Raw genomic sequence first — 57671 nt, 5'->3', positions numbered from 1 at the left:
TTTTGGTACGCGCATTCAAGGGTGAAATTTGCAGATGCTGAAACTTGTAGCGGCGGTACGGGTAGTTGATTAAATCAAATACGCTGACGGCTTCTTCAGCAAGCTCTTGATTGCGCGTGAAAAGGCTAAAGTCAGTATAGATTTTGGCGGTTTTCTCGTTAAAGTTACCAGTGCCAAAGTGCGCGTAATGAACCAACTGATTCTTTTCTTCACGACTCACAACACAGAGCTTACTGTGGATCTTTAGGGTCGGGATCCCAAGCACTACCCGAATACCCGCATCAGTCATCGTTTTCGACCAACCAATATTAGCTTCTTCATCAAAGCGTGCGCGCAACTCAACCACAACAGTGACTTTTTTACCATTGTCGACAGCGTCAATCAGTGAATTGATAATCCGAGAATTGCTGGCAACACGGTAAATATTGATGCGAATGGCTTTGACACTGGGGTCAAACGCGGCCTGCCGCACGAATTCAGTGACGTGCAAAAAGCGATGATAGGGGTAATACAGCAGAATATCGTTTGCGCTGATCGCGTCGAAAACGGTGTCGTGCTGCGAGAATGCTCTGGCATCGATGGCGGGGAGCGGAGGGTGCTCTAAGTAGTCTCGGCCCACGTTAGGGAAACCAATGAAATCTTTAAAGTTCCGGTAATGGCCGGCCGCTAGCACAGTATCTAACCGACTAATTTTCAAACGCTTACGCAAATCCTTAGCCATATCCGCGGGCATTTCAGAGTCGTGTATCACGCGCACTGGCTCGGCAATCATGCGTTGCTTCATGCTTTCAGACATTTTTTCAACGTAACTTTCGTCAATCTCGTCGTTGATGCGATATTCAGCATCGCGCGTCAGTTTAAACGAGAACGCTTCCAGCGAGTCAAATTTAATAAATCCGCGAAAAATATCGTCAAGGCATAGTTGGATGACATCGTCGATCAAAATGATGTGCTTTTTCTTACGGCTTTTTTCCGGTGGTATCACGATAAAGCGCGACATTTCGCTGGTGGGAATTTGGATTGCCGCGTAACGGGTGGTACGGCCCTCTCGACGTATCGCCACATAAAGATACACCGAGGTACCATTAAGCCGGTCAAGTAATTTGGTTTTACTGTCGATGAGGATCGGTGCGATATGACGCAGAATTTTGTTTTTGAAGAACGCTTTTAACCACGTGGCCTGATACGGGTTAATCGTATTGTGGCGCACAATAAAAATATTGTAACGTGCCAGCGTTTTTTCAATATCACGATGAATTTCATTAAATTTATCGCTTAAGGTCAGCACTTTGGCTTGTATATCCGCCATCAGTTGGGTTTGCCTGGCGGCCTCTGCATCGTCGCCTTCGTTCAGTGCGATCGTAATAAATCGTTTCACGTCGGCAGCGCGAACGCGGTAAAACTCGTCGAGATTATTGGAATAAATCCCCAAAAAGCGAATTCGTTCAACAATGGGGTTATTCTTATCTGCGGCTTCTTGAAGCACGCGTTCATTGAACGCAAGCCAACTTAATTCCTTGGGGTAATACAGTTCTTCGTTTTGCATAAAAAACCTAAATCAACCATACAAAAACCAAACCGACACGGGTATGGCGAGTCAATAAAGCCACAGAGCATTGCAGCCATTGATGACAGTCAAATGACAGCGTGTCGTCAGGATGTTTTTTTGAATGAAATATCCACCATCAAGTCGTTGGCAATAGATTCCAATGCTTGCTGAACATCGTCAATGTCTAAGCCATCCGGGATCGCAACCTTACACTGCGCTGTGAACATTTCACTGCCCCAATTGGGGGCGCTATTGCAGCTTGAATCGAATTCAAGAATATTGACGTTAAATTGCTGCAATATCGACGTGATCTCGCTAACGATCCCTGATTTATCATTGCCCATGATCGAGAAATACGCGGTGGTCATAGGGGGTTGCTGTGCCGTTACCGGATCCGCCGTATGCACGGTCAATCCGGGCAGCGCATTTAGCGCCTCTAGCAACGGCTCTGCTTGGTCCTGCGCGATATTAACTTCGACAAATCCTGCAAACTGGCCTGCCATGTGCGCAAAGCGGCTACTTAGCCAGTTTCCCTGATGCTGTTTAACCACTTTTGCGAGGGCATCGACGATACCCGGTTTGTCTTCTGCGAATAGGCTGATTACGAGTGATTTCATGGCTTATGGTTGACTCCATGTTATGTCAAAATGGCGATGCAACGATGGCGTCTTCCGACGACGCCATTGAATTAATGCTTGCTATTACAATAGCACGACTTACACTGCTGCAAGGCTATAATTGATAACGTTTTTTTGTTTTCGCAATGCAAACAACTTCTTCCTTGCGCCAGCGTAAGCGAGCTCGCTTCGATTTTATAGCTCAGCGCGTGGTGGTCTTTTTCGGTTGGGCCGTGCTACTCACGCTTGGCGTGCTGATTTGGCATCTCGTCAGCAATGCCCTTCCTCTGTTCAAATCACCGTCTATTCGCTATGCAGAAACACTGCACATTCCAAACGATCAAACAGTGATTGCTATCGGTGATATTGCACGAGGCGAGTTACTGATTACACGCTCACAAGATTGTAATCTGCAATTTTACACTCTTGGGGTCACGCGGGTGTTACAACGGGTTCGCAGCAGTGCGCTCGCTTGCTCAGCGCAAGTTGTCGCAACCTCTTATGCGGGGAGTACGTATGTTGCTGACTATGTTGTGGGTGGCTTGGTTAGAATTCATCAAATAGTGGGCAGTGAACGAGACACTGAACTGGTGCCCTTTTTAACCACGGCTTTGCCGTCCAACTCCGTAGAAAAGGGCTCACTGACTGTTCGCGTCGCACGGCGCTGGGTGATTGTACAGTTTACTGATGCCAACGGTAAAAACGTACTCTGGGTTGATCAACAGCGGCCGACTCGATCCTATTTACAACAGTTCAATGACGAAGCGATGATCACCCCAATGCCTTCGGCAGACGCTACGATCATTGCCACCCGCGACGGTGTCTCGTTAAGAACGTTTAATAGCGAGGTTACCCAACCCGTTACCGAACAAGGCTTTTTGAATGGGTTTCTCAGCCTGACCGAAGACCCCCGCGCTGTGTATGAAAGCCGAGAAGCCGGGCAGTTGAACAAATGGTCATTGATCAATCGTGACGGTCAGTTTCGCTTAACGCCGTTGTATCAGATCCCGCTGGCGCAGGAAGAAGCTGCCGTCAACGTCAGTGTTGATGCAAGTGTTAACCTGGGCCTCATTCTGACCAATAAGAATCGAATATTGTTGTTCAATCGGGTTACCGGTGAGGTGCTGCACCACTATGCATTGGTTGATAGACCATTGATGCTTCACTGGTTTGATGATGTGCTGTACCTAAATATGTTTAAACAAATTCAATTGTGGAACGTGAAAAATCGGGCCAGTGCATCAACGCTTTCCTCTCTTTTTGAGCCACAGCAATACACGGGTTACGCTGAGCACGAATACGTGTGGCAAACCACGAATGCGACAGATTACCAACTGTCAAAATTTAGTGTGGTGCCGCTTATCATCGGTTCTTTAAAAGCGTCATTCGTCGCACTGATGATTGCGGTTCCGCTCGCCCTGGGGGCAGCAATTTACACGGCCTTTTTCGCGCACTCGACAATTCGCAACAAAATCAAGCCTACCATTGAAATGCTTGAAGCCATTCCGTCTGTTGTGATTGGTTTTATTGCCGCGGTGTGGTTAGCGCCTATGGCGCAACAATTTTTGATAGCACTGTGTTTGTTTATCATCGTTATGCCGCTCGCACTGCTTATCGCAGCGTTTTTTCAGGCGCAATTAATTGAATCGTTTCCACACTGGCTGCGTCGCACGTTGGGCTTGCCTTTGATCTCGCTTGCAGTAGCGGGTATCGCAGCGTTGTGTATTTACCACGGGCTGGATGGCATGTTGTGGTTAAGTCAGCAGTTGAACATGCCGTTCAGTGCATGGTTGTTTGATACTCAGATAAACAAAACGACGTTGGTGGTGGCCATTGCACTGGGTATCGCCATTTCACCTACCATCTTTTCACTGGCCGAAGATGCTATTGATGCAGTACCTGATGGGATAAAAAAAGCGTCTTTCGCGTTAGGGGCGACTCGTTTGCAGACGTTAAAAAATGTGGTGCTGAAAGTCGCGTTTCCCGGCATTATTGCTGCCCTAATGCTGGGCTTTGGGCGCGCATTTGGTGAGACCATGATCGTGCTGATGGTAACCGGCAATACGCCGGTAGCGGATTGGGACTTATTCGCAGGATTGCGCGCGATGACAGCGAATCTGGCGATTGAACTGCCTGAATCTGAGGTAGGCAGCGCACATTATCGCGTGTTGTTTTTTACCGCGCTGATCTTGTTTGTGTTTACCTTTATCATTAATACGTTCGCCGAGCTCATTCGAACGCGATCACGCCAGCGGAACGCTCACTGATGCCTCGTTTGCTCAATCGCGTGTATAACCCAACGCAACGCCAGTCGCTGGCGATCAGTGCAAGCGCTTCCATGGTGGCAATTCTGCTACTGACGCTGATGAGTATCATTGGTTTTATTTTGATCCGAGGCAGCGCTTATTTCTGGCCCTTGGATATTTACACCCTAACGTACGCTAATTCGCAAACGGGTGTCACTGCCCAGGCTTTCGCGCAGATCCGAGATGAGTCCATGCGTGCGCCCTTGATCATGCAATCAGGCGAGCAAGGTGCCATTAAACAGCGCACCGAAGAGCAAAACTGGTGGCTGAGTTATGTGGTGGAAGGGCGTGTCACTCTGTCTCGGGAACTGCTAGACCCGGCGAATGTACTGTCTGTATCAAAGAATCCGAATGTCGCCGAAATTACCCTCACTAACGGCGAAACCGTATTGGCGAACCCTCTGTTTAAAACGCCCACACAAACACAACGCCAAGCACTGTCAAACCTGCAAGAAGCGCGCGTGAATGTGGATTACCTGCAGCAACAAATTGAGTCAGTAAGACGTGCGCATTTGTCCCCTATTCATGAGGAGTTAGCCGAATTTGACCGTCTTGGCGTGGCCAATGATGCGCCTGCACGAGTGCGTTTGACGCAACAGTTTTATGAACATCAGCAAACGATACAACAATATCAACAGCAACTCGCGCAATACACGCTAGAGGTGGTAGATGCGCAGGGCAATGTGTCGGTTTTGATGCTGTCAGAACTTGAACACATTGATTTTTCAAATCAACTGAATACCCTGGGGAAAGTCTGGGTCAGTGTCAGCCGAATTTGGGCGTTTCTATCGGATGAACCTAAACAGGCGAATACCGCTGGTGGCGTTTTTCCTGCTTTGTTTGGCACGATTTTGATGGTGTTATTGATGACGCTGATTGTGACGCCGTTTGGGGTACTTGCTGCTATTTATCTGAGCGAATATGCACCGAATAATCTCATGACAGCGGCATTGCGCATCGGAGTGAGCAACATGGCAGGTGTTCCCTCCATTGTGTATGGCGTATTTGGTTTAGGTTTTTTCATCTACGCCATTGGCGGTTCCATTGATAGCCTGTTCTATGCTGATAAATTACCTTCACCCACGTTTGGCGCGCCGGGTCTGTTTTGGGCATCACTCACCATGGCGTTGCTAACCTTGCCTGTTGTGGTTGTCGCCACCGAAGAAGGTTTGCAGCGCGTTCCCTCGGGTATACGGGCCAGTAGTTATGCGCTCGGTGCAACGAAAATTGAAACCATTTGGTATACTGTATTGCCGATAGCGAGCCCCGGGATCATGACTGGCGTTATCCTTGCCATCGCACGAGCGGCGGGTGAAGTCGCGCCATTAATGCTAGTGGGTGCGGTTAAGTTTGCGCCTACGCTGCCTGTCGATGGAGAATTTCCGTTTTTACACCTTGAACGTCAGTTTATGCATTTAGGCGTATTTATTTACGATGGCGCCTTCCACAGTCAGACTGACAGCCAAGGGTCGTCAATGATGTTTGCGGCCTGTTTATTGCTGCTACTGTGTGTTTTTGGACTTAACCTCATCGCCATTAATCTTCGTGCCAGGTTACGTAAACGGTATACACAAGGTGCTTAATTTCACATGCTAAATTTGTTCGAACGCGAAAAGTTAGAGCTGGAGACGCTGTCGCAGGAGCAGACAGCCATCAATGTAGAACATCTGGATTTATGGTTTGGCAACAAGCAGGTACTGGATGATGTCAGCATGCGGATCCCGAAGCATCAAATTACTGCCTTTATTGGTCAAAGTGGTTGTGGGAAATCCACGTTAATCAGCAGCTTCAATCGCATGAACGACCTGATTGATGGATGTCGATATCGCGGTTCAATCGAAATTGATGGTCGCGATATCAACCATCCACGTGAAAATGTCGCGCGCCTTAGGGCGAACGTGGGTATGGTATTCCAACGGCCGAATCCATTTCCGATGAGTATTTATGATAACGTTTGCTATGGTCTGAAACTGCAGGGAATGAACTTACGCCGCGCACTGGACGATGCGGTTGAGCAGGCGCTCAGAGACGCAGCACTGTGGGATGAAGTCAAAGACCGGTTGTTTGAGTCTGCCAATATACTTTCAGGTGGACAGCAACAACGTTTAGTGTTTGCGCGCGCGTTGGCATTGCAGCCAGAGATACTTCTGCTGGACGAGCCAACATCCGCCCTAGATCCGCTCACTACATTGTATATTGAAGAATTAATGATCAATCTCAAGAAGCGTTGTACGGTGGTGATTGTGACACATAACATGCAGCAGGCCGCGCGGGTTTCAGATTATACAGCGTTTATCAATCAGGGGCGGTTAATTGAGTACGCAGACAGCGATTCGTTATTTACCATGCCGCGTAAAAAGCAAACTGAAGACTACATTACCGGGCGCTATGGCTAACGGTTCGGTGTTAGCGGAGATTACCCATGCGACAAGTTAAACTCAATACGCACATATCAGGTAAATTCAATATCGAATTGGAAAATCTGCGAAACTCGGTGCTGACAATGGGCGGAGAGGTGGAACAGCAGATGGTCGACACACTGCGCGCCATTCGCGAAAACAATGCGGGGCTTGCCGAAAAAGTGGTGTTGAACGACTTGAAAATTAATGCCATGGAAGTGCAGATTGACGAAGAGTGTATGCGTATCATTGCCAAGAGACACCCCACGGCGAGTGATCTGCGCCTGGTGCTGACGATTTCAAAAGCCACTACTGACATCGAGCGGATCGGCGATGAAATCGAGCGCATTGCTAAGCTGGTGACTAAAAATCATGTGCCTGCCTCAGAAACGATCAAAAGCAGTATGTTAAGCATCGGTGAACATGTGGTCGCTATGATGCGAGGCACGTTCAATGCGTTTGCTCGTCAGGATGAAGTGGCTGCGCTAGACGTGTATGAACAAGACAATCGAATCGACAGACAGTACAAAAATTTGCTCACGTACACATCTCAGGAAATGCAGCAGTATCCGCAGTTTATGGAAGATTGGCTTGAAGTGCTGTGGGCGCTGCGTTCGTTAGAGCGCGTGGGTGATCGCTGCAAAAACATTTGTGAGTATGTGGTCTATCTTGCCGGTGGGGAAGATGTCAGGCATGCATCCATTGAAAGTATGCAACAAAAAATTGATGGTTTAGTTTAGAGCGTGTTGATCTTTGCGGTGCAAAAATGTACCGCAAAGATCAACACGCTCTAGGGTTCGAGCAAAACCTGACACGAAGACAAAAAAATCGGTGAATTGCACTATAGCTTCTTTGACGGTTAAGGTATCATGCGCGGCAGTTTTGGTACACGACCCCAGTGTCGTCGAAATAGTCGGTATTATGCACAAAAGTACTCTGACTCAGCTGTTTTTGCCTGTGCAGAAACAAACAGTGAATAGGTTATAAGGTCCAGTAAATCGTGGATATTATTCAAAGTTACGGTCTTATTCTCATCATTTTGGCAGGTATCGTGGGCTTCGTCATGGCTTGGGGTATCGGGGCTAATGATGTTGCCAATGCGATGGGAACATCGGTTGGGTCGAAAGCTCTTACCATAAAACAAGCCATTCTGATTGCCATGGTTTTTGAGTTCGCCGGCGCCTATCTCGCCGGTGGCGAAGTGACCTCTACCATACGCAAAGGCATTATTGACGCCTCATATTTCGTCGACATACCCGAAAAGCTGGTGTTGGGCATGATTGCCTCGTTGTTGGCCGCAGGTATCTGGTTAGCGGTTGCATCATTCAAAGGTTGGCCGGTATCGACTACGCATTCCATTGTAGGAGCCATTATTGGCTTCACTGCCGTGGGCGTGAGCACAGAAGCGGTTGAGTGGGGTAAAGTGGGTGGCATCATTGGTAGCTGGGTAGTAACGCCTGCCATTTCGGGCCTGATTGCTTATTTCATTTTTGTCAGCGCAGACAAATTGATTTTCCAAACACAAAACCCGTTCCAGAAAGCCAAACGTTATGTCCCTATCTATATGGCACTCGCTGGTTTCGTGATGTCGCTCGTGACGATCAAAAAGGGGCTTGCTCACGTAGGGTTAGGCTTGCCTCCTCTCCAGGGGTATCTGCTGGCGATAGGCATTGCGGTAGGAGTCGGGCTGATTGGTATGGTAGGTATCAGCAGAATCAAATTTGCCAATAATCACACGCAAGCTGGTCAACAGGAAAATGTTGAAAAAGTCTTTGCAATATTGATGATACTTACCGCGTGTTGCATGGCCTTCGCTCATGGATCTAACGATGTTGCGAACGCCATTGGGCCGTTAGCGGCGGTTGTGAGTGTCGTGAGCAGTGGTGGGCAAATCGCTGCCAACGCGCCATTGGCATGGTGGATATTACCGCTGGGCGGGATTGGTATCGTCGCAGGTTTGGCGTTGTTTGGTCATCGTGTCATCAAAACCATCGGCCAAGGTATTACTCACCTTACGCCCAGCCGTGGTTTTGCTGCTGAGATGGCTGCGGCAACGACCGTGGTAATTGCCTCAGGTACCGGCTTGCCCATTTCAACAACTCAGACGCTGGTCGGTGCGGTGTTGGGTGTTGGCTTGGCGCGGGGTATTTCAGCGCTGAATTTTGATGTTATCCGCAAAATACTGATCTCATGGGTAGTCACATTGCCTGCTGGTGCAGGTTTGGCGATCATTTTCTTCTTTGCGTTAAAATTGATTTTTGGCGTCATCTAGCGAACGGCGACGCCATTTAAGAATTGTTCGACACCCAGGCTGACTTGGCGGTCGATTTCGTCCGCCGTGATAGTGTGATTGACGCACAATAGTGCTTTGATATGCAATTCTCCTTTTAACATCTCTAAAAGCTGGCTCGCCGCTGTGCGAGGGTCTTCCACGCTAATCACGCGTTTCTCATGCTGTAGCGTTAAATACGCTGCTACTTTTTCATATGCCGCGTTTGGGCCACGATCAAATAATCGTTCTCCTAAATGCGGGAAGCGGTCAATTTCAGCGAGCACTATCCGGAAAACAGCAAGTGCCGGATCGGAAACCAGTGCTGTTACGAAAGCGATCCCGCTTGAGGTGAGGTCTGCTCGAATCGAATTGGACACGAGCGCCAGTTGATCAAAACTCGCCACAACGCGATCGAGTACGGATTCAATTGCCGCACAAAACAGACCGTCCTTACCGCCATACAAATCGTATATCATTCGCCGTGAACCCCCTGAGCGAGTGATGATCAGCTGCAATGATGTGGCGTCATAGCCGTTCTCCAGAAACGTATCAACTGCCGCGTCTAATATCGCTTCAGCTCTTTTTTTTCCACGCTCGGTTAATGCATTCGGTAGTGCGGTCATTAACGCTTTTGTCTCGCTGACGGTTTCAATCCGCTTACCATAAACCACATCGCTAAAAATGGAAAGGTACTTGACAGTACCTTTTTAGGCGGTGTATCTTAATGGTACTTATTGGTACCAAAAGGTGAGTTATGCGATCCGGTATTCTGTTGCTTGTCATACTGCAACTTATCGCCTGCTCTGAGCACAGCGCACAGCAGGCTAGCAACTACAATCAAGATCAACCGCCCGTGGTTGACTGGCAGTGGCTACAGCCTGTCGCAAGCGCACAGGAGAGAGCTACTGGTACGACACGTGTTGCGCGACAGGCGGTATTGAGTTTCGAGCAGAATGGGCGCATCACCTACCTTTTCGATGATGTTGGAGCGCCCGTGGAACGGGGCGACGTGCTGGGAAAGCTGCTAACCACACAAGCGGAACTGGACGTTGACATTGCGCAGAGTCGCTTGTTGGAGGCAGGGGCGGGTTTGGTTGAAGCGGAGAAAACCTATGCCCGTTTGCAAAATTTGTTTACCTCTGGCGCTGTGAGCCAGTCTGAACTTGATGCAGGGTTGTTGAGACTGCGAGCCAGCCTGAGCCAAAAGCGCAGCGCAGAGTCGCGGTTGGCACAGGCAAGAAAATTGTTGGACGATCATGTTTTAGTCGCGCCGTACGACGGTGTTGTGACAGCACGTTTGATGGAGCCAGACCAGCAGACATCTGCGGGCGCACCGGTTTTGCATTTTCAGGGTAATGCAGAGAACATGGAAGTCGTTGCACTGGTTGCGGAAGCAGTGCGACCTGCGCTACAACTCGGTAGTCGACACGTTGCCAAGGTGCCCGCGTTGAGCGATGCCCGTCTAAACGTTCGTTTAATTGAGCTGAGCGACGACACCCAGCAGCGTGGTTTATATACGGCAGTTTTTCAGTTCGAAGACCCTGATATTGCGCCGATCAGCGGGCTGTCTACTGAATTGCTGTTATCAACTGAAACGACCGACCCAGCGCGTTTTTTGCCGTTGGGGAGTTTTGTACTCAGTGAGCAGGGAAACGCAGTCTTCTTTGAGATATCACCCTTTGCTAACGATACCGAACAGCGCATGGCTGTGCGACACGATGCTTCGGTCATTGCGCACCAGGAGCAAGGCATCGTCATCCGCAGCGACCTTTCCGTAAACACGGCGATTGTATCTCGTGGCGCCTCTTTTCTTCAGCATAAGCAAATGGTCAAACCGATTAATTATCCGCATCGTCTGTTGCACCCATAACACCAGCAATGAACTTTGTGACTGTATCCCAGGGGGATAAATGAATATTTCGTTGGCAGCCTTGCGTTTACAACCGCTGCTTTACACGCTGTTAGTTATTCTCATGATGAGCGGTGTGGTCAGCTACTTCACCTTGCCAGCGCAGGAGGATCCGAAAATCACCATTCGGGAAGCCGTGGTCACTGCACATCACCCTAATATGCCTTCTGATCAGGTTGAATTGCAGATCACCAAGCCCCTTGAAGCGGCTATTCGCGAAATCGCGGAAATCGAAGAGATACGCTCCACCAGTCGCCAGGGGGTATCTATTATTCATGCTAAAGCGTTCGATCACCTGTTTGAGTTAGAACAAATTTGGGATGATTTACGCGAGAAAGTGCAACAAGCCGAGAAAAGCTTGCCGCAGGGTACTATACCCGTGCAGGTGAATGACGAATTCGGCGACGTTGCCGTGATGACGCTCGCACTATTAAGCCCGGATTTCACCGCCGCGCAAACGCTGGATTATGCCCACTACATTCAAGATCGGCTGTATCAGGTTGCCGGCACTAAGCGCGTTGACATTCACGGCGCACAGCGAGAAGCCCTGTATGTACAAATTGCGGCGCTGCGCTTGGGTGAGCTAGGCTTAACATTAAATCAATGGGCGAACGCCATCGCCACTGCCACTGCGGTGCAGCCAATGAGCCAATATCTCGCCAGTGAAGGTGCAGCCGTTATCAGCGTGCCCGCCAGTAGCCACTCAGTATCAGCTCTGAAAATGTTGTCAGTCGCGTTGCCCAATGGTGCGAGTGTGCGCCTGGGTGATATCGCGACCATTGAGCGCAAGATGATCTCTCCAGCAACCCAGACTGCTTTCTATAACGGCGAGCGTGCTGTCATCTTTTCTGTGTCTATGCTGTCGGGTTTTCGTGTACTCGATTTTGGACCAAAGCTATTGGCAGAAGTGCAGGCCATGCGACACGATTTGCCGCTGGGGCTGACGCTGTCGCGCGTGACTTATCAAGCTGAGCAGGTTGAAAAAGCGGTGTTTGGCGTCAGTGCGAACGTCCTACAAACCTTACTGATCGTGCTGATTGTCGTTGTATTATTTTTGGGTGTACGCATCGGACTTATCGTTGGTTCTATTGTGCCAGCGGTGATGTTGGTTACGTTGGCGGTGATGGGGTTCTTTGGGATCCCGCTGGAGCGAATGAGCCTGGCTACACTGGTGATTGCACTGGGATTACTGGTCGATAACGGTATTGTTATTGCTGAAGATTTCAAACGCCGACTGGAGGAGGGCACCGAACGCAAGCTAGCGTTATCCGCGTGTGGAAAGGAGTTGTCACTACCTCTGCTATCGTCAACGTTAACCACTATTTTGGTGTTTTTACCCCTGATGTTGGCGCAACACCCTGCCGGGGAATACACCCGTAATATCTCGCTGGTGGTACTCATCTCTCTGTCGACCAGCTGGCTGATTGCGATGACGGTAACACCATTGCTTTGTTATCACTTCATGCGGCCGCCTGAAGAACAACCAGAGAATCAAAAAGCGGCGACCCAATCGGGTTTCTTTTTGCGGCTGGAATCCATCTATGCAGGTTTACTGGGGAAGTTACTTCACTATCGCTGGACGTTTCTTATCGGCTTGTGCGTTGCTTTTGTTCTCGGCGTCATGGCGGTTGTGTATGCGCCGAAACAATTCTTTCCAAACAGCGACAGAGCACAAGTGTTAATCACGCTAGCGTTACCTAGCGAAGCAACGATTGATCAATCAAATAGCACGCTCGACGAGTTGTTCGAGCATCTGAACGACAAACAGTCTTTACCTTTTATCGATAGTTATGTTGCCTATAGCGGCTACGGTGGTCCGCGTTTTGTGTTATCACTTGCACCGCTGGATCCTGCTCCTAATCGTGCATTTCTCGTGATCAACCTCACTGCTATCGAGCACATGCCGGTTGCCTTAACCACGTTACGCACGAAGTTACACGAGGTGTTGCCGAATGCTAGAGCACGAGTCAGCGATATGTTTCTGGGACCAACCGATCCGAACATCATCCAGGTTCAGGTAAAAGGCCCTGATACGGCGGTGATCAAGGCAGCGGCAGAGCGTGTTGCAAGTGGTATGCGAGCAATCCCGGGTATGATAGATGTTTGGCAGGATTGGGAACAACCTGTGAGTGTGATCGAGGTCGTGTATGATCCTGCGCGTGGCGCACGTCGGGGCGTGATGCGCAGTGACGTTGCACAGGCACTGGCAACATTCTATGCAGGAAGAACCGTGTCTCAGGTGTATGAAGAGGATGAGCAATTACCGATTATTTTGCGTGGTTCGGCGGAAGAGCGCGCAGACTTAACGGTGATGAGCGCGCTAAACGTATCGCCAGAACCCGGCGCATTCGTCCCTCTGGCGGACGTCGCTACACTCGTGTGGCGACCAGCCGATGGCGCTATACAGCGAGAAGACCGACAACGCACAGTCACGATAGAAGGGCGACCCACGTTGATGTCCGCCGAAGATGTCGCTCCCAAGGTGGGCGCGATTCTGGATGAGGTTAAATCAACATTGCCTTCGGAGCATCACGTTGAATTTGATGGCATCATCGCTGATTCGGCCAGTGGCAAAGCCGCATTGGCCGCCAACATGCCGATGTCGTTAGGTATCATTGTTTTACTACTGGTAGCGCAATTTAATGGTTTTAAACGCCCTGCCGTTATCATTCTGACCATTCCATTGCTCGTCATTGGAGCAGGCATGGCGATTGTGTTAATGCAGGTAAGTTTTGGCTTCATGGTGATTTTGGGACTTTTGTCCCTAGCGGGGATCATTATTAATAATGCGATTGTGTTGGTAGAGCGCATCGATATCGAACGACAGGAGCACGATAACATACAACAGGCGATTATCACCGCGTGTTGTCGTCGGTTACGTCCTATTTTGATGACAACAATTACCACTGTATTAGGGCTTTTGCCTTTAATTATCGCGGTCGATCCATTGTTTTACGGTATGGCAGCAGTAATAGCCGCAGGCCTGATTGTGGGGACAGTGATCACCTTGGGTATGACGCCAGTGATGTACCAACTGCTATTACGACATTAAGGCGTGTTGATCTCGGGGTACAGAGTTGAACCCCACGGGCAGTCTCATCACAAAGTAAGGTTGGCTAACGAGTTTAATTGACTTAATCTATTAGAATTACCTGTCGAAATAGAGTGGATATATCAATGAAATGGCCTAACCTCAAACATCTGCACTATCTTGTGATACTTCATCAAGAACAGCATTTTCATCGTGCCGCTGAGCGTTGCCACGTGACCCAATCCACATTAAGCACCGCTATCCAGAATCTGGAGGAACACTTTGGCACGCAGCTACTAGAGCGTGAACATAAGTCGTTTATTTTCTCAGCGTATGGGCTAGAAATTGTCGAGCGTAGTAAGCGCATCCTGCACGAAGCACGCGAGATGATCGAATTCGCTGAAAGTGCAGGTGACTGGCGCAGCGGTAGCCTTAAGCTAGGCGTTATTCCTACCATCGCTCCTTTTTTGTTCGAAGGCCTGATCAAGTCAGTCAAGCGAGTGTTTCCAGAGTTGGATTTGCACTTACAGGAAGATACGACAGACAACCTACTCCAACAGCTTAACGAGGGCGCGCTGGATTTGCTGATTTTGGCGCTACCTATGCCAACCCCCGGATGTAAGCAACTGGTGATCGGGCACGATCCCTTTCACTTGGTGAGCAACAGACAGGTCATTGCCAAAGTCGCGCAACCTGTTGACGTTAGTGCCCTGCCCAAGAACAGTATTTTTTTACTGCAGCAAGAGCACTGCATGACCGGTCATGCTGTGAGCGCCTGTGGTCTGCAACATAGCGAGCAGGTCAATAGCCTCGCAGCCAGCTCACTGCATACTTTAGTTCAACTCGCTAATGCAAAGTTAGGTTATACCTTCATTCCTGAACTAGCCTTGCAGCAAAACATTCTTGAGAAAACTGAGTTAGTCGCACTGCCGGCTGAAGACAACGCCTATCGCGAAATTGGACTTGTGTGGCGAAATAGCACCACGCGGGTGCAATTATTTCGCGCATTGGCGGAGTGTTTGTCGCCGTTAATGCCGATCAGCACGTTGTCTTAAAAAATTTTTTGCCTGCAGCAAACTTTTTTAAGCCTTGCCTCGACTTTAGTGACATAAGCGAAATGATGGAACCCTCGCGTGTTTGAAAAAAGTGATGAAAAGCTCATAGCGAAAGCGTTGGCTGGTAACAAGTCGGCATGGTTTAGCTTGATTAACCGGTATGAAAAGTCGGTTTACCACTACGGCGTTCGCATGACGGGCAGCCATCATGATGCAGCTGATTTGATGCAGGATATTTTCATTTCGGTGTTCAGGAATCTATCGAGCTATCAGGGAACTGGCGCGTTCAAAAGCTGGTTATTCCGCATTGCGCATTTTCGTTGTATCGAGTTTTATCGGCGTAAAAGGCCATTAGTGAGTTTAGATGAGTGCCCAGATGTGAGCGAGCAAGACCCAGGCTTAACGCCGGAAGTTGCGATGATGGGCGATCAGTCACAACGTCATTTGATGCAGGCGATGCAATCATTACCTGTCAATCAGCGAGCGGTGGTTGAATTAAAGTACTTCGGGCAATTTACCTTTGACGAAATTGCCGACCAGATGGGCTTGTCGTCCAATACGGTGAAGTCTCGGCTGTACAGCGCATTGGCTAAATTGAAACAGAGTTTGGAGGTAGAGTATGTCTGAGCAAGACAAAATCACACTACTGTCGGCCTGGATGGATGGGCAGTTAAACGAGCAGCAACGTCAGGCGTTCGAAGCGCTGTGTGTCGCAGATGCTGACTTTGCTGCGCGTGTCGAACAATCAAATGCGTTGGATGTTTGCGCTCTGCAATTTACAGGGCAAACCCCGCCAGCATGGGATAAACAAGCATCGTTTGTTCCGCATCATCAAACTCGGCACGAAGGCGGGAAGTGGCAATTCATGCCAACTGCAGCCGTTGTGTTCTCAATACTGGCGATGGCCATTTCACTCACTAATTTCAGTATACAAGTGGAAAACGGCAGACTGCTGGCAGGGTTTTCACTGAACAACAAGCCCACGATGACAGCAGAGTCTGTCGATCAATTGGTTCAGGCACGACTCGCCGATTATCAGCAAACCAATCAAGCGCTGTTCGAACAATATGTTGCTGCATTACAAAAGCAACAACAACAAAACGGTGCTCAACTCACTGAATATTTGTTGTCATCCAGTCGCCAGGAAAGGCGAGAAGACTTCGCAGAATTGATCCAGTTTATTAATCAACAACGTGACGATGACCAACTGTTTTATGCGCGGCAATTAAATAACTTACAACAAGAAATTTATACCCAAAACGGGATCCCTTTACAGCAATCGACGCCATCGTCAAATGGCAGCGTATTACCGAATGAAGAGTAGGAGTAACAAGCATGAGAAATATAAAGTTAATGGCTGGCATCGCAGCACTGTGTACCACGTTGAGTGCCTTCAGCGCCACCGATTATCAAGCGTTGTCGAAAGAACTTGAAGTCATGAACAGCGTGCTGACAACCACGTTGAAGCAGACGAGTCGCGATGAAGCCATTCGTTTTAGAAGTGTTCAAACACGCTATTTGGCCAAGCAGGGAGTGATATTCACGGTGAATACCTCGCGAGGCTCGTGGGGATTGGATCTTGATCTGAGACGCTTTATTCCAAGAGCACCAGAAGCGCCCATGCCACCCATTATCGTAGGAGGCGATGACCAGCACTTCAGCATCGAAATTCATGATGAATGGCAACAAGCTTTCGAAGATACCGTCGAAGAGGTCGAGCGCGCGTTTCGACGTTCCAACGAGCAATTACGTGATGTGCGTTCAGAAGCGCGCGAGGTGACGTGGGAAATGAGAGAGCTGGAACGACGTAAACGCGACTTGAATTTTGAATTAAACACAGCGTCCGACGAACGCCGCACTGATATTCAGAATGAAATTGATGAGTTGGAAGAAGAGTTGGCGGAGTTGCACAAGCGTAATCAGAAAATTGCCGACTACGCAAATACCATTGAAACCGAGCAGCAACAGCAGATTGAGAAACAAAAGCAGGCTCAACAACAAGCTAACAAAGCCTTTCTCGCGGCGTTCGAAGACGGTATTGCCGATACGTTATGTCGCTTCGGTGCGGGGCTCAGAGCACTGCCAGACGATGAACATATCACCTTTGTTTTGCACGGCTTTCATATGAATCAAGAGCAAAAATCGCAAGACAGGATCTACGTGTTCACTGAGCCGAAGGTAAAGCAATGCGTGCAAGAGAAACTCACTCCCTCTGAATTACTGGCCAGTGCAACGGTCTACGATTTCTGATGAGGTATTGCGTGACGTAGTGGCCCGGCGTTTGAGCGCCGGGCCATGTCGTGTAGGAGTTAAGCGATTTTTAAGTAATCTGCAATAGTTTGCGCGCCACTGTCAGCTTGAATCGGTTTAAAGATAAAGCCAGAAACACCATGCGATTTACACGCATCAACTAAGTTTTTATCGGTTACCGACGACAGCATGACAACCGGCACATCTGAGCCCATGTCACGAATCGCTGCCAAGGCTTTATCACCGTTCATTTCACCCATAACGACATCCATGAACATAAAATCCGGCGATTCGTTTTTCACTTTTTCAACGGCGACTGAACCATCATCGGCTTCGATGATATTGTCATAGCCGAGTTGACTGAGGTAGCGCTTCAACGCTTTGCGGATCATTGCACTGTCATCAACCAACAATATCTTAGCCGATTTCGGCAGATCGTTAGTATGTTGATTAGTGATCCCTTGGCTTTGTTCTCTGGCCTCCTTACCCACATTTTGATAATCGACACCGCGCACCAGCAGGTTAAAATAATAACGCCCGACACCGTCAACCGTAATGGGTACAGTAACCACTTCTTTCACACCGACCAGAAATTTATCCATATCCGTTGTGTCCTGCACAAAATAGGGTGCAGAAAAGTCGTAGTTAAGATTGTAGCGACCGTGCAAATCCGTAGAGCGACCCACAATCGTGTTACCCCATTCGGCTAACGCATGGCTCAAATCTTCATTGATCTCAGTATGGTTGTAAGTTTCACCAAACATGTTCTCACACACTGAATTGCCGATAGCAATGGCGGTTTCGGGGTAATGGTGCATCATGATCACCCCATCGAGTGAGCCTTTTACATCAGAACACACCGCGTAGCCTTTAAAGCGAAAATCATCGACGTTATCCATAAAGGCTTCACCAGCGGTACCGGTGAGATTCGTCATCGCTTTTAGGCTGGCAATGGATTCAGTGATAAAAGGGTAGAGAGCAACTTTATAGAGGGTATCAACAGACATAGCACTTCCATGATTTTAGAGCATGTTGATCTTCGCGGTGCATTTTTACACTAAGCGCTGCCCACAGGGTTCAATCCTCTTTCCTCAGCCGCAAGCCATGGAATTGAACGAAATTTGTACCGTAAAGATCAACACACTCTTGTGTTATTTTAATGCTAAAACTACTAAATGAAGTGTGGGATTACAAGTGAATACTCTACCGGGATGAGAAAGATAATCGCCAAGGGCTGAAGCACATTGGAGTTGCCAGTCGCAGGTTAGCAAAAGCCAACCTGCGCCAGCCATTACTAGGCGGTGCGGCTTTGTTTCAATTCCGGTTCGCGGCTACCCATCATTTTACTTACCACGACCATGGCAGATAGAAATAGCGACATGAGCAATATTGACGAAGGTTCGTTAACATTCACTGCTGCAACCTCGGCCGAAGCTTGGCGATTGTTGTTTTCGTCAAAAAATGCCGGGCCAGATGGTGTGGTCACGTCGTTTGCACCCAATAAAGTGTCGCTCTCGGGAACCGTAATCATTGGCTCGACGGTTAAGCTGTCTAAAGCATCTTGTGAAGAGGGAGTTAAACCTGAAATGACACCAACAGGATCGCGCAAGGGGGCATTTTGAGTAATCACCTGCGGCCCAGATATCACCGGTGCTTCATTTTGTGGCTGAGATATCAACGGTGCCTCGTTCAGCAGATTAGACTGAGTCGGTAAAACGGGCGCTTGTTTTATTGGACTATTAACCTGCTTGACGTCCGATGTATTGGCCGATTGAACCACATTGTTCACCTCACTAACCACACTATTGCTCACCTCATTAACGACACTATCGAGCTCATCAGTAAAGATTGGACCTACATCACCAACATCTGTTCCCACCTGACTGGATGGCACTGAGAGAGCGTTTTGAGCCACAACCGCGACATCACTTGACTCTTGGGGGACTGTCGGAGCAAGAGCACTCATTGTGCCTTGACTTGAACCTTTCAATGCCGGTGTTTTAGCGATCATAAACTCACGCAATGTGACGCCAGAACCCGTTTTCTTGTCAGTCACTTTTTGTTGATCGGTCTGACCCGGTGCAGCATGCCCTGTACGGGATTCAATCGGTAATATGCGACTAAACAGAGATGAATTCATGCTGCCTGTTATGCCATGGCGACGAGCAGCTGAGTTTGTTTGCGACCAGTCTGTATCGGCTTGTTGAACCGATTGTTGCGGTGAATGTAAAACAGCCGTGGGCGCTGAAAAATAGTTGCTGTGGGAAAAGTTCATCAATGCACTCATGTCATTGGACGAGAATAGGTCGTCAATGACGGTTGACGCGGCAACATCTACCGAGCGTTCGATAATCATCTGTTTCGACGTGATGGTGTTTTTAATCGGCAGCACATTGTCTGTCTCAATAAGGATGGCGTTCGCAGACATCGATAGTGAGGTTAAAGCCGAGGATAAAGCCGCAGCTAGAGCATAAGTACGCATGGATGTTCTCCCTGTTAAGTATTCCACTCCGCCTGAACACAGGCGCAGTATCTTATTTATTTTCTTAGTAGCGTGTTAACAGCAAATACCGCGCCAGTGCACCCGCTTAAAGGAAACTAATTAAACGGTCACGTCTCTAAATGAATACACTATTGAAAAACAATGAGATACGAACTTTGGTTCATTGAACCATCCCTCAAGTTGCTACACGTTTTACGTAAATACATCCAATCCTGTCCGCTGTGTATTTCATCTTTACACGCCGCCGAGTAATTTTTTCGTCATACCGAAATATTCCACAATGTCATCAGGCAAATGGCTTTAAAAATATTGTATCGTATTGATATTAATGAATAAAAATAGAATTTGTTTGAATTTTTCAGCGAGTTTTGCACAGTAAATAATCAATAATTAGGCAGGATCGATTAAAAATTAGGCTGGCACGTTATTTGGTTACTGCAAAAACGTAATGAGCTGATCCAATGGAATGGCTCACAGTTTCAATCGAAGTAGATTAGGAGATATAGAACAATGAAATTACGCACACTTTCAGCACTGATAATGACCTTGTCGGCCTCTGGCTTTGCTTTAAACTCGGCACATGCCCAAAGCGTGGGTGACGATAGCTACTTAAAAGGCGCTTACGTGGGAGCAAGTTATGGGTGGCTGCGCGTTGACGGTGACGATGAATTTGATGATGACAAAGATGCTTATCAATTCAACCTTGGCTATAGCTTCAACGAGTATTTTGCAGTCGAAGGTAGCTACGTTGATTTTGGCGACTATGGTAATGACTTAGCCAATGCAGACACCGACGGATACACCTTGGGATTAAAAGCGGGTTTCGCAATTAATGATAGGTTTACTGTGTACGCCAAAGGTGGGCAACTGTGGTACGAAACCGAATATAGCGTACTCGGCGTGAATGACGATTTTGATGATGAAGGCATGTATGCCGGGTTGGGTCTGGGGTATGTCCTTAACCAAAACTGGACAGTCAAATTCGAATATACCTTGTATGACGCGGATTTAGATACGGGAGACGCGATCGAAGATCTCGATGACGCAGAATTTTCAACCGATCTTAAGCAAGCTGCGCTAGGCATCGAATATCGCTTTTAAGCTAATCCAGCTGTGAATTAATCATTTGGGTGCAAAGGATTGCACCCCATTCTGCGCCATATTTGGGTTGAGTCACTCGACTGACAATATCCGCTGAAAAATAAGGCAACAGCGACTGCGTCAACCCGCCGACCAAACACAAACTCCCTTCACTCAACACCAGTGCTCTGCGAGCGATACTGCACAAATAATCGCTACCTTGTTGTAACAACTCTCTGGCAACGGTATCGCCGTTGTCTGCTAACGTGAAAAGGCTCGGTGCTAGTTTGGCGAAGTCTGAAGGTGCCGCACTGATCATGGTGTTGACCAATTCGATTGCGGTTGACACTTGCAAATAGTCGAACACGCTGGCCCTCAACGGCTCAAAGCGATCATCGAGCAATTGATCATAACGCAGTAAGCTTAACTTAATCGCTTCGTGCCCCAACCACGCGCCACTGCCCTTATCACCGAGTAAAAAACCATGCCCACCAATTTGCGTCAACTGGTGGGACTTTAACGCCGCTGCGCAAGACCCGGTACCGGCGATCAACACTGCACCATCATTGCTGGCGTGTGCGCCGTGTGCTGCAGCATGTAAATCAGTGGTCACTGATAAGCTTGCAAAGGGGTGTTTCCATCGCTCAAGATCCAATTGGGAGGCTGTGACGTTATAACCCGCCAACCCAGCCGCTACATGGGTGTGGCCGATAGCATCGCGGTTTTTGGCCCCTGCTTTTTCCAATACCTGCCGAACCGATTCTACGATCGAATGTTTGGCGGTCAGTAAATCGCGAGAAATGTTCGCTGAACCCGCTTTGGCTTTCGCAATGGTTTGACCGTCTATTGAAAATAGGCTGGCTCTGCAGTGGGTACCACCGCCATCAATTCCAACCAGCAATGCTTTCTGTTCTTGCACGATATTTTACTCAATATAAAAAGGTGGCAATGCCCGCATAGGACGCGGTCATTAACGCAATCACGATCAACGGCCTGACATTCAAGACTGTCAGGGCGATAAAGCCAATGCAGGCTATCAACACTTCATACCACGAGGTGATTGCGCTCGTGGCGATCGGAGATACTAGCGTGCTCAGCAACAAGCCTACCACGGTGGCATTGACGCCGACTAGCCCTGCCTGAACCCGCGGCCAACGGCTAAGCGTCTGCCAAAAAGGTAAAAGGCCAAACAGCAGTAACATACCGGGCAAGAAAATCACGACCGTTGCCAAGGCGCCAGCAATGATGGGATGTTGTGGCATCACCGCTGCACCTAAAAATGTTGCAAAGGTAAATAATGGGCCTGGCACAGCCTGCGCTAGTGCATATCCGGAAATGAACAGTGTGGTGTCTATCTGCTGAGTTTCCACCAACTCCGCAGATAACAGCGGCAACACCACGTGGCCTCCACCAAACACCAGAGCACCTGCTCGGAACAATGAATCAAACAGGTTTAAGGCAGCGTGGTGTTGTGTCAATAACGGAAGCGAAAACAACAGTGTGCCAAAAACCACAAGCAGCAACGTGGCTGTGCGGCGAGCAGAGCCAGGCAATGCTGTCTCAGGGGGGATAGCCGCTGCTGTTTTCGGCTTGAATAGAACGCAGCCCACCCCAGCGCCGATGAGGATCACAACGACATGTGCTAACGCACTACTGAAGAATAGTAATAAAGCGGCACTGAGCAGAGCGATCATTCGTGTTGCCATCGTCGGACATAAGGTTTTTTGCATTCCCCACAGCGCATGAGCGACGACGGCGACGGCAACCAGCTTTAGCCCGTGTAGCCAAGGTACGGTGTCAGGGGCGACTTGGCCTGTAAAAAACATTGCTGCGAACAGCATCAGTAGTGCAGAGGGCAGTGTGAAACCTAGCCAAGCCATGGTCGCACCGACATAACCACCGCGCTGAAAACCAATGGCTGCACCCACCTGACTGCTCGTCGGGCCGGGGACAAACTGGCACAACGCAATCAAGCTTGCCATCGCAGACTCGGTCATCCATTGGCGGCGCACAATAAACTCATCTCTGAAATAGCCTAAGTGCGCCACCGGACCACCGAATGATGTGCACCCCAGGCGAAAAAAAATAATAAAAATAGAAACAGGGTTGTACATGATGAACCGTTAGATGCGCTGCTTAACGTGTTCTGTTTGCTGGATGAGCTGCTTGATTTCCTCATCACTACCCACAAAATAATGCTCTTCGGCAACCCCGACCTGGGCGGCCTTCTGGCGAAGGCGCGATGCTAAGGATTCGATGTGTTCATCCAAGTCATACCAGTCTTCCTGACTGCTGGAGTCGAGCAAATGCACTTCGGAACGCACCTCGCGACGAAGATGAGATAACTGTTGCCATAGCGCTGCTGCATTCATACAAACGGTTACTAAAATTTAAACAATGAATACGTTACCCGATTTTAATGACATTTACATGACAAAGTCGGAAGTAATCAAATTAATCAGCTTTAAATGATGACATCATTAGTGTTGCATGCTATCAATATCACTTCGCTTCCCTATCCAGATAACCGATTATGCAGGATTTAGATAATTTGCCGCATGCTCAGAGAGAGCGTCTGGCGTTTATAGATTTTAGTTTGCAGTATTTTGGGCATATCGCCCGTACTGAGTTGATCCAGCGCTTTCAAACGGGGCTCGCTGCCTGCACGCGGGATTTTACCCTGTATAAAGAGTATGCACCTGACAACCTGATTTTGCGCCATGAAGACAAGCGGTATCATCGCAAAGCAACATTCAAAGCCTTATTTCCACATGATCCCGAAGTGATTTTATACAGCCTGAGCCGCGGGTTTGGCGATGGCCTGTCGTCACCTGTGCAACCTTCTCATCAATGTATCGATGCTGTTGGGCTAATTCACCCTAACGCTGATATTATTGCCGCACTGATGCGAGCGATTCACCAGCAAAAAGTAATAGAATGCGATTATGTGTCTGCCAGTTCGGGCAAAGGGCAGCGTTTACTCATACCTCACGCGCTGGTCAACAACGGGCACCGCTGGCATGTGCGCGCCTATGACCGTAAGTACCAAAGTTTCAGAGACTATGTCTGTAGTCGCTTCACCCGAATTACTCATACAGACGATGCGATAACGGATGACGAGCGCTCCAGCGCTGATGAGCAATTTAATCAGCGCGTGACCTTAAAGCTCATTCCTCACCCCAGCTTGGCGCAACCGCGCGCTATCGAACTGGATTACGGCATGGTTGATGGTCATTACAGTTTGCGGGTGCGAGCAGCACAAGCCGCCTATATACTGCGCCAATGGCAGGTGGATTGTTCGAGCGGATACCGCTTCAGCGGTCAGGGGTGTCAGCTAGCGCTGGCTAATCTTGATGTGCTTGGCTCAATTGATAATCCGAGTCTAGCGCCGGGCTACTCAAAATGAACAGTCCGTACGAACTGGTACTGCGTCTGGCCGGCCAGAAGCCAGTGCGCAAACAGTATAAAACAGGGCCTGCGGCAGCGCTCAAATACGCACATGGCTGGTTAACTAAGCATCAAACTAAACCGGGAAAGAGTGCAACATTGTATTCAATCCATTCAGCGACGCAGCGTTTCGAGCACGCCGAAGAGATTCCCTTGCCAGAAAAAAGTAGTGTGGATTTCTATGCCAGTCAGCCGTGGAAAAAATTGGCACACGATGCAATCGCTAACCGGCGCAAGCAGTGCTTACAAGACGGCAGCGTGTTTTCCTGCGCGTTGTGTTTCAAAGCCTTTGGACCCGGTGTGCAGGCGCACGCCGATCACATAAAACCTCGTTCCTTGTACCCTGATTTAGCCCTGGATATGTCGAATATTCAAATACTCTGCAGTGACTGCAATCTAGGAAAATCAAACCGCGACGCCACAGATTGGCGTTAGGGCTTCGCAAATCACAACAGGGTGGTAAAATGCGCCAGCAATCTGCCCATCACCGATTACCACAGGACTGATATGCCCGGTTTACATCGCATAATTCTTATTGATACGCACCTTCCCGGTGTGGTCGAACTCAAATTGGATGGCCACACCAACATTTGTGGCACAAATGCATCAGGCAAGACCACGTTGCAGCGCTTAATTCCGGTTTTTTACGGTGAGTATCCCAGCCGTGTTGTGCCTGCCACTCGCGATAGCTTCGAGCGCTGGTATTTACCGCGCGAGTCGAGCTTCATTATCTATGAATACCGGCGTGCGGGTGATGAACTTTGTCAGGTGGTGTTATCGTCGAGCGGCACAGGTGTGAATTACCGTTTTGTCGGCAAGCCGTTTGAGTTGGTTGACTATGTGTTTAAGAACAAAGCGGAAGAGCATGTGCCGCAAAGCCCACAGGATGTCGTTCGGGGCTTGAAGCGCAACAATGTGATGGTAACGAATCAGCTCAATACCAAAGACTTCCGCGCCATACTGCAGAATGACACCGCCACGCTGCAGGCTTCCAGTAACGCGCGCGAACTGCAGGGCTACGCACGTTTGTTCAGTCTATGTGAAAACCAGCAGCATATTCGACATATCGAGAAACTGGCCAAAGCGGTGCATTCAAAAGAAGGCAAAATGGAAACGATTAAAGCCATGATTGCCGCGATTTTGGAAGAAGACGGCGTGCAGCCGCCAAGTTCAAATTTAAGTCGTAAACATGTTGATGACTGGTTGCGTGAATGTCAGCTTATTCAGGAATTCGATACGATCCGACCTCAGTTCACCAAACTGGAAACGGCGGATGAGCAATTACACAGCACAGAATCACGTTTGGCAGAGTTATTGGCTATGCTTGTGCAAGATCGTGCTTATGTTGCTGCCACGTGCGAAGAACAAACCGAAAAAGTGAAACAGGCCAGTGCCAAATTGCAGGTGCTGGAGGACAGTTGGGTTGAAGAGCGCGAGACGCTGAATCAGGCGCTCTCAGCGGCCAAAGGTGATGCTGATAAATATGAGCAGGAGCTGGATCATGTTGAACAGGAATATCAACGTTGGCAGGATCAGAACATTGACAAACTGCAATCAGACGTTAAGCGACTCCCGCAGTGGAAAGGTGAGCTGGATACCGCCACGTCGCGATACGCGTTGTTAACGGAAAAGCACAATGACATCCAAAGCACGTTTGACAAACAGGCGGCAGAACTCGGTGAAAAGCTGAATCGACAATTGGAGAGCCTCACCGAACAGCAACGAACGTTGCTGGAAAAACGCGCAGATCAACAAAATGAAGCGCAGCAACAAAAAGCCGGACTCAAAGATGATTATCGTACCCAGTTAGACGCATTAAACGAGAAAAAGCAGGTTCAACTTGATGATATTACTGAACAGCGCTCATTGCTTACCGCTCGGGTACAGAATGTGGGCTTTACCGAATTTGAGCAGGGCCAGCTCGATTTAGCCGACGCCGCATTAGAACAAACGGTCATTGATGAAGATGCCGCTCGTGAAAAGTTAAGAACTGCACAACAAACGTTAAACACCGCGCAAAAACAACGCGCCCAATCCAGCGATGCTGTGCAAAATGCCAGTAAGGCGGTACTGCAGCAGCAAAAAGTGCTCGCGCATGCCGAGTCGCTTTTGCATCCTAAAGACAATACGCTGTTGGCCGTGCTGCGTGCAGAAAAACGCGACTGGGAAAATAGTATTGGTAAGGTCATTGATCCTCAGTTGTTACAACGAACGGACCTGAAACCCAGTTTTATTGAGCAAGATAGCGAAGCGCAAGCGCATGTTTTTGGGCTGCAATTGGATACCTCGCTGATTGATTTGCCAGATTATGCGCAAGATGAGAAAGCGCTACGTCATGGTGTTGAAGCCGCGCAGCAAAAGCTCACTCAGTTGGTTGACGCACAACGTGATGCGGAGCTGCATTTGAGTGCCGCATCCGATGCGGTGCGGCAAGCTGAGTTGTCGGTGACTAAGGCTGAAAGCGCCACAAAAAGCTGTGAAGCCACGCGTAAACGCGCACAGCATGACAAAACATCGCTGCAGCGTGAATATCAGGCCGCATTGATAGAGCGTAAGCAGCAGAGTAAGAAGCAATTGCAGGTACTGGAGCAACAAAAAGCTGCGCTACTCACCAAGCATCAAGAGGCGCAAAAGGAGATTGCTGAACAACAGCGAGAGGCATTGACTGAGCTTGATTTTCATTGGCAACAGCTCATTGAAGATACGCGCAATGAAGAGGCCGCCGTGGCCGAACAGATCAGCCAAACGAAAGGGAATTACAAACAGCATAAGCAGGAATTGGAAAAATGGTTAGCTAACGAACTGGCTGACCGTGGCGTAGATATTGACGAAATTGGGAGTCTCAAGAAAACCCTTGAGCAACTGAAAAAGGATATTGATCATACCGAAACACACCGTCACAAAGTGGCCGATTATGAGCGTTGGTATGCTCATGTGTTTACCGGTCAAAAAGTAGAGTGGCAAAAGCGCTTAGCCAAAGCAAAGCAGACAGCGGCAGACACCGAGCGCTCGCTGACTGAGAAACGGCAGCAGGTCAAATCGCAACAGCAGCAATTAAAAGAGCAACAACTGACTGCGGAGCGTTTGCTTCGCCAAGCCGACGAGGCACGAGCTCAAGTTGAACAACTGATCAAAGGTATTCAAAAGCTTTCACTGAACGATGTTAGTGACGAGGTTGGCGCAGCTAGCCTGGATGTGAATGCCGTTTTGTCGCGCATTGGTGAATGCAATGAGTTACTGCAAACGCGGGACACGTTGCTCAGTGATATTCGTGCTTATGTGGAGCGTTTCGATCAACTCATTGCGGCTCAGGCTGGCACTGGCTTGTCGGATACGTGGGATCGTTCCCGTGAAGAATGCACATCAATTGATAAAGACGGTGTACGCCACATTGAGCATCGACGATTAGTGACACATCTGGCGCGCTTATTAAACGAGATCGTTCCACAAAAAATGCAGGGGCTGCGAGAGCAGGGGCGTATCTTCGGCGCTGACTTAACGCAGTATTATCACGTGCTGGACGACATCGACAAGCGTATCGCAACGCAAAGCCGCCGGATCAGTAAAGAAGTGGATGAAGAACTGTTTCTGGATGGTGTGTCTGAATCGGCAGTAAAAATACGCTCGCGCATAAGCGATCTGGAGTTCTGGCCGGAGCTTGAAGCCTTTCAGCAGCAATATCTGGAATGGATGGAGTCCGGAGCCAGCGAATTGCCTTCTGACGAATATGGGCAATCCATGCGACGCGTACTGGATATTTTTGGACGTACCGCGCTAACCGGTGGTATCAGCAAGCTTCTCGATATTGAATTACATCTCAAGGAAGGTCATTCACATCTGGTCATTCGAACCGATAGGCAATTAAACGAAAGTTCGAGCCATGGCATGGCCTATCTGATCTTATGTAAGTTCTTATTGGCCTTTACCCGTTTACTGAGAGGCAAAGCACCCGTGGTGGTGCATTGGCCGATTGACGAACTGGGTACCTTACACCAAAGCAATGTGAAGAAAATATTTGATGCGTGCCAGAATAATGCAATTTCGGTGGTGGGTGCATTCCCTAACCCAGAGTCTGATGTATTGAAGTTGTTCCAAAACCGGTACCTGATTGACAAAACAACCCGCCAATTGCAGGTGGTACAGCCGCGCGTCAGCCCGCTGAGTGAACGCTTAAAAGCCAAGTTAAATGAGGAGGAAACGGTATGATGACGGAACAAGGACGCGTGTTAACGCAACTGTTGAGCGGCCAGTTTATCTGTCAGATCACCGACGAAGCGAGCTGGCGCTTTCTGAAAAACAACGCGAATCGAAATGCGATCGAGCCCCATCTGGCGTTGTTAAATCGGGCACTGAGCACTACCGCTGAAGGTGATGTTTTCTTCGCCTCTTATGATTCCATCAACGATAGCGAGCGTAAGCACCTCGGCGCTCAGTTTCAGGAAATCTCATCCAATTTGCGCCCCTTAGTTGATTGGTTACTGTTGGTACAACAAGCGCAAGGAAATGACATTCCCATTGGTATGGGTAGCCCTATCCGTTTAACTGAGCTGCAGAGCACCATAGAAGATACTCCCGCATTTACTGAGCAACTCGAAAAGCTTTCGCGCTATCGTTTATTTGGTTCGGCCAGCACACAAACAGATGGTCAGTTAAAACAGGTATTCAAACGCTTGCACGATTTGGGCTATTTAGCCAAACCCAATCCTGAAAAACCCATTTATATAGCCACGGGTAAAATTGACTACCTGTATGAGGTCTTGCGTTTTATTGACGAAACCGAATCGTTGTCGTTGACAGAACAAGCAGAAGCAGCCACATCTCAGGGTAGCTTGTTATGAACCAAAACCTCTATCAGTCTGGCGTTTCGTTACTCAATGCGTTAAGCCGACACAGTGACGTGATCATGCGCGCCTATCTTGTTGGTAGTGTGGACGAGAAAGCGGCTGGGCCCAAAGTGCTGGAGTCGTTGCAACAGCTGGGCGTATTGTGGCGACCCGAACCCGATGCAGAGTTGAGGCTAAAAAGTGTTGTTCGCAATCTACTCGAAGGAAGTCTGCAAGATGAACGCAATCGTCAGATTGATACGAACATGGGCAGTGCGCTGGCGGCAATAAAAACCCTTTCACAGCACTATAAAGAAGCTTTGCATCACAACCGGTTCGTCGAATCGCAGGGGCATCTGGGCGATTTGCGTCAGCACGTGTATGCGTTAACCGAATCATTGGCAAACAATGTGCGCTTACTGTTTAGCCGGATCAATAATGAATTTGGTTATGTGGCTTCGGTTGACGCTAAAATCCGCGAAAATGAGCTGGCTCAATCGCAAGTTTCAGAACTGTTGAATCAGATTGAGTTGATCCGTTTCGACGAACTGGGCGAATTGGCTGGCAACAACCGTGAATTGCGCCACCTCTTAGTCGTGATGTTGCAACAGAGCTTTACCAAGGTCACGAAGGAGCTGTCGGCAGTGCAGGCTAGGCTGATTGAACTTATCGGTCGTTTTCGTGAATTTAGAGGTCGCACACGTTTACTCAAAGGGTTTGTGTTGCACACGGATCAAAACCCGCAATTTTCGCCGCGAGATTATACGGCCGGCTCATCGATTCCGAGTTTATTTACCTGTGCTCCAGGTTTACTTGAACCGGCCAGTGTGGACGTAAATCGCGTTGAGCATGAACCTTTACTGCAAGATTTGGTTGCACATATCCGCAAAGTCAATCGAGTCGCGGTGAATGACAAACACGATAGAGCGGCAAGCAGTATCGATATTAGTCAGGTGGCGGCGATAGAAATCGATGACTCACAATTAAGAAAAGCGGTAGAAGCCTATTTTTGCTATGTGATTGACACTGGCGAGCGCATCACTGCGTTGCAATACCTTCAGTGGCAACAACTCGACTTTGACGCCGAAGTCTGGTTGTATCAAGTGATTGGTGGTTATCAATCACTGGACCCGGTTGACCAACAGTTTTTTGCGATTGAAGCGACAGGCGAAGCGCATCCCCAATTCAGTGGGAATTATCTGATCCATGATATTGAACTGGGTTTGCAATAAATGGCACTTATTGGTGGGGGAGCGGTCTAATTCATTCAAACAGATCAGACTTGTCTGCGCGAAACTTGCCCACAGTTAGATCGCTCGCGAGGCTACCACCTCGTCCCCCTGTCAGAGAGGTTAGTATGCAGTTGACTGAGCGCCAGTGTTTTAATGAAGCATTAATCAAATTAGCCGTATTGCTATATCAAATCGACGGCAAGGTAACCTTAACGGAACAAGACTATGTGGATGAGGTGATCAACAACCTGACATGGGAAAGTACCATTTGCGCGGATGCGTTTCTCACTCAGGCTATTCATTCAGCGCGCAGTGCCGTGGATGCGAACAACATTAAAGAATTCATGCGTGAGCTGGCTGACGACTTGAATCAGGACGCACCAAAAACCCTCGAAGTTGCAATGGAGCTGACCGGTATTGATGGTGAGAGAAGTGAGCAGGAAACCGAAATTTTGGCGTATTTAACCCATCGCGTGTTAGGAAAATCCCTTACTGCACACATCCAGGAGCCGACAGAACAGCATAGCACTTGAATTCGACCTGGCCCTTCGTTTACATTGAGGGCTGATTAATGACCAAGGTAGGTTTTATGTCAGTTCTTCGCGTTTCAAGCGCAGCGTTCATGCTGGCGATTGTCTCTTTTCCCTCAGTTTCTGCTGATAAATACACGATGCTCCGCGCTGTCAAAGCGACCGTTTTAGTGCCCGAAGATGCTTCTATATTAGCGTGGGAGCGAATAGAGCCTGAGTTTCTGCCATATCCCCGAAAACTAGTGCGCAACGGCGTGCGCGGGTGCGGTGTTTTTAATTTCACTATAAATCAGAGCGGCCGGGCTGAGAATGTTGAAACACAGGTAACTGCACCCAGCACTGGCGTAGAGCGAACCTCTGAAAAATTCATCGAGAGCTGGCAATGGCAGGCTAAGTCGCCCAATGCGGAACCTGAACAGGTTGTTCTACGTATTGACTACTGCATGGGCGGTGCAACGCAAGCGGAAGCTGACGATATTTGTGAATATCAAGCCACATTGCCGTGCGTGAACAAGCGCAGTTGATCGCGGCGGTTTAGCTCATTAGCTGAAGCTGTGCATGCTCTCGGTACAGCGCACTTTGTTCCATCAATGTGTTGTGGTCCCCTTCGGCAATAATTTGGCCTTCTTGCAATACAATGATGCGATCAGCATTGATCACCGTCGATAACCGGTGTGCAATAATGAGTGTGGTTTTGTTTTGCATCAGGTTGTCTAAACCGACCTTTACTTGCTGCTCACTGACGGCATCCAATGCACTGGTCGCTTCGTCAAGGAGCAGAATAGGGCGGTTGGCGAGAATCGCCCGTGCAATCGATATGCGCTGCTTTTGCCCACCAGAGAGTTTTATTCCGCGTTCGCCTAAATCCGTATCATATCCCTGCTCAAGATTGCGAATAAATTCATCTGCCTGCGCTGTTATCGCCGCCGCTTGTACTTGTTCTATCGTCGCGTCCGGTTGCCCGTAGCGAATATTTTCAAACACCGACATGGCAAAAATAACCGATTCCTGAGGCACTAAAGCAAACTGGTGGCGAAGGTCATCTATCGGTAAAGCGTGGATCGGATGTCCGTCGAGCATAATATGCCCTTGCTGCGCATCGTAGAATCGCAAGAGTAACTGGTAAAGTGTCGATTTTCCCGCACCACTTGGCCCTACCAATGCGACGCGCTCACCGCGAGTGATGCTTAAAGAAATTTGCTTCAACACCTGTCTATTCGGTTCACTGGGGTAACTGAAAGACACGTTATCGAACTGAATCGCCGGTATTTCTTGATGTGGTTTCTGAAACGAGGCTCTGCCTGTGCCTGATGCGTTGAAAGGGTTAGGTGCAATGTGGGAGCGAGCATCGAGCAAGCCCATTAAACGCTCACTTGCGCCAGCCGCTTTTTGAATTTCACCAATGACTTCACTGATTGTGGCAACGCTGCCGCCCGCTAATACGGCATAAAACATGAAGGCGGTCAGTTCACCGGCGGTCATGCTGCCACGAATAACATCCATAGCGCCTATCCACGCCACAATGATCACGGCAATGATGCTAATCATCATGATAGAGCCTATCAGCAAAGAGCGGTAGTGAATGCGCATTTTAGCCGTCGACATCACATCCTCTACCCGTTGGGTGAAGGCTTTTCGGTCGGCCTGCTCATGAGAATAGGCTTGCACCGTTTGTATTTCGTGCAGCGTTTCATCGATGTAAGCGCCAATATCGGCAACTCGGTCCTGGCTCAACTTGGCGTACAAGCGTACTTTTTTGCCAAGTACTTTTATGGGTAGCAATACGCAGGGTACGGCCAGCAATACGTACAGTGTCAGCTGAGGGCTGCTGACAAGCATCAACGTTAATGCGCCGATAAAAGTCACTGACGATCGCAAGGCCATAGATATGCCCATACCGATGACGGTTTGCAATACGGTAGTATCGGCGGTAAATCGCGAAATGACCTCGCCGGTGCGCGTTTGGCTAAAAAACTCAGGGTTTAATGACAACAGGTGGGCGTACACTGTTTTTCGAATATCTGCACTGACCCGCTCACCCAGCCAGGTCATCAGTGAAAAGCGGAAATAGGTAGCAACGCTGGCAACCATCGCAATGCCCAGTACAAGCAAGGCTAGCTGATTCAGGCGCGCGGCATTGTCTGCTACAAATCCATCATCAACCGCTAACCGGACGCCTTGCCCCAGAGACAGCCACGACAAAGCGCCCACAAATAACGCCACGATGGCGCCAGCGACTTGAGCTTTGTAAGGGGAAAGAAACCCTAATAGCCAGGAAACCACATTACGACTAGAAGACACACAACTACCTCAACATTGACAGCGGCACTTAGTCTACGCAAGTTCGCCGGTTTTGTATCGTTATCGCAACGATAGATCATGTTGTCAGGTGATGATGGGCGACACGAAACCTTGAGGTTTAAGCGCCAGCACCGAACAATTAACTTGGCTCAAGATGGTTTCCGCCGTGTTCCCCATCAAAAAGCCGGGTATGCCGACACGAGCGACCGTGCCCATCACCAGCAAATCGGCATCAATATCTTTAACCAGCACAGGAATTTCCCGGCGAGGGCTGCCACTTTTTACGGTGGTTTTTATGCGCAATTTATCGATAACATCATCTGGATTGGCAGAGCGTATCGGCTCAATCAACTGTTTGACGGCTTGTTCACGTTCCTTGCTGCTGTCAGGTGATTCGTCGGTGTAAGCGCCAGCACCCAGATCTACGATACCGTCATAAATAACCATATCAATGTGATCATCAAGCACGTGCACGATGTGCAATTCAGCACCTTCCTGAACGGCAATCTGCGCGGCTTGCACTACAACACACTCGTTCAACTGCTTTCTCACTTTCAACTCTTCGGGCGGGTAGTGATAGTTCACATCTACGGCGGCAACCACTTTGCGAAACTGCTTGCTATCACCGCTATGCGTCATCCAAACAGGGACTGGGCACTTACTCAGTAAACGCATATCTTCACTGCCAAACAGCCGGTCTAGAAAATCGGTCTTCGCTTTCTTCAACACGAGATCAGCATCAACTTCCTTCACGGCTTTAGCCACTTCTAACGACACGCGGCCCATCTTCAGCACGGTGTCGAACGTGTATCGGTCTCGGAATTGCTCGGCTAAACTTTCAAGTCGCTCTTTCGCCGCCTCCTGCATGGAAGAAAAGGTATCGACATAACTAAAGGATTCCATGACCATATTGGCGTTAGGCGGTAAAGGCTCAAGCGACAGCATCACCGTTAATTTCGCGTCGTGATGACGGCACACTGAAATTGCATAGTTAAGTAACTCCTCCGGATCTTGCAATTCGGTCATCACGCATAATATGTGATTGAATTTTGACATTGTCATCCCTCCTGTGCCGCGAGGCACGTAAACCTCTACATGTTATTTAGCATAATTCGCATTGTTTCTTTTTTCCAATCGGACATTACGCTGCAACGTCGCGTAAATATTACACTGCGTTGTGGAATGAATTACGCTCCTACTACTTAAACGCTTGGCAGAGGAGCCCAATTCGCCGCAAAGTGGGTTGCTCGTTCGCTATCATTAGGGATGAATTGTTGGCTTGAATTTTGCTTTGTTTTAGCACTTAAACAACGGTATTAAGTGGTTTACTGCGCTGACATAATACTTAGGAAGATAACTATGAATAATCAAAGCGCTATAGCAATGGCGGAACGTATGGAGCAAAACCCTGGCGACCAACAGTTAAGCGATGGCAGTATCCAAACAATGCTCGTGATCAGTGATTTAGATCAGGAAGCATTGGGAATTAAATCGTTATTTAGAGACGACTACAAAGTGCTCACTGCGAAAAATGAGGCTGAAGCACTGCATATCAAAGAATTTCGGGCGGTTGATCTGATTTTTGTGATCACGCCGTTTTCGGATCTCAACCATCAGCATGCCGTTCAGGTCATCGCTGGTATCGCTAAGCGTTCGGATAAACCCTTTGTAGTGATGTCGAATATTCCCAATGAAGTGGAAGAGGTACAAGTTCGCAAATACGGCGGTTTGGACTACTTTGGTTGTGATACACCGGTGCAAATCATCTATACCCGGATCCGCAATCAAATGGCGCTGCTCAAAGAAAAGAAAGCGTTAATGATTAAATCCAGCGTCGATGCCATGACAGGATTAACGAATCGAAGTCATTTCAACCTGACGTTTGAAAACGAATGGCGGCGCGCATCGCGCGGCCTCCATCCGCTGTCGCTCATCTTAATTGATATTGATGAATTTAAGTTGTTCAACGATACCTTCGGACACGTAGCCGGCGACCATTGTTTAATCAAAGTCGCACGAACAATCCGCGAAACGGCCTCACGAGAAAGTGACACCGTTGCACGGTTTGGCGGCGAAGAGTTTGCTGTGATTATGCCCTTCGTCGACGCTGAAGGCGCCAAATTAGTGGCGGGGCAAATACTCAATGCCATTCGCGCATTGGCGATTCCTCACAGTAAAAATGCCAAACACGATTCAGTCACTGTCAGCCTAGGCGTATCCACTTTTCATCCAAGTGACGGCTGCAGTACGATCAGTGAACCGATTGATTTGATTAAAACCGCCGATTCTTCATTGTATAAGGCGAAATCCAATGGCCGGAATACTGTGGTGGTGAATTAAGTGACTGAGTGACTTTTTGAGTAATGCTTGACATGGGGCAGGCGCAAAGTCTGCGCTTTGCCGCCTAGTTCAAATAATTGGGTTATGCTGTTAGCTCACTTTTGCGAGTACTGAAGTGTGAGCCACAGATCGCGCAAGCTTGACGGTGAAAGCTAAGCATACTTGACCCTTCTATCTGCACTTCTTTAAATAGTCATAAATCCTTACACTTCTTAAAAAATATCAAGGCAAAGTACATGCTAACGTAACCGCTGACACAAACGCTATTGCCATCGAGATACTGCATGAAACATTTTTACGCTTATTTATTTTTAATTGTGTTATCAGCGGGAGCAGCGACAACCGCAGTGGCAAATCCGCAATTGGCGTATATTCCAAATGCCAGAGCGAATATGGAATTGCTGGAGACTCGTCTGCATCAGTCCTCACAGTTTGACTACAAGCACGCGGTGACAATTGCCTTACCTGCGTCCTATCAGCAACAACCCGACAAATCCTATCCGGTACTTTGGGTACTCGACGACCCCTTAGTGACCCGCACTGCAATCGCCACCGTCGATTTGCTGGTGGCCGGTAATTTCATACCTGAAATTATCATTATTGGTGTAGGGAGCCCGCCAGAAGAAGGTATGGCCGGTGTCGGTCGCCGAATTGTTGAGTTTTCTCCACCCGGGAATGGTTTCTCAGCACCTGGGTTGAATGCGCAAGTATTCAATGAAGCGATACCGTTTCCGGAGTACCCGCACAAAGCGCCAGACTTTCTAGCATTTTTGGTCGACGAACTTCGCCCAAAACTTTCGCAAGAATTCCGCTTTAAAGATGACCATATTTTACACGGCCATTCGCTGGGCGGCTTATTCGCCGGATTTACACTATTTTCGCGCCCCGATGCCTTCAATCGTATGATTATCGGCTCACCCGCCATGGCAAACGTCGATGATGCGGTGTTTAAACTAGAGGAGAGATTCTCGAAAGAAAACGATGCACTGCCTGTTCAATTATTCGTTGGCGCTGGTGGCGCAGAGGGCAACGAATGGTTTCTAAATGTTGGTGGTATCTTAAGTGGAACAGCACGTTTTATTGAGCGAATGTCGCTTCGAAACTATCACGGTCTTGCGCTAAAAAGTAAAATCTACTCGGATGAAAATCACTACACGACTGTGCCAAGAATCATCAGTGACGGACTTCGCCATTTTTATCGTGAAGAAGCTGTCAAACTCGGTTCCAGTTGGCCGCAACAGCCTAAACGCGATGAGGGTGGAGCACAGTAGGGGGCTGAATCAAGAGAAAGGTGTAAGGCGATTATTAATGGGCAATGACGCAGTGGGTTGGCAATGTCGTTCTGGAACTTTCGTTGGTGTAGTGCTTTCAGTTCGCTGAATAATTCTTTAGTCATCACTCTCAGGAAGCATCCTAGGATAGTAACGCTTTGCGAAACTATGCTCATGTGCTACACATGGCTTGGCACCCCGTTATGGGGCATGGGGCGTACATTCAACTGTGCAGCCAATCGGGTTTGTGAATTAATAGGTAAGCATTACCTCACAGTAAATTAATATCGATGAATGGAGTTATCATGAAATGCCTAACTTTTTTAGTTCTTTGCCTATCAACAACCTTCGCTTCGAGTATTCATGCCAGTTCAGGTTTATCTACGACCCCCTTGGTCACGGCGCATAAAAACTGCTTTCACGGTGTTTTTACATCTTACGATTCTTGGTTCGATTTCCTTCATACCAGCCGACAAAAGAAGTTTGAAAGGCAAGGTGTTGGAGATGTTTCAAACAAGCTGGCAGCATTCGAGCGCAATTTCAAAAGCATGTTTCCTGTCGCTGAATATGAATTAGCTCAGTCCTCATTGTCATGCAACCTCATTACCTATGAGGTTAATGGCGAAGCGGTCAATGGTGTATTGGTCATGCCAAAAACCAACGAAGAAAAACGTCCAGTGATTATCTATAACCGAGGAGGGACTAGGGGGTTTGGAAGTTTGGTATTCGGGCATATCGCTCATGAGCTTTTCCCCTTGGCTTTAGAGGGATTTGCGATCATTGCTAGCGAGTATAGAAAGGATGAACAGTATGGCAGTGATAACATCGATGAGGTCACAGCGCTATTCGATATTATCGACAGTCTTGAGATGTTAGATGCTGAGAAGATTGGTGTTTATGGCAATAGTCGGGGAGGGATGACGTCTTGGCAGTTATCCAAAGTACGGCCCGAGCGCATCTCCGCAATGGCAACCACCAGCGGCGTGACCAACAGCAGACTTTGGGCTAGCAATCGAGCTGGGATAAAAAATAACATCATGACGATTGACCGATTTAGCCAGGACGAGGATCGAATTTACGATCTCCTTTCTCCAGTGAAGTGGGTTGCACAAACGTCCAGCGCCCCTGTTCTGATCATCCATAGCCGAGATGACGACAAAGTAAGCGTTGAACATTCGTTGCAGATGGTGCAAGAGCTCGTAAAACAAAACCGGGTTTTTAGCCTAAAAATTTACGCTGATGGCGGGCATTCGCTCATCGGCCACAAGGATGACTCGCTGAAAGAAATTAGCGCGTGGTTTTCTCATTACCTGAAGTGAGATTTAGTGTTTTCCACAATGTATTGATGAGATCAGTTAAACAGTCATAGAGGATCTCACTGCCTGGAGAGATGAATATTTAGAATGCCATGTTGGCAGGTCTACATTTGCGAAGCTAAACACAACGTTACCGCGTCGGCAATTAAGTGTTAGGCGCACTGGCAAAGTGTGCTAATGCATGGTGGTTTAAATTAATACTAGCGAGCTTTGAAAATAAGCTCTATAAATACCCTATGCCCAGCCATACCCAAAAAGTACCTCAACAAATGCCTGAGAAAGCACATGAGGACGATATCAACCGAAAGAGAAATACGGTTCGAAAACATATCGGTTTTGTTGCCTCAGCATCCGTTTTAATCACAGTTGTCTCAATCTATTTTTATTACGAGGCAAATAAATACTGGCAGCAACACACAGTAGACAGTGCATTAACCTACCGAATGCAAGCTGACCTCTTGCAATCGTTAGGGTATGGCGGCTTTATCCATGATTTCAAAAACTTGGTCATCCGCAAAAATGTCAACGAAGCATCCCCCAAGATTTTAAACGCCATTGAAACGATTGAAGCAACCCTCAACGAGCTTGAACGCCAAGAGGGCATAGATGCAAAGTCAATCAATGACATAAGAAGAACGATCAGTGAATACAAATCAAAGCTTTACTTAGCGGTATCGTTAATTGAACGCGGTTTGTCTTCCGAAGAGATCGATGAGCAAGTCAAAGTTGATGATACCGTCGCTCTGACTGCGCTATCGGTATTTACCGACAACCTCAATTCGCACATGTACACCAAGTTATCGGAAACCAAGAAACAGTACATGATTGCGCACAGTATCCATTTGTTCAGTGTTGCACTGCTTATCGCGTTACTTTTGTTTTTATTAAAGCGGCTTGTCGCTGCATTTAATACAGAAAAAACGCTGACTGACAAAGCGTTGGAAGGTGCTAATGCGAAATCTGAATTTTTGGCGAACATGAGTCACGAAATTCGAACACCTTTTAACGGTGTTTTAGGCATGTTGCAGGTTCTGAGAAGGAACCTCAAAAAAGCTGAAAATAGGAAAGCCGTGAATGACGCGATTTCGTCAACAAATTCATTGTTGGCGGTTATCAACGATATTTTGGACTTTTCAAAGATTGAAGCCAATGAGCTGACAATCGAATGTATTCATTTTTCGTTGTTTACTGAGTGTGAGTCCGTCATGTCGGACCTTAGACCGGTCGCGACCAATAAATCCATTTCGCTTGAGTTCATGAAGCAAGATGATTTACCAGAATATTGGTATGGCGACCCCATAAGGATCAGACAAATTCTGCTAAATTTAATCTCTAATGCCATCAAATTTACCGATGCGGGTAAGGTTGTCTTGCATCTCACAAGTGATACCAACAACGATCAGCAGATTCTTCGACTCACCGTCGCCGACACAGGTATGGGCATGTCACCGGAGGTTGTTGATAGTTTGTTTGACCGATTCGTTCAAGCTGATGCGTCAATCACTCGAACCCACGGGGGGACAGGCTTGGGACTTGCCATAACGCAGCAACTCACCGCACTAATGGGAGGCGATATTGAGGTGAAAAGCCGAGTAGGTAAAGGCACAACCATCTCAGTTTCGCTGCCGTTAGAAACGGGCGTAGAGGAATCAACCTTAAACCAAAGTGGTGATGCGGAACCACTTTGTTTAGATGGCAAAGTAATTCTTGTCGCCGAAGATAACGATATTAATCAAGAAGTGATAAAGGCATTACTGGCGCCCACCAATGCGACTTTGATATTTGCAGAAAACGGAGAAATAGCGTGTGCGGCACATCAAAAGTATCAACCTGATTTAATTTTGATGGACATTCAGATGCCAGTGCTCGATGGCATTGATGCCTGCGTTGCTATTCGGAAAATCGATACAGCAACGCCAATAATTGCGCTAACTGCCAATGTCATGAAAGAAGATATCGACAATTATTACCGGCAGGATTTTACAGCTCACTTGCCTAAACCCATTCAGGTCAATCATCTTTATGAATGTTTGCGCAAGTATCTGGTGAGCCGCATGCCTCATTAGAACACTTAATAATTTATGCAGTTACAAGGCTGTTGAGTGCCTACAAAGCTAGTGGCGATTCACGTAAAAATGCTTCAGTCTATACTTTTAATCAGGGCTTCGTTTACATTGATAAGTAGCACAGAGGTAGCACCAACCACATCGGGTCAGTAGTAACTATCGTCGGAAAGTAGGAAAAATGGTGGCCGACCCTCATCTGAATAAGAGGCTTAAGATACTGATAATTATGAGATAAATTAATGTGGATAGATCGTAGTGTTACATATGATGTTACATAAAAGGATTTATTAAAGTTTCAATCTAACTTATTCTCGTTTGTAAGGGAGGTTTCTTATCTGGTATTTAATCGAGATTTTTAATTTTCGAGTTGAGAATAGGATATTTATTCAGTCTATCAACGTTAGGCGTCTACTATCGAATATTCTGAGCATTGACCAAACTTTACAAAGTGCCAGAAGTTATGAAGAACCAATTGCATAAAGGGTAGGGGTGGGTCAAAAGTTTAAGGGCTTTGCGACACTGTACCGCCGCCCACTTTAATTTTCACGTCCGCAATATTAGAAAATTTTTTAGAGTACTTTCCAAAGGTTCCATTACGAGTAACTCGCATCTAGCTTTCACATTTCTGCACGGATTGCTGAGCTGTACTAATGATGACGCTCTCAATTGTAGTAGCGTCAGAAAAGCGTGAATTGTTTAGGTTCTTTCTATGGTTATTCATACGGGTACGTCGCGCTGCAGATACGTCCTAGCCATAATTCTAAGCTAAGGGGGTCAGGTGCTAGTTGATATAAGTAACTTTGAGCAGCACGTCATCAACGCGTAAATCATCGGACGGCCTTCGCTTGTAGACTTTGCTTGCGTCTTTCACAGACTTGGTAGTAGCCCTATCTAACACTTTGTTCGCTGTCGTCAAATCATTGTTTTTAAGTGCATCAAACACTACGCGCTTGGCTTTAACTTGTGGCGATGACTTCAAGACTTCTTTTCGCTCCCGAAAGCCTGTGTTCAACTCACAGTAGCTGTAGAGTGTCGTAGTGCCAATGCCTGCATAAACGCATGCTTCTGAATCACTACAGCCCCACATGAAAGCATCTTCTAATTTCCGGATAACGTTGTCAGTCATTTTGGTTGGTCTGCCAATCTTTGCCATTTTTTAATTCCTGCTGTTTCCATACTGTTCTAAGTATAAGCACTATTAGCTTAGCGATCAGATGTAAAACGATTTGAAAGTTAAGTCTTTGTTTCGAGCGTGCGCCGCTGCATTTATTTGTACCAACATCTGTTGTTGAAAAACGCCACGGTGTATCTAAAGCTTTTTAGAAGCTTAAAGAGCAGTCGCTTCGCTTGTAGGTATGGTTATATATTAGGTCTCCAGTTTCTGTGGGTTGAATGTTAGTAATCATTAACGACAAAGAGTCTTAATAACCGTCATAAGTGTAATTCCCAACCGTCAGAAAATGGTGCTGTCAAAGCTTTCAACCGTCAAAAAATGGTGCTGTAAGAGGGGTCACAACACCAGATTCTGTGGGTTCAAATATTTAAGCGGCATTTGGTTGTCTAACCCCTCTTAATTCAATGCTGAACTTTCGGATGGGAACCACTGTTGCGTCTACGTCCATCTTAAAATTATGTATTTCATCAATTGGTTGCCACGTCACAGCATAGTAATTTGGTAAGCGTTTACCACTGCCGTACATTCCCTGTTTAGTGCAGATGATCATGTTTGCTCGAATTAGCTCTTGTATGGCTTTTCTTAAAGTCGTTTCTGATTTCCATCCGCGATCTTTGAGTTGAGCAAACACTGCGCACAGCTTACCGTTGTTGTAGCTTTTGTATTGAAAGGCAAATTCAAACAGTAAGGCTTTAGCGCTAAAGCTTAGGTTAAAGTAATCAGGATGCTTCATTACTGTGGACGGTATGCCAGCAAAATGGCCTTTGCTTTTGTTATGTTTCGGCATAAGCGCAAAGGGGCATTACACCCCATCCCCTAAATCGCACTGTGTGATCACCTGTGACGTTTCCTTAAGCAACCTTTGTGTTTCATTGAGTTTCCCTTGTACTTGCGTTAGAACTGCGCTTAGGTGCTCTGTCGATGGTTTACGCGCTCCCGCATAACCAATTGAAACTGTGACCAACGCATTTGCTTCAAGATTCAAATTGACCAGGTCATCATTTAGCTGCCAAAGTAATTGCTTATTCATGCTGCTATCTCCTTTCCCATTCCCTCATGTGCGGGTGGTTTGTTAGGGAAGTAGTAGCGAGCAACACCGTGGTGAGTCTTGCCCGTATTATCGATGTAAGTCTCAAGGACCTTATCGATTGCCATACCCATTTTTCGAAGTTCAAAAATTCGCGGGGCTGGAGCCATGATCCCATTCTCGCGAAATTCTGGCGTGTTCATCGATTGGTACTGCTTGATTAGTGCTACAATTTGATTGCGTTGTGTATGAGCGCTTGTGTCTTTGTCTATCAAAACGCTTTTGGCATTGCTAGGGGCGTTTTTCATATCTCCCCCTTAGGCCACTAGAGCTTGAATAAGCGCATTTGCAGAGTGCTTGCGTTGTTCTTCCAGTTTGCCTACCAGCGATTTAATTTCACTGTCTGACTTGCGGGCAGAACGTGCTGCAATGATGACTAAAACTTCATGCTCAAGATAGCCTACTGCACGTTCCCCAATTGGTATCGGCGATACAAACAGGCCTTTTTTCTGTAAGCAGTGAAGCGTTGTTTTAGAGCAGCCTGTAAGCGCGAGGGTTTCTGGTCTGCGAATTACTTTTGAATGGAATGTGTTCGACATAATCGGTATCTCCTAGTGTATTACCGACCATATTGTGAGTTATCACTATAACGTCTTATCACCCCATATTTTGGAAATAATTTGGGGAGTAATTACTGCAATAAAGTCATAATTTTAAAGTCTGATGACATTACCCTATCTCTATAGCGTCTAATCTTTCGATACCATTTTTTTTCATCAATATCGGTTCTGTCAAAATAAAGCGAGTCTAACAAAACCTTGAGTTCTACCCTCTTTTCATTCACAAGTTCCCATAGATAGACGTCTAATAAGGCAATTATATTGATATCTCGCAACTTACTTAGCTCGTCATTCCGTGCAGTGATTTTAGTGGTTTCCTCTATATTTCTATTTATTCTTTCCTCTTCCAGTCTTTGTTTTAATGAACTTAAAATTTCATCGTCATTATGAGTTGCCAAATCTGCCGAAAAGACAATTGTACTTCGCTCCCTTTTTCCAGAGCTTGGAAACGATAATATTTTTTCAATAGGAACAGCCGTTGCTGCTAGTGAAAAGGCGCTTGTTCCATGTGAATTGGTAAACAAGTCTTTTAGTAGCGCACTTGGATCAAATCCTTTTTTACTGAGAACATCGATAAAAAACTCAAAACTATTCGCAAAGCTGTGTAAGTAAAGTTTAGAGACGGCTTCATTCTTGAAATAATTCTCCTTTTTAAATTCAGTCACCTCTAGATTATCCAACTGCCTAAGGAGCTGATAAAACTGCTCGTGCAAGCATTCTTCTTCTCGAATTGTTGTCTGAAGGTTATATGATGTGCCGAAACCAGAAGAGTAAGAAATTAACAGTTTTTTATTCGATGAATCAAATTCTTGTGCAAAGAAATTATGCAGTACAATATGATGAAAGTCTCTTGAGTCTTTTGCATCCCTAGGTAAAGAGTCGTGCCGTAAAAATTTGAGCATGTCTAACCTACGCTCCAAAGCAAGAACAAAATCCAAGTCACTTGTGTCACGCAAGTAATAATAATTTTCAAGCCTAAACCATGCTGGCATTCGCTTTAGAAATCGCAAATATAACCCTCAAGCATCCCCTATTAGATTCACCAAGCCAGACCGATAGGGTTTCGGTTTTTCGGGAGCTACCCTAGACTTGGCAAAAAGTTCAGCGAGCTTTCACTGCTATAGTTGCTGACTCAAAAATGACTTCAATATCTTCAAAGTAGTCTGATATTCCATAGAGCGAAGATTTGGCGGTCATAAATCTGTCAGCAATATCTTTGTGTTCATCTGATTCGACATTCAATGCTTCTACAAGAGCGGCTTTACATGCGATTACATCGTCATTGATCGATTGAATTGCGCCGGCGTTTACTCGGTGGTCAACTAGCTTCCATAGTTCATCAAATTTGACGGTTAGCGAATTTAAATGATGAATTATCTGCTCAGTGTGTTTACCCACTTGTAACAGGTCAGCATGCGAATTATTTATGCAGAAATAGTGAAGAACGCGAACATTAGCTAATAGCCTTTCTGTTTTAGTACTAAGATTCCTAGAACGGCCATTAACAGCATACTCAATTGAAGTTTTCATACCGATTGCTCCTTAAACGGCTCGAAGTGTTTGCTTGGCATTCGCCAAACTCATATTGCCTATAGCGGCTTGTTCTATGTGATCTGACCACCAGCCCATAATCTTTCGGCGTCGCTCTAAGTAATCAGATCGATTATAAGCATTTCGCACGCTATTCTTATCAACATGAGCCAAGCACACCTCAATCAAATCTGCATCAAAGCGTTGTTCATTTAGCGCTGTACTTGCTAGAGCTCTAAGCCCATGTGAAACAAGCTCTCCACTATACCCAATACGCTTTAATGCCATATTTGCCGTTTGTACGTTAGCGTGCTTGCCACGCCCTCTATGGCTAGGGAACAGGTAAGGACTATTACCGCGTAATTGCTTCAGTATTTCTAACAGATTGAGTGTTTGAGGTGTAAGTGGCACTGAATGTTCTCTGTTGCGTTTCATGCGCTTCGCGGGTATTACCCATAAATTGTTCTGAAAGTCTATTTCATGCCATTCAGCCATAGCGGTTTCGCTTGGTCTGGTCATGGTGTGTAATTGCCATTCGACCAAGCAGCGAGTGATCCTCATTAGATTGCTGGTGGCTAGCTTTTGCATCAACTCAGGTAGACGGTCTGGCGTGATCGTTGCCATTTTCTTTGGGGTGGGCGAAATAAATGATTTACCAATATACTCGAGATTGTTCCGCTCTAGCTTGCCTGTGTTCAATGCTAATATCATTATCTCGTTGATAACGCGGCAAAGACGTTTGACTGTCTCAAGGCTTCCCTTTGCTTCAAGGGGGCGCAGTATGTCAATAACTTGGCTAGGTATTATGGCCTTAACCGATTGCTTACCCAGTTTTGGTAATACATGGTTTTCAAGCATTTCCATGTGCTTATCAGCCGTCGCTTGTTTAACCTTGGAAAGCTTCAACTCAAACCACTCCTGAGTTATCACTTCAAATGTGCAGGCCAGTTCATCCTGTTTGATTTTTAACTGTTCAGCGTAGTGTGCTTTGGGGTCTATCTGATGGTCGAGCAAATTACGTGCATTTGCGCGCTTCTCCCTTGCTCTTGCCAATGTAACATCAGGATAAGTTCCAAAACCTAGATTGTTACGTTTCTTTGAAATTGGATGCTGATAATTGAATATCCAGTTCTTAGAGCCTGTAGGTTTTACGCGCAGCGCTAACCCATTACCATCAGCGAGGTTGTACTCCTTCTCCTTTGGCTTCGCTGACTTAACTTCTATGTCAGATAACGGTTTAGTCGTTTTAGGCATTTTAGTAACACTCTGGAAGTGTGAATAAGCTTGGTGTTACTGATGATGTTACATTGAAATATGGATGTTCGCGAATATCCTAGAACGCTATAGACCGCTAAAATAGAGCTATTCCATTGAATTTTATAGTTTTTGAACGCTATAGAATATTATGGAATTAGAAAATGGTGGCCCGACCCTGACTTGAACAGGGGACCTGCCGATTATGAGTCGGATGCTCTAACCAACTGAGCTATCGGGCCAATTTGGAAGTGTTGAGTGCTTGATTAAGCGGTGCGCAGTATAAGCAGTTTTTTTTGTGATGTCATCCCTTCGATCACTCGCTTATAGCGAAGCGAGTGATTTTTAACCGCCTTTAATCGGCTGGGTTGCTCAATCACGCTGGGCGGCGCGCAGGATACTTGTGCATCGGTACTGCCTGATGGCTAAAATGAGCATTACCCACAACATGCTCAGCATATTTAGTGCGCCGCCACCGCTACTGGAGTTATTGCTGGCGTTGTCGCTCACTGGTGCATTAACGGTCACAGTGGCGGTATCAGTGGCGGTGAGACCAAAATCATCCGTCACGGTCAGTTCGAATATCAGCATTGACGCGCTGTTGGGCGCCGTAAAGGTGGGCGCGTCGGTGTCAGAGAAATTGAGCGTGACCGAAGGACCTGAAGTTTGCGCCCAGCTAACTTCAACATCACTTTCGGCATCACTGGCGCTGCCGACTAAAGTCACTGACTGGCGCGTATTGACCTGTAAATCGTTACCAGCATTCGCCGTGGGGGGCTGGTTAGACTCATCATCGCGAATGGTCAGTGTCAGTTGATTATCGCCGCTTAGCAGAGCCGTGTTGGAAGCAGAAAGCGCCAAAGTTATCGATTCGTTCGGTTCTGATTCAGTATCATCTATCAGCGTCAGTGAAATCGTTTTATCCGCAGAGTCCCCATCACCCCAAAGCAGTGAGCCTGTTGCGCTTTCAATGTCGCCACCAATAACCGCTTCGCCATTGGTTAGTGCATAGTTCACCTTTAACGACTCATCTGCGCCACCGGTGCGAGCCACATCAACAGTGATGGTTCCGTCAGTCTCTTTGACAATTAAACTTTCCTGCTGAAACCCAACCACGCCACGAACCAGCCCCGTAGCTGGGATGGTCACGAAACTGGTTGAGTCTTTGTTCACAATAGCACCGCCAACGGGATTGCTCAGGCGAACAAAAAACACTTCATCAGTTTCATCACCACTGTCGGCAATGGCTTCAATCGTAATCGTTTTCGGCGCGGTCTCTGAGGCGCTCCAACTTAACGTACCCGCACTGGCATCGAAGTCGTTGCTACGCGCTGAACCTTCAATAATATGATAATCGACAGACATTGCCCCGTTCCCACTTTTGACCACCTCAAATGACGCGGTTTGCCCTTCGTTGATACTGAATTGAGTATTAGCAAAACCCACTTTCGCTGCATCTTCATCAAGGGTTTCATCGCGCAAAATGTACAAACCACCCTGAATATCGCTGGCGAGAATATTGCCACTGGGAAGGTACGGGTAGACCCCCCAATTGCCGTTAAACGAAGGATTGTTGGAGGATGGAAAGGTATCAAAATAGCCAATTTCTTCTGGGGCTAGCGGATCGCTGATATCCAGAATGGTTAACCCTCGCTCATAGTTAGACATGTAATAGCGGTTGCCGCGTGTAAATCCATTGTGGTCAATCGCGCGAGTGGGGCCTTCCCATGACGCCACTAGCGTAGGTGAATTCAGATCGCTGATATCAAAAAAATGAACCGTAGTATTTAGGCCAGAATTTTGTTCATCCAGTTCATCATGCAATATGACGTACTGTTTATCCTCACTCCACCAACCGGAATGAACGTAAGCAGCGTTCGGGTAGGTTTCGCTGCCTAGTTCCGTGGCGCTGTTCGACTCGGTGTGATCCCATAAGCGCAGCTCGTTTTCGTTAAAGTCGAGCATAACGCTGCAGCCGTCTGATGAACCATTCACGCAATCGCGAGTGGCGCGCGCATCGTTGATCAACAATGATGATGCGTCGTGAGTGTAATCAAAGCGTGTAGCCCCGTCGAGTTGATAAGCGGGATGGGGCGCTTGTGGGTTTCGTAGCGAAAATGTGCGCCACGAACCACCAAAATTGTTGGTGCCGGTTACATGTAACAGGGCATCTCGGCCGGTGAGCGCAGTATTGGTGGTGTAATCGACGTTGCTGATGTACACGTTGTGGGCAAGCCGGTCATCTTGGGTCCTGCGATCAAGCGAAATACTGTTCGGTAAATTAGTCAGATCAATGATGGTCAGGCCTTCCGTCACCGAATCTGCACCAGCGTAAGCGTAGGCTTTCCAGCGTTGACTGCTGGTTGAATAGTACTGATACACTTTGATGTCACGCCATGTAGTGGATTGACCTGAGACTGAACCGACTACCGTCGGGTTTTGTGCATCGGTCACATCAAGTACCGCAACGCCTCTGCGCAGGCCAATGAGTGCATACTCGCGCATATCATTTAAATCGACATGGCCCCAAATATCATTGGCGGAGGTGCTGTTGGTGGGAAGCGCAGACAAAGGCACATGTGCAACCATGGAGATATTGCGGCATTCAAAGCCTTCAGACTGACCATCAACGCAGGCGGCGGCAGCGTGCGAGCTATTCATTTGCCGGATTGCATTCAGGCTTATTTCAACGCTCTCACCGACCCCATTTTTACCGTCAGCGATCACGTGAAAACCTTTGTTGTAGAGTGTTTCCGCATAGGCTGGAGGTACGCCTGTCAGTGTTGATTTAAACTGGCTCGGCTGCTGTACCTGATAATTGTCTAGGGTGTTAAATCCGCCGAGTACCGGTTGGAGTTCAGACACCAGATACAGTAATTCTTGTTCTGAAGTGATCGGGTAGGTACCTTCTGCCACCAAAATTTTATCGCCTTTATTGGCTTGCTGAACGGCGTAAGCGATACTGCGGCATGGGCGGAAACGATTGTTACACGCGCCCGAATCAATACCGTTTTGCGCGACAAATCGCGCCTTTTCTTTTTCACTGTGGGCGTGTAGGTTAGGGCTCAACGCTCCAGACACCATCACCAACACCATCACACCCAGTGTTCTGAGATGTTGACGAGCTTTGGAAGGATTGATCAATATGTGCGGCATAAAGCGGCTCCTGCAACGCCTATTTGATGAGCAAGATAACAGGATTTGAACAGTGTATGAATAGTCGACAGCAATTAACCCGATACAAACTGTGGTTTTTGACAGCCATTTTTGTGTTGTGTGTTATCGCGGGATGCACGCAAAATACCCCAGTTGATGCGAATGCGGAGGCAAGATTGGCGTCAATCAAGGTACCGATTGACTTACACTATGGCGAAACCGCGCTGGCGTGCAACGCTTTTTTCAAGCACGGTGGGTATGAATGGGCGTTAAATCGGTTCGCGTTGTTTATCTCCGATGTTGAAGTGAAGCTTTCCGAACAGGTTGATTGGCGACCTTTAGCATTGCTTGAAAACCAATGGCAAACGCCAAAAACGGCGTTGATTTGGGTCGGTCAGGGGTGCGATCGTGAACCCACATCGAATAACTACAATCAGCAATTGTTGCTGGGGATTTCGCCGCAGGCCTGGCGGAATGTTTCGGCAATTCGGTTCTCAATGGCGGTGCCATTTCAAGAAAATCATGCAAATCCGCTGACACAACCTTCGCCGTTAAATATTTCTGAAATGTTCTGGTCATGGCGTTTCGGGCACAAATTTCTGCGCTTGGATCTGACCACGGATGCGCTCGATGAACGCAAGAACTGGTCATATCATTTAGGCAGTGTGGGCTGCCAGAGCCCCTCTAGCATGCGCAGCCCTGAACAAGAGTGCGCCATGCCCAATAGATTCACTGTCGTGTTAACTAAACCGTTGGCCAGCACCTCACTCGCTATTGATCTTAAACACCTGCTGCGTGATGTTGATATCGCCCAAACGCCCTCCTGCATGTTTCAGCGTGATGCAGAAACAAGCTGTCGCATTCTCGCGGATAACATCAACACACCGGGTTTAATGACATGGCAATAAGCCGTATTTTACTGATAACGCTGGCCGCACTGTTTGTCGGTGCGTGCTCTCAGCCACCAACACCCTATGCGTGGCAGATACCAGAAGGCTTTCCAACACCAAACGTTCCGGTCAGTAATCCAATGACAGAGGAGTCCGTCGCGTTGGGGCGGGCGCTATTTTTCGAGCCTGCCTTGTCGGGCAATGGTGCGGTGAGCTGTTCCACCTGCCACATGCCAGCGCATGCGTTTAGTGAGCCGCGCACTCACAGCCACGGTTCAACGGGCGATAAAGTGAGGCGCAACGCGATGGCATTGGTCAATGTCGGTTATAACGGCACGCTCACGTGGGCGCACAACGGCTTTACCACAATAGAGCAGCAATTAATGGTACCGTTATTTGGTGAGCACCCGGTTGAAATGGGAATAACGGGCAATGAAGAGGCCATTCTGGCGCGTTTTAAAACAGACGACTACCGCCAGTTATTCGCTGCAGCCTATGGTGATGAAGCCGCGACTTTTGACCGAGTCGTTAAGGCATTGGCGAGCTTCGTGCGTAGTTTAACGTCTTTTAACTCGCCATTTGATGATTATGCCTATCGCCAGCAGGATGATGCCATGAGTGAGTCTGCCTTACGCGGTATGGAGCTGTTTTTTTCAGAGCGGCTTGAGTGTTTTCACTGTCATGGTGGATTCAATTTTACACAGTCGAGCAAACACGCGTTTCAGCAACTTGATTTGCAGCCGTTTCACAATACTGGCCTTTACAATCTGGATGGAGAGGGGGCGTATCCGCAAGAAGATACCGGCTTGGTTGAAATTACGCTGAATGCTGCTGATATGGGTAAGTTTCGGGCACCCACCTTACGCAATATTGAACTCAGTGCGCCCTATATGCATGACGGCTCGCTGCCGTCGCTCGATGCCGTCATTGCATTTTATGCGGCAGGCGGGCGAGGTGAGGGCATCAACAGCCCGTTGAAGAGCCCATTTGTGTCAGGCTTTACGCTTACCGCTGAAGAGCATCAGGATCTCAAACAGTTTTTACTGTCACTCACGGACGAAGAATTTGTGCAGAAAAGAGAAAACAATGCGCCGACATTGCCGCCAAAAGTCGCGTTATAGGCGGTCGACAGCACTATAGATAGTGCATCGGTAAAAGTTCTTTGCTATCTTTTGCGCAGTGAGCGCGAAATATACTTCTGGAGATAATAATAATGACGGAAAAACCGTTTTTGGTAAGTGGCCGAAATACCCTTATCCACAAGATTCGAAAAGTCGATTTATTGATTTTGAATGGTGATGATGTGCCAGCCGTGTTGGTCAATCACCGTGGCATCAAACAGTATGAAGGCAAAATTCCGGACAATAAACGCGAAGCCAAAATGATGGACATCGAATTGGTTGATGTCACACTCAGCGACGTGTTTGGTGACGAGAAAACACTGATTTTCATTCAGACGCTAAACGGAAAAGAATACAAAATTGACTATTCGAAAGTAGGCACACCCCTGTTCATTAAAATCCATTTGGATAGCGCTTTTTAATGACGTGGCACGGAGCGCTTAGCGCTCTGTGCGTTTTCTCATGGTAATTTCTCCCCCTCCTGACACCACGTCTCGATCCGTTTATCACAAATAGGCACAATCATGCCCGATTTACACTAGCTTAATGGTGTCGGCGTAGTGAACCGATGAGTACATATTGCGTAGTTATGTATTGTTTCCTGTTATTCGGGCCGCTGGTGAAAAGGCGGCCCTTTTTCATTCACTTTGATGAATACTCTTTATTTGTGGCTACTCATCACTGATTGCAGCAGGTAGAGTAGCGAGATGAACGAATTTTTACGCAATCTTGTTCGCGGCGTTGCCGGTATGGCGAGTTTATTTGGCTATTATTTCGGCGGTGTCTGGCTGGCTGAAAAACTTCCGCTGCCTTTGCCGGGTGCGCTGTGTGGCCTTTTGTTACTTTTCTTAACCTGTGCTATCTGCGGTAACGTTCCGCGCTTTATTGAGTACGCGGCCAAGCCGTTGCTGTCGTATCTGGCAGTGTTCTTTATTCCTGCGGTGCTGGGTGCGTGGCACTTTCGCGCATTAATCGTGCAGCAATGGCCAGCGTTACTGTTGTCCGTCGTGGGCAGCACGGTGGTCGCTCTCGCCATCACGGCCGTGGTTGCTCAGCGATGCCAGCCGAAACGTAACGCCTCAGAGGCGCACCATGAACAGCGCTGAGGTTGTTACTCATGCGGCCCTATGGACTGGCATCACTATTGTGTTATTTCTCGGCGCAATGGCGCTGTATCGCAAAACCCATGCACTAGTGCTGCTACACCCATTGCTCGTTACCGTGGTGATATTGTTTGCTGTGCTGCAGGTGGTTGATGTCAGCATTGCTGAGTATCAACAGCACGCCGTGCTGCTCGATTTTCTGCTGGGCCCCGCAACGGTTGCGTTGGCGATTCCGCTATTTCGGCAAATCCAAATAGTCCGTGCGTTGGGTTTGCGTGTCGTGTTTCCCATTCTTGTCGGTGGGGTAGTGGCTCCGCTAATGGCGTGGGCATCGGTCGCTTTGCTGGGAGCGTCGGAGACCCTTCAGATGACCATGCTCGTCAAATCTATCACTACCCCATTGGCGATAGATGTTGCCGTGATCAGTGGCGGTATTCCTGCGTTGGCTGCGGCTATCGTTATTATTACCGGGATCGTCGGCGCGATTGCCGCGCCATGGGTATTTTCACTTTTACAGGTGCAAAACCGCACCGCACAGGGTGTGGCTCTGGGCACCGTGGCCCATGCGGTGGGAACGTCATCAGCATTACACATGCATGAAACCACGGCAGCAATGGCAACTCTAGCGCTGTGCGTTAACGGCGTGTTCACTGCACTGGTGCTGCCACTACTGTTTATTTAGGCCATCTAGACCCTGGTTGTTGATTAAAGAATACGCAAACTATGCCGTTAATTTAAAAGGACTGGCAAATTTAATGCTTTAGTCTAATACTTTAGTCAACCAAGTCGCTTAGCAGTAAGGTACCCAACCCGCGATGTTTTCCGTTTTAATTTGTGACGACTCATTAGTTGCACGTAAGCAGGTTGCTAAATGCTTGCCGCAAGACTGGGAGGTGGCGATCCACTTTGCTAAGCATGGTGGTGAGGCTATTGAAGCTTTGCAGTCGGGCAAAGGGCAACTGCTACTGCTTGACCTCAATATGCCGGTGAAAGACGGTTATGAGACGCTTCGAGCGATTAACGAACATGAGTTAAACACCCAAGTCATCGTGATATCGGGTGACATCCAGCCGGAAGCGCACGAGCGTGTCAAAAAGTTGGGTGCAGTGGATTTCATCAAGAAGCCGGTTAACGCGGCGGTGTTACAGCAAGCACTCACCACACACGGTATTATTGGCGATAAGGCGGCAGAGGAAGCTGCACCCGAACTCGATCCCGATATTCGAGACTGCTATCAGGAGATCACCAACATTGCTATGGGTCAGGCTGGAGACCATCTGGCCCGTATCATGAACGTATTCGTCGAACTCCCCATTCCAAATGTCAATCTTATTGAAGTGTCTGAGCTGCACATGATGCTGTCTGATATCGAGACCCATGAGCAGGTTTCCGCGGTCTGTCAGGGCTTTTTAGGCCCCGGTGTGAGTGGTGAGGCGTTGTGTATTCTATCGGACTCCAGTTTTGGCGACTTTGCGAAAATATTGGAAATAAGCGGTGATGTTGATGATCAATTACAGCTCGAAGTATTAATGGACGCAGCCAGTTTGTTAATTGGCACCTGCTTGGCAGGGTTAGCCAACCAGATGGACTTAATGTTCAGCCAAGGGCATCCGGTGGTGCTCGGTCAGCATCGAAGCGTGTCAGATATTATCGATGCAAATAAGCTTAAGTGGAAACGCACATTGGCGATAGAGTTAAGTTATGGTCTTGAAGGTTACAATGTTCAATGCGACTTGGTGCTGCTGTTTACTGAGGAATCGATGGAAACCATGAATTCCAAACTTGCTCACTTGCTTGAGGATTAAACATGACGAATGCGGCGCTGGACGACTTACTTGAGTTTCATTGGATGATGGACATGTTGCAAACCGTTGATGTTGGCATCGTCGTGCTGGATCGCGAATTCAAAATAAAGGTTTGGAATGGTTTTATGGAAAGTCACAGCGGCTTGTTGCCCAGCGATGTGCGTGATAAAACCTTGTTTTCATTATACCCCAAGATTGAACAAGCTTGGTTCGCGCAAAAGTCGAAACCGGTATTCGAGTTACGCACGCGTGCCTTCATGACGTGGGAACAGCGCCCTTACCTGTTTAAGTTTCCTAATTATCGCCCGATTACCGGTGGTGAAGATTTTATGTATCAAAATATCACGCTGGCGCCGTTAGTATCAGCAACCGGGCAGGTCGATAACATCAGCATGATGATCTACGACGTGACTGATGTGGCAGCCGGGAAAAAAGAGTTTGAATCGTTGCAAGTCAGCGTATCAGAAGCGAAAGAGCGCTCGCGTTAAACATTGGCGTAACCTTTGCTAATTTCCTCGTAGAATTTTGTTGTTAAAGCAGTCTATCCATTTATGCGAATGTCTTTTACCCACACCGCCTATCGCCTGATACTGTTGGTTGTTGTTACCACGTTGTTTTCTTGCGGAGGCGGCGGAGGAGGCGATGACTCGTCGCCAGCACTGGCAGTGAACGCTGGTCTGGACCAAACCGTGGTCGAACAAACCACGGTGTCGCTGAATGGGCAGGTTCAATCAGAATCCGCGTCGTTGGTTTATTCTTGGTCTGCGTCACCGATTGTGACTATCGACCATCCTGATACCGCTGCGGCAGCGGCAACCTTTGTTGCCCCCACAGTAGCCGATCAACAAAGTTATACATTTACGCTGCGCGTCACCGATGCTGAAGGGCGCACTGCTACGGATCAGGTGGTGATCACCGTTGAGCCTGTCAACGACGCGCCCATTGCAGATATCCAACTGACTGCTTGGCCCAATCTTGCAGCGGGGCTCTATCCGGCAGGCGTTACGGTGACGTTGGACGGTAGCGGCAGTATCGACCCTGATAGCACCGAGCAAGACGCTGCGCTTGCCTATCAATGGCAACAGCTTGCCGGTGATGCGGTACTCAGTGGCGTGCCGCGCAACACGGCGCAGTTAACCTTTACAACGCCCATCACCGATAACGCGCAAACGCTGCGCTTTGCGTTGACGGTGACTGATACTGAGCAAGCCGAGGGAAGCCGAGAGATCAGTTTCACGGTTCAAAGCGCAAGTGAGACCTTGCCTACCGTTAATGCCGGTGTGGATCATTTTGTGTTTAGTGGTGAGTCTATTCTACTCGACGGTCAGGCAGAAACGACGGTTCCCGACGCGCTGCCTTTAGCCGTGCGATGGACGAGTGCAGGCTCCAGCTCGGCGGTTATTTCGCAAGGAAATGCATTGCAAACATTTGCTGTGGCACCCCATGTAAGCAATCCCAGCACCATACAATTTACCTTGGCGGTGCGAGATGCGAATGGCAATCAGGTGCAAGACAGTATGACTGTGAATGTGCGCCAGCAGCCGTTGGTGACGCTAAATGACACCGGGGTTGTGCAGCAGGCAACGGATGTCATATTAACCAGCCAACACCGCAATGATTACCCTGGCCAAGATGCACAGCGCGGGCAAGACCGTATTGCTGCGAATGGATTGTTAGAGAAGGCCGGGCGCGGTGCGCAGGGGTTCGATTTCACGCGCCTTAACCAGAACGGTGATGAAGTCGATAACGTGAACTTACCGTGGCGCTGCGTGCGTGACAATGTGACTGGGTACGTGTGGGAAATTAAAACCTCAGGTGCTGACTTGCACTCCAGCGAATACACTTATTCATGGTTCCAAAGCGCCAACAATGGCGGCTTTTCGGGCGACGCCAATGGCGTAGGCACACAGTGCAGTTTAACACAGTGCAATACTGAAGCGTACGTTCAAGCCGTTAATGAAGAGGGCTTGTGCGGGTTTTTTGACTGGCGCTTACCAACGCACGATGAACTCCTATCCATCGTTCACTTTGGGCGTATGACGTCGCCTGCGGTCGACCCGGATTACTTTCCGTTTACTCAGCCCTCGCAAAATGCACAAGGTCCTCTTTGGTATTGGACAGCACAACCTAATGCGGATGGTGTGCAAAATGATATGGCGCGCAGTGCATGGGCAATTGACTTCGATACAGGGCTGGATAACTTTTTGAACAAATCAACGGCTGCCAGAGTCCGTCTGATCCGCGCGGGGAGACCCTAATGAACCGATGCTATCACAAGGCACTTCTGCGGTTTTGTTTGCTTGGCGTGCTGAGTGTTTCCAGCAGCGTGTTTGCACAAACCTGCTTGTCGAACATCGAACCGACAACGCCCTCCGCTGAGTTTGAATCGATCAGTGATAATCAGGTTAAACATCTGCGCACTGGATTGGTGTGGATGCGCTGTGCAATAGGTCAAACTTATGATGGAACGCAGTGCAGTGGTGATGCTCAGCAGATGACATGGGAGCAAGCGCTGCAACTAGCGCATGGCTATCGTTTTGATGATACGCAGGGTTGGCGATTACCGAATATCAAGGAGTTGGCAACGCTAACAGAGCGCAGTTGTGTTCGCCCTGCAATTAACACCGATGTGTTTCCTAATACACCACCCGATGATTTTTGGACGTCTACTCCAGCGGTTACTGACGCCGAGCGAGCCTGGGTTGTTGCTTATTTCAACAGTAGCAATTCGATTAAAGACAAACAGCGTTTTGTTTTTGTTAGACTGGTAAGAACTGCTTTAGCTGATGAGTAATCAAACCCTATGATTTCTGCCGCCGTTGAACGTCTGATTTTCGGTATTTTGCTATTAGCGTGCTTGCAAGTACCAATTTTATCCGAACATTACTTGCAGTATTTGTCAGGCTACTATGCAGCCACACAAACTCAGGTTAAGCGCTTTGAAGCGCTGGCGGCTGAGAATAATTACCCCTCTGTCGAGGCTCTGATTGTCGCGCTGGAGCGCAACACTGAAGCCGTTGTGCGTAACGATGCTGCGGATAAGCGCAGACTGTTAGCCGAACATGCGGCGATTGCTGCTGATATTGAGCGCTTGAAAAACGGACACTATTTTAACCGCTTAGTATTCTTAGCGTCGCCCTCACAATATGACCGCCTTGCCGACGTATTAAAAAATTTCAGGCCAGGTATTCCAATCAACGTGACCGATGTCGCCTTAGCGGCGGGCGTCGCATTAAGCATCAGTCTATTATTGTATCAATTGTTTCACCCACGGCATCGCAAAGCAGGTCGGCAGTCAGTTAGCGATTAATTTTGTTTTCTGGTCTTATCCGCTATTGCAATTTAGCGCCGAAGCACGACACTTCGCGTATGAAACTGCGTACTCTTGCTATTTTAATCGTATTACTCATCGCCTTGCCGTATTCGGCCAGCGCGGGTATGCGCTGTACTATCGATTTCAACTACGGTTTGGTGGTTAATAACAGCCATATCCGTGTGATGGAGGAATCGCGCACCGTTCTGCAAATTAACAATGAAAAGCAGTTGTTTATTGGTGGGCGGCTGGTCCCATTAGACACCCAGCAGGAGCTATTGCTGAAAGAATATGCCGAAGGGCTTCATTATGTTGTGCCCAAGATGATCATCATGGCCACTGAAGGCATCGAGCTCGCCATTGACACTATTGATCAAGTCT

General features: G+C 47.9%; 53 protein-coding genes and 1 tRNA gene (2 of these 54 cut by a window edge). 34 read left to right on the top strand and 20 right to left on the bottom strand.

Annotated elements, in window-relative coordinates:
• A protein-coding gene (gene ppk1, locus KIU71_RS01875) for a polyphosphate kinase 1 (protein ID WP_214129463.1) crosses the window boundary here: on the bottom strand, positions 1 to 1546 show its 5' portion. It extends 536 nt beyond the left edge of the window; the window shows 1546 of its 2082 coding nt (coding positions 1–1546); its start codon is at positions 1544 to 1546; its stop codon lies off the left edge, out of view.
• A gap of 107 nt (positions 1547 to 1653) precedes the next feature.
• Positions 1654 to 2166 (bottom strand): glycine cleavage system protein R, encoded by a 513-nt coding sequence (locus KIU71_RS01870; RefSeq protein WP_214129462.1) that lies wholly within the window; start codon positions 2164 to 2166, stop codon positions 1654 to 1656.
• Positions 2167 to 2312: 146 nt separating this feature from the next.
• Between KIU71_RS01870 and KIU71_RS01865 the strand changes: the two genes are divergently transcribed.
• The 5 genes from KIU71_RS01865 (at position 2313) to KIU71_RS01845 (ending at position 9143) form a co-directional block, all read left to right on the top strand.
• On the top strand, positions 2313 to 4433 hold the full coding sequence (locus tag KIU71_RS01865) for an ABC transporter permease subunit (protein ID WP_214129461.1): 2121 nt from the start codon (positions 2313 to 2315) through the stop codon (positions 4431 to 4433).
• A 71-nt stretch (positions 4434 to 4504) separates the two neighbouring features.
• Positions 4505 to 6055: a phosphate ABC transporter permease PstA gene (gene pstA / locus KIU71_RS01860; RefSeq protein WP_449224072.1), complete on the top strand. Its 1551-nt coding sequence runs from the start codon at positions 4505 to 4507 to the stop codon at positions 6053 to 6055.
• Between the two features lie 6 nt (positions 6056 to 6061).
• Complete coding sequence (gene pstB / locus KIU71_RS01855; RefSeq protein WP_214129459.1) at positions 6062 to 6868, top strand: phosphate ABC transporter ATP-binding protein PstB; 807 nt, start codon at positions 6062 to 6064, stop codon at positions 6866 to 6868.
• A gap of 26 nt (positions 6869 to 6894) precedes the next feature.
• Positions 6895 to 7611 carry a phosphate signaling complex protein PhoU gene (gene phoU / locus KIU71_RS01850; RefSeq protein ID WP_214129458.1) on the top strand — a complete coding sequence of 239 codons (717 nt, stop codon included), beginning with the start codon at positions 6895 to 6897 and terminating at the stop codon, positions 7609 to 7611.
• Positions 7612 to 7871: 260 nt separating this feature from the next.
• Positions 7872 to 9143 carry an inorganic phosphate transporter gene (locus KIU71_RS01845; protein ID WP_214129457.1) on the top strand — a complete coding sequence of 424 codons (1272 nt, stop codon included), beginning with the start codon at positions 7872 to 7874 and terminating at the stop codon, positions 9141 to 9143.
• Here KIU71_RS01845 and KIU71_RS01840 read toward each other — a convergent pair.
• A complete protein-coding gene (locus KIU71_RS01840; RefSeq protein WP_214129456.1) occupies positions 9140 to 9766 on the bottom strand; it encodes a TetR/AcrR family transcriptional regulator in 627 nt (208 codons plus the stop codon). The two genes, KIU71_RS01845 and KIU71_RS01840, sit on opposite strands and share 4 nt — an antisense overlap.
• 131 nt (positions 9767 to 9897) lie before the next feature.
• On the opposite strand from KIU71_RS01840, the gene KIU71_RS01835 reads away from it, so the two are divergent.
• From KIU71_RS01835 to KIU71_RS01810, 6 genes are all read left to right on the top strand, one after another.
• Positions 9898 to 11013, top strand: coding sequence for an efflux RND transporter periplasmic adaptor subunit (locus KIU71_RS01835; RefSeq protein ID WP_214129455.1), 1116 nt, complete (start codon positions 9898 to 9900; stop codon positions 11011 to 11013).
• 40 nt (positions 11014 to 11053) lie between these two features.
• Positions 11054 to 14104 carry an efflux RND transporter permease subunit gene (locus KIU71_RS01830; RefSeq protein ID WP_214129454.1) on the top strand — a complete coding sequence of 1017 codons (3051 nt, stop codon included), beginning with the start codon at positions 11054 to 11056 and terminating at the stop codon, positions 14102 to 14104.
• A 125-nt stretch (positions 14105 to 14229) separates the two neighbouring features.
• Complete coding sequence (locus KIU71_RS01825; RefSeq protein ID WP_214129453.1) at positions 14230 to 15138, top strand: hydrogen peroxide-inducible genes activator; 909 nt, start codon at positions 14230 to 14232, stop codon at positions 15136 to 15138.
• Between the two features lie 78 nt (positions 15139 to 15216).
• The gene (locus KIU71_RS01820; protein ID WP_214129452.1) at positions 15217 to 15765 is read left to right on the top strand and encodes an RNA polymerase sigma factor; all 549 of its coding nucleotides are present in this window, start codon (positions 15217 to 15219) and stop codon (positions 15763 to 15765) included.
• A complete protein-coding gene (locus KIU71_RS01815; protein ID WP_214129451.1) occupies positions 15758 to 16462 on the top strand; it encodes an anti-sigma factor in 705 nt (234 codons plus the stop codon). The genes KIU71_RS01820 and KIU71_RS01815 overlap by 8 nt, the downstream gene beginning before the upstream one ends.
• 11 nt (positions 16463 to 16473) lie before the next feature.
• Positions 16474 to 17388 (top strand): hypothetical protein, encoded by a 915-nt coding sequence (locus KIU71_RS01810; RefSeq protein ID WP_214129450.1) that lies wholly within the window; start codon positions 16474 to 16476, stop codon positions 17386 to 17388.
• A 59-nt stretch (positions 17389 to 17447) separates the two neighbouring features.
• Here the strand turns inward: KIU71_RS01810 and KIU71_RS01805 are convergent, their stop codons facing one another.
• Both KIU71_RS01805 and KIU71_RS01800 read right to left on the bottom strand, forming a co-directional pair.
• Entirely contained in the window at positions 17448 to 18395 is a 948-nt protein-coding gene (locus KIU71_RS01805; RefSeq protein ID WP_214129449.1) for a response regulator, read from the bottom strand.
• A gap of 287 nt (positions 18396 to 18682) precedes the next feature.
• Positions 18683 to 19870, bottom strand: coding sequence for a hypothetical protein (locus KIU71_RS01800; RefSeq protein WP_214129448.1), 1188 nt, complete (start codon positions 19868 to 19870; stop codon positions 18683 to 18685).
• Positions 19871 to 20401: 531 nt separating this feature from the next.
• Between KIU71_RS01800 and KIU71_RS01795 the strand changes: the two genes are divergently transcribed.
• Positions 20402 to 20992, top strand: a complete 591-nt coding sequence (locus KIU71_RS01795; protein ID WP_214129447.1) for a porin family protein — start codon at positions 20402 to 20404, stop codon at positions 20990 to 20992.
• Position 20993: 1 nt separating this feature from the next.
• Here the strand turns inward: KIU71_RS01795 and KIU71_RS01790 are convergent, their stop codons facing one another.
• The 3 genes from KIU71_RS01790 to KIU71_RS01780 are packed head-to-tail and all read right to left on the bottom strand — an operon-like array spanning position 20994 to position 23343.
• Entirely contained in the window at positions 20994 to 21890 is an 897-nt protein-coding gene (locus KIU71_RS01790; protein WP_214129446.1) for a BadF/BadG/BcrA/BcrD ATPase family protein, read from the bottom strand.
• A gap of 10 nt (positions 21891 to 21900) precedes the next feature.
• Positions 21901 to 23085, bottom strand: a complete 1185-nt coding sequence (gene chrA / locus KIU71_RS01785) for a chromate efflux transporter (RefSeq protein ID WP_214129445.1) — start codon at positions 23083 to 23085, stop codon at positions 21901 to 21903.
• A gap of 9 nt (positions 23086 to 23094) precedes the next feature.
• Entirely contained in the window at positions 23095 to 23343 is a 249-nt protein-coding gene (locus KIU71_RS01780) for a hypothetical protein (protein ID WP_214129444.1), read from the bottom strand.
• 161 nt (positions 23344 to 23504) lie between these two features.
• Here KIU71_RS01780 and KIU71_RS01775 point away from each other — a divergent pair, with 161 nt between their 5' ends.
• The 7 genes from KIU71_RS01775 to KIU71_RS01745 all read left to right on the top strand — a co-directional run bounded on the left by KIU71_RS01775 (position 23505) and on the right by KIU71_RS01745 (position 31527).
• On the top strand, positions 23505 to 24377 hold the full coding sequence (locus KIU71_RS01775) for a helix-turn-helix transcriptional regulator (RefSeq protein WP_214129443.1): 873 nt from the start codon (positions 23505 to 23507) through the stop codon (positions 24375 to 24377).
• Positions 24374 to 24853 (top strand): HNH endonuclease, encoded by a 480-nt coding sequence (locus KIU71_RS01770; RefSeq protein WP_214129442.1) that lies wholly within the window; start codon positions 24374 to 24376, stop codon positions 24851 to 24853. Before KIU71_RS01775 ends, KIU71_RS01770 begins: the two co-directional genes overlap by 4 nt.
• Positions 24854 to 24925: 72 nt before the next feature.
• Positions 24926 to 28624, top strand: a complete 3699-nt coding sequence (locus tag KIU71_RS01765) for an ATP-binding protein (protein WP_214129441.1) — start codon at positions 24926 to 24928, stop codon at positions 28622 to 28624.
• A complete protein-coding gene (locus tag KIU71_RS01760) occupies positions 28621 to 29256 on the top strand; it encodes a condensin complex protein MksE (RefSeq protein ID WP_214129440.1) in 636 nt (211 codons plus the stop codon). Before KIU71_RS01765 ends, KIU71_RS01760 begins: the two co-directional genes overlap by 4 nt.
• Positions 29253 to 30473, top strand: a complete 1221-nt coding sequence (locus KIU71_RS01755) for a phosphoenolpyruvate carboxylase (RefSeq protein ID WP_214129439.1) — start codon at positions 29253 to 29255, stop codon at positions 30471 to 30473. The genes KIU71_RS01760 and KIU71_RS01755 overlap by 4 nt, the downstream gene beginning before the upstream one ends.
• A gap of 125 nt (positions 30474 to 30598) precedes the next feature.
• Positions 30599 to 31006, top strand: a complete 408-nt coding sequence (locus KIU71_RS01750; RefSeq protein WP_214129438.1) for a TerB family tellurite resistance protein — start codon at positions 30599 to 30601, stop codon at positions 31004 to 31006.
• A 56-nt stretch (positions 31007 to 31062) separates the two neighbouring features.
• Complete coding sequence (locus KIU71_RS01745) at positions 31063 to 31527, top strand: energy transducer TonB (protein ID WP_214129437.1); 465 nt, start codon at positions 31063 to 31065, stop codon at positions 31525 to 31527.
• A gap of 10 nt (positions 31528 to 31537) precedes the next feature.
• On the opposite strand, the gene KIU71_RS01740 is transcribed toward KIU71_RS01745, so the two are convergent.
• Entirely contained in the window at positions 31538 to 33304 is a 1767-nt protein-coding gene (locus KIU71_RS01740) for an ABC transporter transmembrane domain-containing protein (RefSeq protein ID WP_214129436.1), read from the bottom strand.
• Between the two features lie 84 nt (positions 33305 to 33388).
• Positions 33389 to 34360: a universal stress protein gene (locus KIU71_RS01735; protein ID WP_214129435.1), complete on the bottom strand. Its 972-nt coding sequence runs from the start codon at positions 34358 to 34360 to the stop codon at positions 33389 to 33391.
• Positions 34361 to 34663: 303 nt separating this feature from the next.
• Here KIU71_RS01735 and KIU71_RS01730 point away from each other — a divergent pair, with 303 nt between their 5' ends.
• The 4 genes from KIU71_RS01730 (at position 34664) to KIU71_RS01715 (ending at position 40297) form a co-directional block, all read left to right on the top strand.
• Complete coding sequence (locus KIU71_RS01730; RefSeq protein WP_214129434.1) at positions 34664 to 35644, top strand: GGDEF domain-containing response regulator; 981 nt, start codon at positions 34664 to 34666, stop codon at positions 35642 to 35644.
• A gap of 284 nt (positions 35645 to 35928) precedes the next feature.
• Positions 35929 to 36915, top strand: coding sequence for an alpha/beta hydrolase (locus tag KIU71_RS01725; protein WP_214129433.1), 987 nt, complete (start codon positions 35929 to 35931; stop codon positions 36913 to 36915).
• Positions 36916 to 37205: 290 nt separating this feature from the next.
• Entirely contained in the window at positions 37206 to 38234 is a 1029-nt protein-coding gene (locus KIU71_RS01720) for an alpha/beta hydrolase family protein (RefSeq protein WP_214129432.1), read from the top strand.
• 266 nt (positions 38235 to 38500) lie between these two features.
• Positions 38501 to 40297 carry an ATP-binding protein gene (locus KIU71_RS01715; RefSeq protein WP_214129431.1) on the top strand — a complete coding sequence of 599 codons (1797 nt, stop codon included), beginning with the start codon at positions 38501 to 38503 and terminating at the stop codon, positions 40295 to 40297.
• A gap of 781 nt (positions 40298 to 41078) precedes the next feature.
• Here the strand turns inward: KIU71_RS01715 and KIU71_RS01710 are convergent.
• The 10 genes from KIU71_RS01710 to KIU71_RS01665 all read right to left on the bottom strand — a co-directional run bounded on the left by KIU71_RS01710 (position 41079) and on the right by KIU71_RS01665 (position 49058).
• On the bottom strand, positions 41079 to 41450 hold the full coding sequence (locus KIU71_RS01710; RefSeq protein ID WP_214129430.1) for a hypothetical protein: 372 nt from the start codon (positions 41448 to 41450) through the stop codon (positions 41079 to 41081).
• Positions 41451 to 41838: 388 nt separating this feature from the next.
• Positions 41839 to 42258 carry a hypothetical protein gene (locus KIU71_RS01705; protein WP_214129429.1) on the bottom strand — a complete coding sequence of 140 codons (420 nt, stop codon included), beginning with the start codon at positions 42256 to 42258 and terminating at the stop codon, positions 41839 to 41841.
• 15 nt (positions 42259 to 42273) lie between these two features.
• Positions 42274 to 42501 carry a hypothetical protein gene (locus KIU71_RS01700; protein WP_214129428.1) on the bottom strand — a complete coding sequence of 76 codons (228 nt, stop codon included), beginning with the start codon at positions 42499 to 42501 and terminating at the stop codon, positions 42274 to 42276.
• A complete protein-coding gene (locus tag KIU71_RS01695) occupies positions 42498 to 42806 on the bottom strand; it encodes a helix-turn-helix domain-containing protein (protein WP_214129427.1) in 309 nt (102 codons plus the stop codon). Before KIU71_RS01695 ends, KIU71_RS01700 begins: the two co-directional genes overlap by 4 nt.
• A 9-nt stretch (positions 42807 to 42815) precedes the next feature.
• Positions 42816 to 43097 (bottom strand): helix-turn-helix transcriptional regulator, encoded by a 282-nt coding sequence (locus tag KIU71_RS01690; RefSeq protein ID WP_214129426.1) that lies wholly within the window; start codon positions 43095 to 43097, stop codon positions 42816 to 42818.
• A 92-nt stretch (positions 43098 to 43189) separates the two neighbouring features.
• The gene (locus KIU71_RS01685) at positions 43190 to 44110 is read right to left on the bottom strand and encodes a DUF6387 family protein (RefSeq protein ID WP_214129425.1); all 921 of its coding nucleotides are present in this window, start codon (positions 44108 to 44110) and stop codon (positions 43190 to 43192) included.
• Between the two features lie 109 nt (positions 44111 to 44219).
• Positions 44220 to 44648: a hypothetical protein gene (locus KIU71_RS01680; RefSeq protein WP_214129424.1), complete on the bottom strand. Its 429-nt coding sequence runs from the start codon at positions 44646 to 44648 to the stop codon at positions 44220 to 44222.
• 12 nt (positions 44649 to 44660) lie between these two features.
• Positions 44661 to 45902 (bottom strand): integrase domain-containing protein, encoded by a 1242-nt coding sequence (locus KIU71_RS01675; protein WP_214129423.1) that lies wholly within the window; start codon positions 45900 to 45902, stop codon positions 44661 to 44663.
• Positions 45903 to 46067: 165 nt separating this feature from the next.
• Positions 46068 to 46144: transfer RNA gene (locus tag KIU71_RS01670), tRNA-Ile, on the bottom strand.
• 130 nt (positions 46145 to 46274) lie between these two features.
• On the bottom strand, positions 46275 to 49058 hold the full coding sequence (locus KIU71_RS01665) for a choice-of-anchor B family protein (protein WP_214129422.1): 2784 nt from the start codon (positions 49056 to 49058) through the stop codon (positions 46275 to 46277).
• A gap of 56 nt (positions 49059 to 49114) precedes the next feature.
• On the opposite strand from KIU71_RS01665, the gene KIU71_RS01660 reads away from it, so the two are divergent.
• The 11 genes from KIU71_RS01660 to KIU71_RS01610 all read left to right on the top strand — a co-directional run.
• A complete protein-coding gene (locus KIU71_RS01660; protein ID WP_214129421.1) occupies positions 49115 to 49966 on the top strand; it encodes an MbnP family copper-binding protein in 852 nt (283 codons plus the stop codon).
• The gene (locus KIU71_RS01655; protein ID WP_214129420.1) at positions 49957 to 51069 is read left to right on the top strand and encodes a methanobactin export MATE transporter MbnM; all 1113 of its coding nucleotides are present in this window, start codon (positions 49957 to 49959) and stop codon (positions 51067 to 51069) included. The genes KIU71_RS01660 and KIU71_RS01655 overlap by 10 nt, the downstream gene beginning before the upstream one ends.
• A 92-nt stretch (positions 51070 to 51161) precedes the next feature.
• Complete coding sequence (locus KIU71_RS01650; protein ID WP_214129419.1) at positions 51162 to 51491, top strand: hypothetical protein; 330 nt, start codon at positions 51162 to 51164, stop codon at positions 51489 to 51491.
• A 285-nt stretch (positions 51492 to 51776) separates the two neighbouring features.
• Positions 51777 to 52175, top strand: coding sequence for a CidA/LrgA family protein (locus KIU71_RS01645; protein WP_214129418.1), 399 nt, complete (start codon positions 51777 to 51779; stop codon positions 52173 to 52175).
• Positions 52162 to 52854, top strand: coding sequence for an LrgB family protein (locus KIU71_RS01640; RefSeq protein WP_214129417.1), 693 nt, complete (start codon positions 52162 to 52164; stop codon positions 52852 to 52854). The genes KIU71_RS01645 and KIU71_RS01640 overlap by 14 nt, the downstream gene beginning before the upstream one ends.
• Before the next feature lie 133 nt (positions 52855 to 52987).
• Positions 52988 to 53977: a response regulator gene (locus tag KIU71_RS01635; RefSeq protein ID WP_214129416.1), complete on the top strand. Its 990-nt coding sequence runs from the start codon at positions 52988 to 52990 to the stop codon at positions 53975 to 53977.
• Positions 53978 to 53979: 2 nt separating this feature from the next.
• Complete coding sequence (locus tag KIU71_RS01630) at positions 53980 to 54465, top strand: PAS domain-containing protein (protein WP_214129415.1); 486 nt, start codon at positions 53980 to 53982, stop codon at positions 54463 to 54465.
• 63 nt (positions 54466 to 54528) lie between these two features.
• Complete coding sequence (locus KIU71_RS01625; protein ID WP_250207179.1) at positions 54529 to 56235, top strand: Lcl C-terminal domain-containing protein; 1707 nt, start codon at positions 54529 to 54531, stop codon at positions 56233 to 56235.
• Entirely contained in the window at positions 56235 to 56771 is a 537-nt protein-coding gene (locus KIU71_RS01620) for an Lcl C-terminal domain-containing protein (RefSeq protein WP_214129414.1), read from the top strand. The genes KIU71_RS01625 and KIU71_RS01620 overlap by 1 nt, the downstream gene beginning before the upstream one ends.
• 9 nt (positions 56772 to 56780) lie before the next feature.
• Positions 56781 to 57287: a DUF2937 family protein gene (locus KIU71_RS01615; RefSeq protein WP_214129413.1), complete on the top strand. Its 507-nt coding sequence runs from the start codon at positions 56781 to 56783 to the stop codon at positions 57285 to 57287.
• Between the two features lie 59 nt (positions 57288 to 57346).
• A protein-coding gene (locus tag KIU71_RS01610) for a DUF2884 family protein (RefSeq protein ID WP_214129412.1) crosses the window boundary here: on the top strand, positions 57347 to 57671 show its 5' portion. The gene runs 455 nt beyond the window's last position; 325 of the gene's 780 nt are visible here — the first part of the coding sequence; the start codon lies at positions 57347 to 57349; the stop codon falls past the right edge of the window.

Source organism: Alteromonas oceanisediminis, from assembly GCF_018474025.1.
Taxonomy (GTDB): domain Bacteria; phylum Pseudomonadota; class Gammaproteobacteria; order Enterobacterales; family Alteromonadaceae; genus Alteromonas_E; species Alteromonas_E oceanisediminis.
Note: the sequence above shows the minus strand (reverse complement) of the source record. Positions and strands in the feature narration are given on the sequence as shown.

Bases quoted from the DNA above. Each gene is read 5' to 3' on its own strand.
- KIU71_RS01870 (WP_214129462.1), bottom strand. From the start codon at position 2,166: ATGAAATCACTCGTAATCAGCCTATTCGCAGAAGACAAACCGGGTATC.
- KIU71_RS01865 (WP_214129461.1), top strand. From the start codon at position 2,313: ATGCAAACAACTTCTTCCTTGCGCCAGCGTAAGCGAGCTCGCTTCGAT.
- pstA (WP_449224072.1), top strand. From the start codon at position 4,505: ATGGTGGCAATTCTGCTACTGACGCTGATGAGTATCATTGGTTTTATT.
- pstB (WP_214129459.1), top strand. From the start codon at position 6,062: ATGCTAAATTTGTTCGAACGCGAAAAGTTAGAGCTGGAGACGCTGTCG.
- phoU (WP_214129458.1), top strand. From the start codon at position 6,895: ATGCGACAAGTTAAACTCAATACGCACATATCAGGTAAATTCAATATC.
- KIU71_RS01840 (WP_214129456.1), bottom strand. From the start codon at position 9,766: ATGACCGCACTACCGAATGCATTAACCGAGCGTGGAAAAAAAAGAGCT.
- KIU71_RS01835 (WP_214129455.1), top strand. From the start codon at position 9,898: ATGCGATCCGGTATTCTGTTGCTTGTCATACTGCAACTTATCGCCTGC.
- KIU71_RS01830 (WP_214129454.1), top strand. From the start codon at position 11,054: ATGAATATTTCGTTGGCAGCCTTGCGTTTACAACCGCTGCTTTACACG.
- KIU71_RS01825 (WP_214129453.1), top strand. From the start codon at position 14,230: ATGAAATGGCCTAACCTCAAACATCTGCACTATCTTGTGATACTTCAT.
- KIU71_RS01815 (WP_214129451.1), top strand. From the start codon at position 15,758: ATGTCTGAGCAAGACAAAATCACACTACTGTCGGCCTGGATGGATGGG.
- KIU71_RS01810 (WP_214129450.1), top strand. From the start codon at position 16,474: ATGAGAAATATAAAGTTAATGGCTGGCATCGCAGCACTGTGTACCACG.
- KIU71_RS01805 (WP_214129449.1), bottom strand. From the start codon at position 18,395: ATGTCTGTTGATACCCTCTATAAAGTTGCTCTCTACCCTTTTATCACT.
- KIU71_RS01800 (WP_214129448.1), bottom strand. From the start codon at position 19,870: ATGCGTACTTATGCTCTAGCTGCGGCTTTATCCTCGGCTTTAACCTCA.
- KIU71_RS01795 (WP_214129447.1), top strand. From the start codon at position 20,402: ATGAAATTACGCACACTTTCAGCACTGATAATGACCTTGTCGGCCTCT.
- chrA (WP_214129445.1), bottom strand. From the start codon at position 23,085: ATGTACAACCCTGTTTCTATTTTTATTATTTTTTTTCGCCTGGGGTGC.
- KIU71_RS01780 (WP_214129444.1), bottom strand. From the start codon at position 23,343: ATGAATGCAGCAGCGCTATGGCAACAGTTATCTCATCTTCGTCGCGAG.
- KIU71_RS01775 (WP_214129443.1), top strand. From the start codon at position 23,505: ATGCAGGATTTAGATAATTTGCCGCATGCTCAGAGAGAGCGTCTGGCG.
- KIU71_RS01770 (WP_214129442.1), top strand. From the start codon at position 24,374: ATGAACAGTCCGTACGAACTGGTACTGCGTCTGGCCGGCCAGAAGCCA.
- KIU71_RS01765 (WP_214129441.1), top strand. From the start codon at position 24,926: ATGCCCGGTTTACATCGCATAATTCTTATTGATACGCACCTTCCCGGT.
- KIU71_RS01760 (WP_214129440.1), top strand. From the start codon at position 28,621: ATGATGACGGAACAAGGACGCGTGTTAACGCAACTGTTGAGCGGCCAG.
- KIU71_RS01755 (WP_214129439.1), top strand. From the start codon at position 29,253: ATGAACCAAAACCTCTATCAGTCTGGCGTTTCGTTACTCAATGCGTTA.
- KIU71_RS01750 (WP_214129438.1), top strand. From the start codon at position 30,599: ATGCAGTTGACTGAGCGCCAGTGTTTTAATGAAGCATTAATCAAATTA.
- KIU71_RS01745 (WP_214129437.1), top strand. From the start codon at position 31,063: ATGTCAGTTCTTCGCGTTTCAAGCGCAGCGTTCATGCTGGCGATTGTC.
- KIU71_RS01735 (WP_214129435.1), bottom strand. From the start codon at position 34,360: ATGTCAAAATTCAATCACATATTATGCGTGATGACCGAATTGCAAGAT.
- KIU71_RS01730 (WP_214129434.1), top strand. From the start codon at position 34,664: ATGAATAATCAAAGCGCTATAGCAATGGCGGAACGTATGGAGCAAAAC.
- KIU71_RS01725 (WP_214129433.1), top strand. From the start codon at position 35,929: ATGAAACATTTTTACGCTTATTTATTTTTAATTGTGTTATCAGCGGGA.
- KIU71_RS01720 (WP_214129432.1), top strand. From the start codon at position 37,206: ATGAATGGAGTTATCATGAAATGCCTAACTTTTTTAGTTCTTTGCCTA.
- KIU71_RS01715 (WP_214129431.1), top strand. From the start codon at position 38,501: ATGCCTGAGAAAGCACATGAGGACGATATCAACCGAAAGAGAAATACG.
- KIU71_RS01710 (WP_214129430.1), bottom strand. From the start codon at position 41,450: ATGGCAAAGATTGGCAGACCAACCAAAATGACTGACAACGTTATCCGG.
- KIU71_RS01705 (WP_214129429.1), bottom strand. From the start codon at position 42,258: ATGCCGAAACATAACAAAAGCAAAGGCCATTTTGCTGGCATACCGTCC.
- KIU71_RS01700 (WP_214129428.1), bottom strand. From the start codon at position 42,501: ATGAATAAGCAATTACTTTGGCAGCTAAATGATGACCTGGTCAATTTG.
- KIU71_RS01695 (WP_214129427.1), bottom strand. From the start codon at position 42,806: ATGAAAAACGCCCCTAGCAATGCCAAAAGCGTTTTGATAGACAAAGAC.
- KIU71_RS01690 (WP_214129426.1), bottom strand. From the start codon at position 43,097: ATGTCGAACACATTCCATTCAAAAGTAATTCGCAGACCAGAAACCCTC.
- KIU71_RS01685 (WP_214129425.1), bottom strand. From the start codon at position 44,110: ATGCCAGCATGGTTTAGGCTTGAAAATTATTATTACTTGCGTGACACA.
- KIU71_RS01680 (WP_214129424.1), bottom strand. From the start codon at position 44,648: ATGAAAACTTCAATTGAGTATGCTGTTAATGGCCGTTCTAGGAATCTT.
- KIU71_RS01675 (WP_214129423.1), bottom strand. From the start codon at position 45,902: ATGCCTAAAACGACTAAACCGTTATCTGACATAGAAGTTAAGTCAGCG.
- KIU71_RS01665 (WP_214129422.1), bottom strand. From the start codon at position 49,058: ATGCCGCACATATTGATCAATCCTTCCAAAGCTCGTCAACATCTCAGA.
- KIU71_RS01660 (WP_214129421.1), top strand. From the start codon at position 49,115: ATGAATAGTCGACAGCAATTAACCCGATACAAACTGTGGTTTTTGACA.
- KIU71_RS01655 (WP_214129420.1), top strand. From the start codon at position 49,957: ATGGCAATAAGCCGTATTTTACTGATAACGCTGGCCGCACTGTTTGTC.
- KIU71_RS01650 (WP_214129419.1), top strand. From the start codon at position 51,162: ATGACGGAAAAACCGTTTTTGGTAAGTGGCCGAAATACCCTTATCCAC.
- KIU71_RS01645 (WP_214129418.1), top strand. From the start codon at position 51,777: ATGAACGAATTTTTACGCAATCTTGTTCGCGGCGTTGCCGGTATGGCG.
- KIU71_RS01640 (WP_214129417.1), top strand. From the start codon at position 52,162: ATGAACAGCGCTGAGGTTGTTACTCATGCGGCCCTATGGACTGGCATC.
- KIU71_RS01635 (WP_214129416.1), top strand. From the start codon at position 52,988: ATGTTTTCCGTTTTAATTTGTGACGACTCATTAGTTGCACGTAAGCAG.
- KIU71_RS01630 (WP_214129415.1), top strand. From the start codon at position 53,980: ATGACGAATGCGGCGCTGGACGACTTACTTGAGTTTCATTGGATGATG.
- KIU71_RS01625 (WP_250207179.1), top strand. From the start codon at position 54,529: ATGCGAATGTCTTTTACCCACACCGCCTATCGCCTGATACTGTTGGTT.
- KIU71_RS01620 (WP_214129414.1), top strand. From the start codon at position 56,235: ATGAACCGATGCTATCACAAGGCACTTCTGCGGTTTTGTTTGCTTGGC.
- KIU71_RS01615 (WP_214129413.1), top strand. From the start codon at position 56,781: ATGATTTCTGCCGCCGTTGAACGTCTGATTTTCGGTATTTTGCTATTA.